This window comes from Moraxella nasicaprae, from assembly GCF_025643275.1.
Lineage (GTDB): Bacteria > Pseudomonadota > Gammaproteobacteria > Pseudomonadales > Moraxellaceae > Moraxella > Moraxella nasicaprae.
The window spans coordinates 1,382,110-1,438,162 of record NZ_CP089977.1; the positions used below are offsets into that span (position 1 = coordinate 1,382,110).

The window sequence follows — 56,053 nt, forward strand, 5'->3', positions numbered from 1 at the left end:
CTAAATCCACCCCAAATCAGCATCGTGATGAATGTGTAGATATAGCCTTGCTTGGTGTCTGAGAGTGCGTGAAATGATTTCATGGACGAACTGGATAGTAAAAATCTTATTTTAACAAAAATTTATCCTGATGATAAAACCAAATTTCCCAAATACACGCCAGCTTTGCCAAGACAAAAGTGACTGATGAGTCATATTGATACAATTTGCTCGAAAAATCATGATGAAAAGGTTTACAAAAGCAGGAAAAATGTTGTATTGTATCGTGGTCGTTTTATCCCAATTCATACAACAATTAGCAGAGGATTTTATGAAAATTTTAGTTGCACTAAAAAGAGTGGTGGATCACAATGTCAAAGTGCGTGTCAAGGCTGATGAGACAGGCGTAGAGCTTGCCAATGCCAAGATGTCCATCAACCCATTTTGTGAGATTGCCATCGAAGAAGCGGTGCGCCTAAAAGAAAAAGGCGTGGCAAGTGAAATCATCGCTGTCAGTATCGGTGCAGCACAGGCATCAGAGCAGATTCGCTCGGCATTGGCATTGGGTGCTGACCGTGGTATTTTGGTGCAAACAGACGATAAGACCTATCCGCTACAAGTCGCCAAAATCCTAAAAGGTGTGGCAGAGCAAGAAAATGCTCAAATCGTTTTGCTGGGCAAGCAGGCGATTGATGATGATAACAACCAAACTGGTCAGATGTTGGCAGCGTTGATGGGTGTGGGTCAAGGCACTTTTGCCTCAGAGGTTGTGGTTGATGGTAGTCAAGTTCAGGTGACTCGTGAGATTGATGGTGGTTTGCAGACAGTTGCCTTGCCATTGCCTGCGGTCATCACCACTGATTTGCGTCTGAACGAACCAAGATTTCCAAAATTGCCAAACATCATGGCTGCCAAGAAAAAACCATTGGAAGAAAAAACACCAGCAGACTATGGCGTACAAATGGCTTCAAAATTGCAAACTTTAAAAGTGACTGCACCAAAAGAACGCTCAGCAGGCGTGAAAGTGGCATCGGTTGATGAATTGATTGATAAGCTAAAAAATGAAGCTCGTGTGATTTAACCCAAATAATGACCAAAAAAGGATAAAAAATTATGGCAATTTTAGTCTATGCAGAACACGATAATAACGAACTAAAATCAGCAACCTTATCAGCGGTGACCGCTGCTACCAAAATGGGTGGCGATATTCATCTACTGGTGGCAGGCCAAGGCTGTCAAGCAGTGGCAGAGCAAGCAAGCAAAATCGCTGGCGTCAGTAAAGTATTGGTGGCAGATCAGGCTGTTTATGCTAATCAGTTGGCAGAAAATGTATCATTGTTGGTTCAGGAGCTATCGGCATCTTATAGTCATATCATCGCTCCTGCCACGACCACAGGTAAAAACTTTTTGCCACGAGTGGCGGCATTGCTTGATGTGAATATGGTGTCTGATATTACAGCCGTGATTGATGCTACCACTTTTGAGCGTCCAATCTATGCAGGCAATGCCACCGCCACCGTCAAGAATGGCGAAAGCGTGGTTGTGGTGAGTGTGCGTACCACCGCTTTTGAGGCGGCTGCTACTGATGGTAGTGCGGCGATTGAGGCAGTGTCTGCTGTTTTTGATGCTGGTCGTTCAAGTTTTGTTAAAGAAGAGTTGGCAGTTTCTGATCGTCCAGAACTGACCTCAGCAAGCATTGTGGTGTCAGGCGGTCGTGCCTTGGCAAGTGGCGAAAACTTTGCTCAGTACATCGAGCCATTGGCGGATAAATTGGGGGCTGCGGTGGGTGCAAGTCGTGCAGCGGTTGATGCTGGATTTGTACCAAATGACATGCAAGTGGGTCAGACGGGCAAAATCGTTGCACCAAATCTGTACATTGCGGTGGGCATCTCAGGTGCTATCCAGCATCTGGCTGGTATGAAAGACTCTAAGACCATTGTTGCCATCAATAACGACCCAGAAGCACCGATTGCACAAGTGGCGGATTATTTCTTGGAAGGCGACTTATTCACGGTATTGCCTGAATTGACCGCCAAACTATAAGTTTTTTGATATGAACAAAACCCTGTGATGTGTGCAGGGTTTTTGTTTTGGGTGTTGAAAAATTTTGGCTGTTCTTATCATGCGAATGATATTCACGAGGTCATGACATCATTGACCGCTTGGAATGGTCAAAAAGACAAGCTCTGGACGATTAAAAATGCGTGGAATAAAGCGGGTTGATTCTTTGGCAAGTCCACGACTGACGATGAATTGGGTGTGCTGGCTACGGCTGTTGGGGTTGTCAAAATGATATTGACCGCCAGCATATTTGGGCAAAAATCCTTGATTGGGGGCAAAAACCCCATTCACCAAATAAGGCAGTCGCCATTGCCCGCCGTGAGCATGACCGCTGACGATGACATCAAAAGGATAATGCAGATAGTCTGATATGTGTTCTGGTCTATGAGCAAGGAGGATATTGAGATGTTGGCGATTGGCAGCATTGCCGACTGTATCCAAATCTTGCCAAAATTGTGCATTATTGACAGGGTCTGACACGCCATAGACATTGACACCACTGTCTTTGCCATTGACTTGAATGGACATGCCCTTACCATGAATGATGTGAATGCCGTAATGTTTGATGCGTTGTTCTAGTTGCTGATAGGTTGATGCTGGTAAGTACAATTCGTGATTGCCATTGACATAGTACAGGTTTGGTGTAATGTCGCCCAATTTGGCAAGCAGCGTATCAGCGTGAGTAAATGGCAGCTTGTCATCATAAATATCCCCGCCTAATAAGATGGCATCAGGTTTGCGAGCGTGCAGAGCGTCCAAGAGTTCTCGCTGTCCCTCGCCATAGTAGCAACTGTGCAAATCGGTGATGATGGCAAGTGTCAAGGTTTGTTTGGCTTGGGCGTGCGTGGCGGTATGCTCTGGCGTGCTTAGACGGTCATCGATGGCAATCATCACAAAAGCCACCAACACCACCAAAATCAGCACCAGATGAATGGCGGATAGTTTCTTGATAAAGCCAATCATTGGTATCTTCTTTGTCTTAAAATCTCATACAAGCACACACTTCCTGCCACACCGACATTCAGGCTTTCTTCGCCATCTTGGGGCAGGGTGAGAGGTGTGCAGTTGTTAAGCAGTTCCTTATCCACGCCTTGTCCTTCATGCCCCATAATCAGAGCAAGGGGCTTGGTCAAATCCTTATGATAAATCAGCCCATCGGCGTGCGAAGTCGTGGCAAACATTGGCACTTTAACAAACTCAAAAATCTCATCAATGCCCACATTTTCATAAATGGTTAGGCTAAAATTTGCCCCCATACTGGCTCTAAGTGTCTTGGGGTTATAAGCGTGAGCCGTGCCTTTGGTACAAATGATGGTATCAAATCCTGTGGCACTGGCGGTGCGAAAAAGCGTCCCCAAGTTGCCTGTGTCTTGAATGCCATTGATGATGAGGCAATCTTTATTGATATTTTGATTGAGTACCAAACTTGGCATTTCAATAATAGCCATAATGGGCAGACTTGTCCCAAGTGTACGAATGCTTTTGTACAAACCATCGCTAATGATGATGGGGTGTTTATCAAGTCTTTGAATGAGTGTTTGGATTTCGTGATGGCTAAGTCCGCTTTCGCTGACAATCACGCTGATGGGCAGTTTACCTGCGTTTAAATAAGCGTCCAATAAATGCACGCCTTCTATGACGGTTTGCCCAAGTTTTTTGCGTGAGCGATGGTCGGTGAGTAGGGCGTGGGCGGTTTTAATTAGGGGATTGTCTTTGGAAGTGATAATCATAGGGGATTTTTGGGAAATTGGTTGATGATGGATATGATAAGCGATTTATTTAAATTTATCCAATATTCGCAAAGTTCAAAAAATTCATTGATAACAGAATGCAATGAGGACTTTTTGATATAGCCTACCTCATAACTGCGAATGCAACTTTCAATGTCATACAACATGGCTTGAAAACTATCTATATAAATGTAATTGCTATCATAAATGCCAGCATTGATTAAATCATTGTTGCTTTCATAAAAATTATCATTATTATTGGTAATGTTTTCATTATATAATAAACCAACATCATAAGGGCGAATGGAAAATGGATATAATCTCTCAAAAGTATTGATGAGTTTTGCACTATCGTCATTTAACATTGGAAAGTTTAAATTTTTCCAAATTTGCTCAAAAACTTTTGAATAATTGGTGGTTGGATAAATTGGGTCATCATTGATAATTTCTAGCATTAAATCATGATAATAACCCCTATTCATTAACCAATCTATCTCATTGCCAGTTAATAAGCCGAGCGGTAAACGACTGGCAATCAGTGCCATTTGATATTGCCAGTCGTTGATGGTGGGGGGATTATCAATAGCGTCAGGCTTTATCGCCATTTGCCAAAATCCCAGCCTTATCGTGTAGGGCTTTGATGTATTCTACTTCTTCTTTTGCTCCCAGCACCACAGGCACTCGTTGATGAATGTGTGTTGGTGTGATGTCCATGATACGTTGTACCGCATCAGTCGATGCACCGCCTGCCTGCTCAATGACAAAGCTCATGGGGTTGGCTTCGTACATCAGACGCAGTTTGCCTGCCTTGCCAGCGATTTTGGTGTCATAAGGATACATGAACACCCCGCCACGAATCAAGATACGATGCACATCAGCAATCATCGCCGCCACCCAGCGAGTATTAAAATCTTTGCCACGCACGCCTGTATCGCCAGCCACCAAGCCATCGATGTATTCTTGGACAGGCGGTAGCCAGTAGCGACGGTTGGAGGCATTGATGGCATATTCTTGGGTGCTGTGATTGATGGTAACCTTATCATTGATGAGTACATAGGCTTGACTGCTTGGGTCAAAGCTAAACATGGCAACGCCACGACCCAATGTCAATGCCAGCATGGTTGAAGTGCCATAGATAAAATAACCTGCCGCCACTTGATTCACGCCTGCTTGCAAAAAGTCATCTTCGCAAGCTTTTTGACCTTGGCGATGATAGGGCAAAATTGAAAAAATCGTGCCAACGGTCATGTTAATATCAATGTTGGACGAGCCGTCCAAAGGGTCAAAGGTAACTAGGAGCGTGCCGTCATTATTGGCAGGGCTAATCTCATCAAGCTCCTCAGAGGCAACCCCTGCACAGTGTGGGTTGTGCGTCAAGGCGCTTAATAGTAAATCATTTGAAATGACATCAAGTTTCTTTTGAGCCTCGCCTTGTACATTTTGGTTGCCTGCTTCGCCATGAATGCCAGCCAACGCTCCCTTATCCAGCAGATGACTGATAGAAATGCTGGCGGTTGCCAATGTGGTAATGGCACTTGCCAATGCGTCTGTGGCGTGTTGTTCTAGGTATTGGGCTAATGTGGTGCTGTAAGCGTTCATGTTATATCCTTAAACATTTTTTCAAAAACCAATCATTGCCATCATTCTAGCACAAAATACCCCAAATTTCATCGGAAAATTAACCCATCTGCTTTTGAGGTATTGATGAGAGATGCTAATAAAAATATGGGTAAAATTTAATCAAAATTATTCAGTACGCCATTGTGTTTTTGGGGATAAATTTGCTAAAATGACCTAATTTGTTTTTTTAGGCAGATGATTAAAGCATCATAAGGAATGATTCATGAACAGCATCAAACAGCGACTTGACGCCCAACTTGCCCAACCACAACTGACAAAGTCTGGTGCGATTTGTCATTTTATCGGTGTCGAAGGGTTAGACCGTTTGCAGTTAGAAAACATCATTGATAAGGCGATGGGTTATTTTGATGGCAAGGGTCGGCTGATTAATACTGATGAGCTGGCAGGTAAGACAGTGATGAACTTGTTTTTTGAAAATTCCACTCGTACTCGCACCACTTTTGAGGCCGCCCAAAAGCGACTGGGGGCAAATGTGCTTAATCTTGATATTGCACGCTCATCTACCAACAAAGGCGAGACCTTGCGAGATACTTTGTGGAATCTTGAAGCGATGAGTGCGGATATGTTTGTTGTTCGCCATAGTGCCAGTGGAGCGGCTCATTTTATGGCAAGTCAAGTCACGCCCAATGTTGCCATCATCAATGCAGGCGATGGCTGGCACGCCCACCCCACCCAAGCCATGCTTGATATGCTCACCATTCATCGTGAATATTGCCTCAAACACAGCACCACTTTTGATAAGCTATCTGTTGCCATCATCGGCGACATCAAGCACAGTCGTGTGGCTCGCTCAGACATTAGTGCATTGCAAACCTTAGGGGTCAAAGACATTCGTGTTATTGCTCCTAAAACTTTATTACCCAAAGGCATCGAACGCTATGGTGTTTCAGTGTTTAACAAGATGGAAGAGGGCTTGGCAGGCGTGGACATCATCATTGGTCTGCGTATCCAAAATGAACGCATCGGCTCGCCACTACTACCATCGACCAGTGAGTACTTTAAGCATTATGGCATCACAGATACTCGTGTCGCCCTTGCCAAGCCAGATGCCCTAGTCATGCACCCAGGTCCGATGAATCGTGGCGTAGAGATTGCATCAAATGTGGCAGATGGCGAGCAATCGGTGATTTTAAAGCAGGTCAATAATGGCATTGCGGTGCGTATGGCGGTCATGGCAATGGCAATGCGTGGGCAGGAAAGTTTGAGAAATTTGGCATAAATCATTGGCTTAATTTGGTTAAATTGTTGGGTATGTAATACACACCGCATTTTAACCATTTAATAAGAGAAACATTATGTTTAAAAAAATTTCAATATTAACCGCAGGGTTATTATTATCGGTGTCGGTATTTGCCAATGATGTACAGGATTTAATTCAAAAGGCGGAAAATGGGGATATAGAATCACAAATAGAACTGGTAGATTATTATAGGCATAATCAAGATAATGTGAATTATTTGCATTGGTTGGAAAAAGTTGCCTATCAAGGCAATAAAATTGCACAATACAATCTTGGTCAAGCATATAGAGTGGGTGATGTTGTTAAACAAGATTATGCACAGGCGATTGAATGGTATCTTAAATCCGCCAACCAAAATTATTCAGAATCTCAATTCGTACTTGGTAGTATGTATGAAAATGCTCTTGGTGTTGAGCGAGATTACCAAAAGGCAATGGAGTGGTATTTAAGAGCATCTGACAATTATCATAAAGAAGCGATGTATAATATTGGTGTTATGTATGATATGGGAATGGGTGTTGAAGAAGATAACAAAAAAGCAATAGAATGGTATCAGAAAGCGATTGAGTTAAACAATGAAAAAGCTCGCTATAATTTGGCGATAAAATATTTTAATGGCGAAGGCGTAGAGCAAGATTATGAGCAGGCAATGATACTTTATGCCATTTCCGCCACTCGGGATTATGCACCAGCTCAATATAATATGGCGGTTGCTCTTAATACAGGCATAGGTGCAGAGCAAGATATTTCATTGGCAAAAGTTTGGTTTAAAAGAGCTTGCGAAAATGAACTAGAATTAGGCTGTGAAGCTTACCAAGAATTAGTTAAAGAAGGCTACTAACAAAAGAGAAATTTTATGAAAAACTTACTTCCTTCCACTTGGCAATCGCCAAGCTTAGATGGTATCAACACCGATGGCAAATGGCTGATACCGCCCATCGTGGATTTGTGCGGGCGTTTGCGTGAACCAGGACATCAGTCGCACGGTACGCTTGCCAGCGAGGGTAAGGCTGCCCGCTCTAATGGTATTTTGCACATCGTACTGCCACCAGATACTGACCCAATTTTACAAAGTGGTTCTTTGCTCAAAGGGCTAAGAGAAAAAGCGTATCAAGATGGCGGTATCTATCTGCATATCTTGGGTGCTTTGACCCAAGATTTAAAAGGTGAGCAGCCTGCCAATTTGGCAGGTCTAAAACAAGGCGGGGCGATTGCGGTCAGTAACGCCAATCGTGGTTTTGCCAATGACATGGTGCTACTGCGTACACTAGAATATGCCGCTACTTTTGATTTAAAAGTGTTCTTTTATCCTGATGAGCCAAGTTTATCAAAAGGTGGTGTGGCTCACGAGGGTTATATTGCGTCTTTTCACGGACTGCAAGGCATTCCTTGGCTTGCTGAAACCATCGCATTATCCAAGCAACTGCTGATGGTGGAAGAAACAGGGCTGACCGCTCATTTTAGCCAAATTACCTGCCGCACTTCGGTGGAGCTTATCCGCTGGGCGAAACAAAAGGGCTTGCCAATCACTTGTGATGTGGCGATGCACCAACTTCATCTGACCGATGATGATATCGAGGGTTATAATGCCAACGCCTATGTACTGCCACCGCTTCGCTCTAATACCGACCAGCAGGCACTCATCAAGGGCTTGCAAGATGGTACGATTGATGCGATTTGTAGCCATCATGAACCATTGTCATCATCAGCAAAACAAGCACCATTTGCTGAGTGTACCGCTGGCATCAGCAATTTTGATACTTTTGTGTCATTGGGCTGCAAACTTGTGGCGGACGGTCTTTTGACTGCCGAGCAGTTGGTCGAAAAAATTTGTACAGCTCCTGCTAAGATTGCAGGTATTAGCGATTATGAAAAAATTGGCGGAGCGGTACTGATTGACCCAAATCAGAGCTGGACAGTGACCAAAGATGCCATGCTATCGGCAGGCAAAAATACACCATTTATGGGTCAAACTTTGTATGGCAAGGTGGTACAAAGTTATTTTGATGCCATCGAATGATTGTGTGATTAAAAAAACCGCTTGATGATTTGATGGAATCATACAAACGGTTTTTTATTGCTTGAATCATAAAAAACGACCGCAAAATACGGTCGTCTTTTATTTTAAGAACTTAATGAATCGATGCGTCAATTAGAAAGCAAAATGTGCACCCAAGCTTAGCATCTTAGCATCTGATGATAGGTAGTTATAACCTGCTTCGATGCCAAAGTTGTTGTTTGGTTTGTAACCAAGAGCCACACCGCCAGCAACGCCTGTGGTGTCAGTGGTGCTGGTGTAGTTGCCAGACTTACTGTTCACATCAGTTTCAGTTTTGGCAACACCCAATTTGCCTTTGGCGTAGATTGGAGTGTTGTTGAAGTTGTAACGATAAGTACCGTAAGCACCGTAGCTTTTGGTTTTGCCTTCTAGGTTGGTGTCGAAGTCTTTTTTGTCAGAACCGATAAATTCAGCTTCTACGCCCAAACGCTCATCGAAGTTGTAACCGCCATAAACGCCATAAGCGGTGGTTTTTTCATTCACTTGGTCTGCATCGATTTGACCAACTTTCACACCAACATAGGCTTGTGAACCAGCGGTTGAGCCATAGCTGATGGCGGCGTTTGCACCTGTTGCTAGTAGGGCAGATGCAGATAGAGCAAGTAGTGATTTTTGTAGAGTTTTCATCGTATTCTCCTGTTTTGTTAAAATCAGCAGTTAAAGTGCTGTTTGAAGTGATGGAGTTATAGTAACAAAATATTTCATACTGACTGTTCGTGTTTGATGAGTAATGTGTAAAGTTTTGTAAAATTTACCAAAACATCAGCCATATTTTTCAAAAAATTGCGAGAAAATGTTTCAATTCTATCTAAAAGCCCTTTATTTTTCGCTAATATTAGCCAGCTGACAGTCTGATTTTGATAAAAATTAGCCAAATGGTCAATATTTGTTCGTTGATTGGGGTTAAATTTGCCCAATGATTCAATAGTTGATAAAAAATGATGAAAAATTTGCCGAACCTGTGCCAAGATTGTGTACAATGAACAAAAACAGTCATTGATTTTTGATTAAATTTTGTACAAAATATGCTTTTGTTACAGAATTTGCCACATTTTGCACCGATTCATCAAGATGTTACTGAGCATTTTTATTTGATGAGAGTGAATGATGAGTTGTTTTTGGGTCATTTAGCCAGTCATAAGGAGTCAGCCATGCAGCCAACCCCAAAAAAAGTTTTGATTTTTGATTTGGACGGGACTTTGATTGATAGCGTGCCTGATTTGGCGGCAGCAATCAATCAGATGCTTGCCAAGTTTGAGTTGCCACTGGCATCTGTCGAGGCAGTGCGTGGCTGGGTGGGGAATGGCTCGCTGGTGTTGGTGGAGCGTGCTTTGTTGGCGATGGGTGGTCAGCTGGCGATGCTTGATGAAGCACACGAGATTTTTTTGGCACAATATGCTGATTGTGCCAGTCAAGAGACGGTGGCGTATGCTGGCGTGAATGAGGGGCTTAATCGGTTGTTGGCGGCAGGATTTCGGTTGAATATTGCCACGAACAAGCCTGAGCGATTTTTGCCAGCCTTATTGACGCATTTAGGCTGGCAGGATAAGTTTGATTTGGTGCTGGGTGGCGATAGTCTATCAGCAAAAAAACCAGACCCAATGCAGCTGACTTATATTTGTCAAAGACTGGGCTACACGATTGATGAGTGTGTGATGATTGGCGATTCAAAGAATGACATCATGGCAGGTCAAGCAGCTGGCATGAGTACGCTGGCATTGCGATATGGCTATAATTATGGCGAGCCAATCGATGCGTCCAATCCCACCCAAGCATTCGATGACTTTGATGGCTTGGTGGCGTTTATTTTGACATTGGCTTGATGGTTTGAGCGGTTGCCATCAAGATAAAATCCGTGCAGTCATCGCTTATCGGTAGCTGAGTGCTTCGGCAAGATGTGTGCTACTAATTTCATCAGCGTCCGCCAAGTCAGCAATCGTACGAGCCACTCGCAAAATGCGATGATAGCTACGAGCTGAGAGATTGAGCCGAGCTTGTGCCAGTTTGAGCATCTTTTGTTGGTCAGGTTGTAAGATGGCAATGCAATCAAGTTCAGCAGGGGAGAGCTGGGCGTTGGTTTTTTGTTGTCTGCTTAGCTGTTTTTGATGGGCTTGAATGACCCGTTGTCGGACGATTGACGAACTTTCGCCAACAGGAGCATTTTGCAGGTCATCGATGGGTACGGCTGGTACATGAATGTGCAAATCAATGCGGTCAAGTAATGGACCTGAGATTTTATCTTGGTAGCGTTTGATTTGTTCAGGACGGCAATGACAGCGGTCTGTGCCATCGCCATGATAACCACAAGGACAAGGATTCATTGCAGCGATGAGTTGAAAATCAGCAGGGAAAGCGACCTGACTGTTGGCACGACTGATGATGATTTCTTTGGATTCGATGGGTTGTCTGAGCGTTTCTAAGGTTTTTCGGTCAAACTCTGGTAATTCGTCCAAAAATAGAACGCCATGATGAGCAAGGCTAATCTCGCCAGGCTTAGGTCGTGAACCGCCGCCAACCAATGCCACTGCTGAGATGGTGTGATGACAGGGGCGAAATGGGCGTTCACCAAAAGTGTATGGCACGCCTGCAATCGAATAAATGCTGGCAACTTCTAGGGCTTCTTCATCATCTAGGGGTGGTAAAATGCTGGGCAGGCGAGATGCCATCAAGGTTTTACCAGAACCAGGCGAGCCTGTAAAAAGCAGCGAATGCCCACCAGCAGCGGCAATCTCTAAGGCTCTTCTGGCGTGATGTTGCCCCTTGACATCGGATAAATCAAGTGGATATTTTGGTGTGCTGTGTTCTATTGTCACAGTCGTGGCGGTTAAAAGATTTGCTTGATTGGCATTGATGCCGCTGATGACATCAAGATGCTGGCAGACAGCTGTTAGGTTGGTTGCTCCTAATACCGTGATTTGCCCAACTTTGGCAGCTTCGATGGCGTTATCTGTGGGCAAAATTAACGAACGGTTGTCTGATGAATTTTTGATGGCACGAGCGATGGATAATGCCCCTGTGATGTCTCGCAAATCGCCATTAAGTGCCAATTCTCCAACAAACTCAAAGTTATCTAAGACTGTTTCATCAATCTGACCGCTGGCGGCCAAAATACCAAGTGCAATCGGCAAATCCAGCCGTGACCCTTCTTTTGGGACATCAGCTGGGGCAAGATTGATGGTAAGGCGGCGGTTTGGAAAGTCAAATCCTGAATTTAAGATGGCAGAACGCACCCTGTCTTTGCTTTCTCGAACCGATGCTTCTGGTAAGCCAACGATGGTCAAGGCGGGTAATCCTTGTGATAGATGTACTTCGACCACCACTTGTGGGGCGTGCAAACCCACCACAGAACGAGTATGAATTTTGGCAAATGACATGGTAAATCCTTTTTTCTTGACAACAAGAGTGCTTATCATTGCCAACTTTGGGTAAATTGTCAAGAAAAAACGCAGTAAAACTTGATGGCTTTACTGCGTTTTTTGTACAATCAATCAGGCTGTACCGTCACCAATACTCGAATACTGTCAGGCACGAGTGATAGCTGACCCAAGGCGTGCAAACCTTGCTCTTTAAGCTTAACTAGGCTACTAATTTCATCATCTCGCACATTGGGATTGATGGCTTGCAATCGTTGCAAACGCCCAATTTCTTTATCAAAATAATCTGCAAATTGTCCGCTGGCTTGTTTGCTAATCATTTCAAGCTGCTCTTGGGCAAGTTGTTTGGCACGAGCTGTTTGAGTGTCAATGATATTGGCACGAGCTTTGGTGACTTGTCTGGCACGAGCTTTATCCAGTCGTTCGATGAGTGGCAGGATTTTTTCGCTGGTGGCGATTTTGCTCAAATCATCGCCTCGCTCACTCAAAAAGACTCGCAGACTTTGCTGAGGCAGATAGGCTGATAGGTTTAGTTGTTTGCTGGCAATGGCTTCGATGCGAAATTGGTTTTCGATGAGGAGCATGCCTTTGGGCAGGGCGGCAGATTTAAGCAGTGCCACTTGGGTATTGCCAAAAGTACCAGACAGCACCATTTCCAAAATCGCCTGCACAAATGGGTGTTCGTAAGTCATGTATTCAATGTCTTCACGAGCCAATGCCTGCTTGCGGTCAAAGGTCAAGGTCATGCCATCTTCATCAATCGGCAAACTTTCAATGCCAGCAATGTCCACCTCTGATGCATCAATGGGATGAACAATCCAAGTCCCATCTCGTTGGATGCTATAATCCATACCAACTGCGGTCAGATAGTTATCTAAGAAGACAGGCAGTAGTTTATTGGTATCAAGCTCATGCATCGCATCGGCAATGCGATTGGCGACATTGGGACGGCAAGAATTGTATTCTAGCAGTCGGTCTCGCCCAGCTTGTAACTCTGCTTCAAGCTCTTGGCGGTGCAAAGAACCATCGGCAATCAGCTGGGAGAGGGCTTCTTGGTTGTCAGGCGTGGTAGGGCTTTCTAGCAAAGGTTTTAGCTGTGCGATGAATGCCTCTTGGACGGCTTGGGCGGTCGGGCTGATTTGATGAAAGATATTCAATGCACCATCGTACCAGTTGTACAGTCGCTCTTGGGCAGTACCCATCACAAATGGCACATGCAGGTTGATTTGGGCAATTTGTCCAATACGGTCTAATCGTCCGATGCGTTGTTCTAGGGTGTCAGGATTGGCTGGTAAATCAAACAAAATCAAATCTTGGACAAACTGAAAATTACGCCCCTCAGAACCAATCTCTGAGCATAGCAAAATTTGAGCCCCAGCATCATCAGCAAAATATGCCGCTGCTTGGTCTCGTTCAAGTAGGCTCATCTGTTCAGTAAAGATGGCGGTTTTGATGCCAGCGTGCAGGCGTAACACCGCTTCTAGACTTTCGATGGTTGCACCACTTCGAGCGATGAGCAGGGCTTTTTTATGCTTTAAGGTGTCTTTGAGGAGATTGATGAGCCAGTTTACTCGTGGGTCGGTTTCTAACCAGCTGCCATCTGGATAATTTTCCTCGCCCCACAGCTGTTCTCTTAGTTTGCCATTGACATAGTGGCTATTTTTCCATGCGTCTGGTAGGGGTAGTGGGTAGGGAATGCTGGTACGACCGTGAAAGCCTTGTACGCTATCACGAGTATTGCGAAACAACACTCGCCCTGTGCCATGTCTGTCTAGCAGTTCGTTGATGATGTGTGTTCTTAGGCGGTCATTGGCGTTGATGTCGGCAATCTGAGCCTCTTCAAAGCCTAATAAACCTGCTACTGCACGAATTTGTTTATCGCTTAGTTCTTGACCATCGATGAGTAAAGTTGCCACCATTGCCACATCGGCAAACGCATCCTGTGCTGCAATAAAATCGTCCAAATCATCAAAGCGGTGCGAATCAAGCAATCTTAGGCGAGCAAAATGACTGTCAATACCAAGCTGCTCTGGTGTTGCAGTTAGAAGTAGCACGCCTGCGGTATTGGTAGCAAAGTCTGCCACCAGCTCGTATTTATCATTACCGCCTTGTGCTTCATCCCATTGCAGATGATGAGCCTCGTCCACCACCAACAGGTCAAATCCTGCGGCATAGGCTTGCTCGTATAGGTCATGATGGTCAAGCAACAGGTCAATGCCAGCAATGATGAATTGTTCGGTCAAAAAGACATTTTGGTCAGGATTGTGTTCTTTGATGGAGGCGGTACGCACCAAGTCAAATAAGGCAAAATCCAGATTAAAGCGGCGTTTTAGCTCAATCATCCATTGGTATTGTAAGCTATCAGGCACAAGCACCAAGACACGACTGACTTTGCCAGTCAGGATTTGTTGGTGCATAATCAGACCAGCCTCGATGGTTTTGCCAAGTCCGACCTCATCTGCCAATAGCACTCGTGGAGCCAGTCGTTTGCCAACTTCGTGAGCGATGTACAGCTGGTGCTTGATGATGTCCACTCTTGCCCCAATCAGACCACGCAATGGGTGCCTGCTTAGCATGGCTTGGATACGCAAGGCATCTTGGCGTAGATTATACCAATCTGATGATTCAATCTGACCTGCCATCAGGCGTTCTAGTGGCTTGGCAAGCGTGATGTTTGCCGCCAGACGAGTTTCCATCAGGCTTTTGCCACAAGTCAAATGATAACGCATCACCCCAGAGATGTTCTCACAGCTTGCCACGGTGTGTAGATTGCCATCTTGGTCGGTGATGTTGTCACCAACCGAAAAAACGACACGAGACAGTAGGGCGGACGCTTTGGCATAGACCCGAGTTTCTTCGCTTTGGGGGAATAAGATATGCACGCAGCGTTCATCAACATTGATGACCACGCCCAATCCCAAATTACTCTCGCTGTCAGAAAGATAACGCTGACCAATGGCAAAATTTTCGTTCATCATCTTAGGCTCTTATTTTATCGTTGTTGTCTTAACAAATCGTGCTTAACCAAACTATTTTACGCCAGTTTGTTGTTTTTCGCACTATTTTTCATGCAGTTATGGGGATTATTTTTATATTTTGTAGCTTTTTGGACGGTCATTTTGTTAAGATAAGGCGATTTTTACCCTTAATGCAAGACTGATTGTGATTTTTTGAACGGAGAAATTGATGAAAGCGGTATTTTTGGACGCTGGTACTTTTTCGCCATTGGTTGAACTGGTTCAGCCATCTGGTGTGTCTGATTATGTGGTGTATCCTGCCACCGCAGATGACCAAATCATCGAGCGTTGTTTTGATGCAGACATCATCATCACCAATAAAGTGGTATTGACGGCGGATATTATCCATGCCTTGCCAAATCTAAAACTGATTCAGCTGACCGCCACAGGCATGAATAATGTGGACGCACAGGCATGCCAAGAGCGAAATATCGCCTTGTATAATGTGGCTGGCTATTCGGTGGAGACCGTGCCTGAGCATACCTTTATGTTAATGCTGGCGGTGATGCGTGCCATCAAGCATTATCATACCAAGGCAAGCGATGGCAGTTGGCAGGCTGATGGTCGTTTTTGTTTGCTTGATGAGCCGATTTTTGATTTGGCAGGCAGTACGCTTGGCATCGTTGGTGCAGGCAGTATTGGCAAAAAGGTCGGGCAAATCGCCACCGCTTTTGGTATGAAAGTTTTGTATGCTGAGCGAGCAGGGCAAGCACCCAGAGCTGGCTATACCGCCTTTGATGAGGTGCTGGCAAATAGTGATGTTTTGGCATTGCACTGCCCATTGACTGATGAGACGCATCATCTGATTAATGATGACACCATCGCCAAAATGCACAAAAAACCACTCATCATCAATGTCGCTCGTGGCGGTGTGGTTGATGGGGCAAGTATTGTTCGAGCATTAAATCGTGAGCAGATTTTTGGTTATGCTTCTGATGTGTTTGAAAGCGAGCCGTTCGCTGATGACGACCCGTTGCTTAGCGTTGCCAATCATCCACGAGTGCTATTCACGCCGCATAATGCTTGGGGTAGTGTTAAGGCACAGACGAAACTTTGGCAGATTCTATGCACGCAGGTGGAGGCATTCATCGCCAAGCAGCACTGATGTGTGTTTTTTATCTTTGAAAAAACCGTCCTTGTGGCGGTTGTTTGATGAATAAAAAAAGACCCCTAAATCATCAGGGGTCTTTTTGATATGGTGGCGAGAGGCAGGATCGAACTGCCGACACACGGATTTTCAATCCGTTGCTCTACCGACTGAGCTATCACGCCAAAGTGGGCGTATTAAACCAAAAAAATGAATGTAGGTCAAGTGTTTTTGATAAAATTTTTGATATTTTGATGATTTTGGGTATTTTTATCTTTGATTTGATGTCCGTCATGGTGCGTGATGGGCAATGCGTGAGCGATGGTCAAAAGAACTTTTTATGTTGATGGATAATAAATGGTGTTATACTATGGCTATTATTGAATCAAGTTTTCATCGAAAAAAGAGCATCTATGTCGCAGTCAGCCTTATACCAAACTTTGCAAACTTCGCCCACATCGTTAAGCCAACTTCAAGATGGTTTGAATGATGAGTTGATGAACGATGTCAAATCAGCAATCTTGGCGGTCAATTTGCCAGAATCTTTATCGCAGGCGTGTTTGTATGCGATGGGCAATGGCGGCAAAAGAGTCAGACCGCTTTTGGTGTTGGCTGGATTGTCAGTGGTTGGGGTAAGCCAAAGGGGTTTTGAGCTGGCTAGGCGTGCCATGATGGCTGTGGAGATGATTCATGGCTATTCACTGGTGCATGATGATTTGCCATGTATGGACGATGATGACTTGCGTCGTGGTAAGCCAACCTGCCATATTGTCTATGGCGAGGCGGTGGCGATGCTGGTGGGCGATGTGTTGCAAACTTTGGCTTTTGAGGTGCTATGCCAGTCTGATGATGACAATGATACGGCAGTGCTGACCGCCAAACTTAGTGCCATACTAGCCCCACGAGCCAGACGCATGGTGTCAGGTCAGATGCTTGATTTATTGGGCGAACGCCAAATGCTAGATGCCAAACAGCTACAAGCCATTCATATTGACAAGACGGGAGCATTGATTGAGGCGTCAGTATTGATGGGAGCGGTGTGTACTGGGGCAAATGCTGATACGATGGACAGGCTAAGTAAGTATGCACAAGCGGTGGGGCTTGCCTATCAGGTGCAAGACGATGTGCTTGATGTGGTGGCGGACACCAGCACGCTGGGCAAACCTGCTGGCTCTGATGAAAAATTAGAAAAATCAACTTATGTCAAGCTGCTGGGCGTAGAACAAGCACGCCACTATGCTGATGAGTTATTTGCTCAGGCAAGAGAATGTGTGGCGGTCTTTGGTGATGACAATCTGCTGTTGCAAGTGGTTGATTGGCTACAAAAAAGAGATTATTAGTCGATTTGTTAAAAAGACTTGGTCATTAGTTTATGCATTGCTTTTGGTGCCGCCAAGCCTGTCAAGTCCTGTTGCCAAACAAAAGTGGCATTGACCGCAGTTAGGGCGTGATTGATGTTTTTGTATTGTATTTCATCAAGCTCGATGTTGATGAGCGACAAATGCCAATGAAAATGCGTGAGCGTATGTTTGATGGTTTTGTGGGCTTGTATGGGTATGGCTGGCAAAACATCAATAATCTGCCTTTCGGCAAGGCTTAACGGCTGGGCATTTGCCATCATCTCGTGTTGTTTTTTGGCTGATGATGTGTCATTGGGTATGTTCGCATCATCGCCAATCATGAGCATGGGCAGGCTATATAAACCGTCCCAGATACCGCCATCGTTGGTTCGTTTTATCCATAGTCTTTCATCGCCAAATGTGAGGGCGAACACCAAAGAATGACGATGGGGCTTGTCTGCTTTTTTGGCTTTGACAGGGTAGGCGGTGGGGTTGCCCTGACGATGAGCCGTGCAGTCAGATTGAATGGGGCAGTATTCGCACTTAGGCTTGGTGCGAGTGCAGATGGTTGCACCCAAATCCATCATCGCTTGGGCGTATTTGCCACTATCCTCATTGGGGGTTAGGGTATCAGCGAGTATCCATAGTGCTTTATCGGTGGCTTGTTTGGTGATGTCGCCATCAATACCTGCCCAGCGAGTCAGCACTCGTTTGACATTGCCATCGCAAATCACGCCACGACGACGCACGCCCATTGCCATGATTGCCCCAGCGGTGGAACGCCCCACACCTCTGATGGCTTGCCACTCATCAAGCGTCTGTGGAAAATTCCCCGTCCTTTCGATAAAATCAGACACCTGTTTTGCCCCTTGATGTAAGTTTTTGGCACGAGCATAGTAGCCAAGCCCTGCCCAAAGATACGCCACTTCATCAAAGTTGGCATTCGCTAAGTCTTGAACAGTGGGAAATCTTGACATGAATTTATCAAAATAATTTAATACAGTTGCCACTTGTGTCTGCTGTAACATCACTTCTGATAGCCAGACTGCGTAGATGTTTGCGTGTGATTGATGATGGTACTGCCAAGGCAAATCGTGGCGACCATCTGTATCAAACCAAGCTAATAGTCGTGGGGCAAAGGTGGTGTGGTTAAGGCTTGTCATCATGGCATAAAAGGGCTAGAATACGGTGCAGGTATTATAAAAACATGGACCATAAATGACAACAAAAATGACGAATCGATTTTGTCATGGCATTGCCGCTGGTATGCTGGCAATGGGCGTGTTGTTGTCTCAATATGCACAGGCATCGTTGCAAGACAGCAGTACGAGCAAATTTATGCCAACTGATTGGCAGATGGGCTTTGATGATGCATTCGCTGCTTGTGCGGATAATTTTTATCAAGCACCGCCTTTGCTGGTGGGAGAGCAGGGGCAAAGATTAAATCAGCAGTTGTACGCCTTGTGTTTTGATGGATTTGCCACTTTGTATTCTGGCGTATCTTTGACACCATTTTGGTCGGCATCGCATCTGACCAAGCAACGAGTACAGACCGCTCATCAGTTGGTGCGTTCGGATAATTTTCGCCCAGAGTATCGTTTACCTGTGCAGGCACAGGCACAGCTGGCAGATTATCGGCGTTCTGGTTTTGATCGTGGACATGTTGCTCCCAATGGCGATATGGCAACCACCACCCAGCAATATGATAGTTTTAGCCTTGCTAATATTGCTCCGCAGCACACCGACCACAATCGTCATTTGTGGCGACACATTGAGATTGCTACTCGCACTTTGGCAGTACGTTATGAAGAGGTTTATGTGGTGACGGGCGTGGCGTTTTTGGGCAAGACCAGCCAACGCATTGGTGGGCGAGTGATGGTGCCAAGTCATTTTTTTAAAGCGGTGTATGTACCGTCAATCCAGCAAGCAGGCGTGTATTGGTCGCCCAATGATGCCGCAGGCAACCATCAAGTCATCAGTTTGTCCAAATTGGAGCAGTACACAGGCATTCGTGTCATGCCCGCACTACCTCCCTCTATTCAAACGCACGCTTATGCATTGCCAGCACCGATGAACGACAAAGAGGCACAGGCGATTTTGTTGGGCAAGACAGGCTGGCTGGATTTGGCTTGGCAAATGGTGCAATATTTGACCAAGTGGCTACACCAAACCTAAAAAAGAGACAACGATGTTACACAAACCTTTCCATGATGATGGACAAGTGCTACAAATTGGCGGATTAACCATTGAAAATGGCGTTGATGGCGTGGTGATTTATGGGGAATTAACCATCTTGCCCAATCAAGCTGGGCGTACGCAGGCTCAGGCTTTGCATGAGATATCTGCCCAATTATTGCGTGCATTTGATGGGCAGATTGAGCCAAGCCAAGCACCTGTAAGCCAGATGATTGACAATCCTTTTGCCTAAAAACACATCAAAAAATAATTACAAAAAAACAACTGTACACTTATCAAAACAAATGATATGATGACAATGAAAACAGTGTTTAGTCATTGACATCAATGGTGTGCTTGGCTGTGATGGCGGGTGTGTCTTGATGGATTGTTAAATTATCATCTTTTTAAAAAAATAGGAGCTAACAATGAAGCTAACCACCAAATTCGCTATGATTGCCTCTGGTATCGCATTCTCAGCCGCTGCATTGGCAGCAGACCCAATCGCAGGCAACTGGCAAATGTCAGAAAATGGTAAGCCAAAAGCGGTTGTGACCATCAGTGAGCAAAGCGGTAAGTTTGTTGGCGTGGTAACTTCTGGTCAAACCGAAAAAGCCAAAGCCTATGTCAATAAACAAGTATTGTTTGATGTGGTTGCCAAAGGCAACGGCAAGTACGAAGGTCGTGCCAAAGACCCTCGCTGGGGCATCATTCCTGCGGTCAAAGCAGACATTACCCTAAACGGTAAGAGCCTAACCCTAAAAACCCTAAAAGGTTCACAAACTTGGGAAAAGAAATAATCTAAGATTTTTTCAAGTAAAAAACGCACCAATTTCGGTGCGTTTTTTGATGGCGATGAATTTGTGATGAATGAATATTTTGTGTCATCATAGTGCATCATCGTTAAGCTCGCCTGTGCGAATGCGAATGACTTGCTCCAATGGGGTAACAAAAATCTTGCCATCGCCAATCTTACCAGTATTAGCAGCCGATATGATGGCTTCGATGATGGTATCAACCATGGTATCTGGACAGGCGACTTCGATTTTGATTTTTGGTAAAAAATCCACGACATATTCTGCCCCACGATACATCTCGGTATGACCTTTTTGTCTGCCAAATCCTTTGACTTCGGTGATGGTAATGCCGTTGATACCAATATCGGACAATGCCTCACGCACATCGTCTAGCTTAAATGGCTTGATAATCGCAGAAATCAGTTTCATAAGAATCCTTGAAAATTCGTTTGTTGGTTACCCAATATGGGCAATTTTGCCAAAATCTACATCAAATGGCAAGGTTTGAATGAGGATAATTTGCCGTATTATCCCAAAAAAGTGCTACAATAACCCAAATCATTCATCAAAATAGGAAACAATCATGAATGCACAACGGTACACGGTCATTGGTCTGGGCGGTTCAGGCTTATCGGCGGTTAATTTTTTGGCGGCACAGGGGCATCAGGTTGCTGTCACTGACCAAAATCCTGCCCCAGCATTGGCGGATAAATTACCATCTGGTGTGATGCGTGCTTTTGGGGCGATTGATGGGCAAATGTTGTTGGATAGTGATTGTATCATCATCAGTCCAGGTGTTGACCCACGCATCAAGGCGGTTGTGGACGCTAAGCAGGCAGGCGTGCGTGTCATCAGCGATGTACAGCTTTTTATTGAGACTCTAAAAGAGATTGACCAAAAACAGGCAAAACACACTCCCATCATTGCCATCACAGGGTCGAATGCCAAAAGCACGGTAACGACTTTGGTTGGACAAATGGCAGCCAATGCAGGCGTTGTGGTTGGTGTGGGCGGCAATATCGGCACGCCAGCCTTAGAGCTGCTGACCATCGCAGGGCTGCAAATGGTGGTGCTAGAATTATCCAGTTTTCAGCTTGAACACATCTATGACTTATCTGCTGATGTGGCGACCGTGCTAAATATCTCAGCCGACCATCTTGACCGTCATGATGGCATGGCAGATTATCTTGCCCAAAAATTAAAAATCTTTGAAGGAGCAAAAGCGGCGGTGATTTGCCAAGATGACGCTACCCTTGCCAAAGAGTGCCAGCAATCTTTGACCAAAGTTGCCAAAATCATCACGACCGCCAGTCAGTCTGACCAGCCAGCGGATTTTTCTTTGGCACAGATGGCAGGCGAGCTGGTCTTGTGTCATGGACAAGAGGTTTTGCTAAATGCCAACCGCCTAAAAGTCAAAGGCAAGCACAACTTACTTAATGCCTTGTCTGCATTGGCATTGGGGCAAGCAGTCGGTCTGCCAATGACGGCAATGCTTGATACTTTGGTGAATTTTAAGGGCTTGCCACATCGCTGTGAATATGTCGATGAGGTGGCTGGCAAGGCTTATTTTAATGATTCAAAAGGCACTAACATTGGCTCAACGCTTGCCGCCATTGATGGCTTGGGCGTGGTCTATGGCGAGCAGTCGCTTGCGTTGATTTTGGGTGGTCAAGGCAAGGGGCAGGATTTTGGGCAGCTGGCTGATGAGGTGTATCGCTGGGCAAATGGCGTGTATCTGATTGGTGCAGATGCAGCACTGATTGAGCAGGATTTGCTTGGTAAATACCCCAATCTGGCGGACAGACTACATCAGGTGGCCATCTTGGATAAGGCGGTCGTGCTTGCCAGCCAAAGTGATGCTAAGGCGGTGCTATTATCTCCTGCTTGTGCTAGCCTTGACCAATTTAAAAATTATGGCGAACGAGGCGATAGATTTGTTGAACTGGTCAAATCGTTATAACGCTTAAATGATAAAAAGCAGGTCTTGTGCCTGCTTTTTTGTGCGTTCTTAGCATTTGTTGTTTTTTGTTAATCCAAAATCACACAAGGGGCAAAAACTGGTTTATAATATCAAGTTATCCATGATTTTTAGCAAAGTTGGCATTCATGTCCAGTTCATTATTTGATTTATTTAAAGACCGTATGGCAGGTTCGGTGAATCGTGTCGAGGGCTTGTCTTTTTTGCCTAAGGCGAGCACGGTGTTGGTGGTCAGTTTATTTTTGCTCATCAGCCTAAGCCTGTTGATGATTGCATCAGCGTCCATTCCGTTTGCAACCAAACATGAACTGCATCAGATGTATTTTTTTCGTAATCAGCTGATGTATGTGGTGCTGGGTTTGATGGCAGGTTGGACGGTGTATAAAGTACCGTTGAAACTGTACTGCTCGTTTGGCTTTGTGGTGGCGTCATTCATCACGATGCTGGCACTGCTATTTTCCACTTTGATTTTAGGCTCAAAGATTAACGGTGCAACTCGCTGGATTAGTCTTGGGGTGCTGAATTTTCAAGTGGCGGAGCTGTGTAAAGCGGTGATGGTCTTGGTGACGGCAGAATATGTCGTGCGTCGTTCGGCTGATGTGCGTGAAAGCCTGATGCAAAGTTGGCGGTTGGCGATTTGGTTTTTGCCTACGGTGGTGCTATTGATGGCACAGCCTGACTATGGTAGCTTTGTGATGGTGGTGGCGACAGCATTGGTCATCATCTTTGTGTCTGGGGTACCAGTGCGTCATATTGTGATTGCAGCTGGCTCGGCAGCGAGTGTGTTTGCGGTCTTTGCCTTATCAAGTAGCTATCGCCGTGAGCGTGTGATGGCGATGTCAGACCCATTTAGTGATGTACAGGATACAGGTTATCAGCTTGCCAATAGTTTGATTGCCTTTGGGCGTGGTGGCGTGACAGGGGTAGGTTATGGCGATAGTGTTCAGAAATTATCGCATTTGCCAGAAGCACACACTGACTTTTTGCTTGCCATTACAGCCGAAGAATTGGGCGTGCTGGGTGTATTGTTTGTGCTTTTATTGGAGTTTTTAATCATTGCCTCTATTATGGCAATCAGCTACACCGCTCTAAAACGCCGCCAGCTAAGATTAAGCTATACCACTTTTGGTTTTGCGGTCATCATCTTTGGGCAGACGGTCATTAACGCAGGCATGAACATGGGTCTATTGCCAACCAAAGGCTTGACCTTGCCATTTTATAGCTATGGCGGTTCGTCTATACTGATTATGTTGATGATGGTTGGCTATATTTTACAGGTGGACAAAAAAAGCGAATCCATCTTTTTGAATAAAGAAAACAGCAGATATTGATTATGATGACGCCCATGAATTGGGCGTTTTTTATTGACCGTATGCCAAGTGGGTACGCCCAAGCAAAGGGGTATTATCCCAATGTTTAACAGCAAAATCCAAAATCTCTTTGGGGCGGGCATTTGGCATATCAGAATCTGTGGGCTGACCCAATAGCGTCAATGCCTGATAAAGCAGTTGGGCAGGTTGTGTGGTATCAATGGGTGTGGCAAGATTTTGCTTGGAAAGTTTTTGTCCATCGGTATTATAAATCAAAGGCAGATGATAAATATAATTGGGCAAAGACAATCGACAAACTTTGATGATGTGTAGCTGAGCGACTGTCATGGGCATGATGTCAATGCCACGCATCAGATGTGTGATGCCTTGAAGTCCATCATCAATGGCACAGACCAGTACATAGTTAAATAGCCCATTTTGGCGTTTGACCACCACATCGCCCAGACTTTTGGCAGGATTATCCCAGATAATACCCTGAATACCATCAACAAATGCCGTCGCCACATCGGGCAGTTGCAAGCGAATCTTGCTGTCGGTGTGCTGCCAATCGTGCTGAGCGTGCAAACACAATCTTGGGTAGATGATGGGGCTATTAAGACTTTGGGGAACAGGATTGCTGGCACGATGAGCGTCCAGCTGTTTTCTGGAACAATGACAGGCATAACTGAGTGATTTTAGTTGTTCATCAAGATATGCTTGGTAGATGTCTAAGCGATTGGATTGGTAGATGACCTCACCGTCCCAATGCAGACCCAGTTTATCTAAGTCATTTAGAATGCTGTCAGCGTATTGTGGCTTACATCTTTGCAAGTCAATGTCTTCGATACGAAGTAGCCACTGACCGCCCAGCGACTTGATATGACAAAAGCTCGCCACCGCAGTGGTCAGCGAGCCTAAATGTAAATGGTGCGTGGGCGATGGAGCAAACCTACCGATGGGAGTGGTTATCGCCATGCCCAATCAACCCAAATTTTGTTTTTCTTTGATTTCAGATAGGGTTTTGCAATCGATGCACTGAGTGGCGGTTGGGCGAGCTTCTAGGCGACGCAAACCGATTTCTGTGCCACAAGTTTCACAAAATCCATAATCGCCTGACTCAATTTCTGCCAATGATTTTTCGATTTTGCGAATCAGCTTGCGTTCACGGTCTCTGGTACGCAATGCCAAAGCAAATTCTTCTTCTTGGGTGGCACGGTCGTTGATGTCTGGCATGGTATTGGTTTCTTCATGAATATAATTTTTGGTGCGTTCAGCTTCCGTGATTAGTTCATGTCGCCAGTTGGTCAAGATGCTGTGAAAATGTGCTAACTGACCATCAGACATGTATTCTTCGTCTTTTGCTGGCTCATAAGGGGTAAAATTGGTTATTGTATTCATGCCAAATTTCCTTGGTAAATGATGGTGCAAGTGCCAAAGGTTGGCAGAGCAGGCACTCAATAAGAGGACTGCCTAATTTAACAAAAAAAACAGGATTTTCCAATGTTATTTTGTAATTTTGGTAAAAAATCGTGAATTTATAGCCGTTTTATGTAACTTTTGAGTGTTTGTGTGGTGTCTAGACAAATCCATCGAAAGCCAGATGTTTGAGCATCAAGACAAAATGTGTCAGAAAATGGCAAAAATTGTCGAGCTGTCGCAGGGCAGGTCAGCACGGTACAGGGGTGGCGTGTGGGAGCGGTTAGGGTGTGGGCTTGATGAGCGTGCCCACAGATGATGTGCTGTGCATGAGGGTGTTGGTCGATGACTTGCCAAAACTCATGAGCATTATCTAACATCAAGGCATCAATCCAAGCCGACCCAACGGCAACGGGGTGATGGTGCAGTACAATGATTGCAGGTGCGTGCTGATTTGCCAAAGTTCTATCCAGCCAAGCAAGAGCTTGTGCGTCCAAATGCCCATGTTCTTGCCCCAATACCGATGAATCTAGTAATAAAATTTGCCAATAAGGTGTTGTATCGCCAATGAGTAGCTGCTGACAATGACGCAAGCGGTCATCAGCCGTGATTGGCAAGTGCCATCGCTGTTCAAACGGTAAATGCACGCCAATCTCATGTGTCACATCATGATTGCCTGCAATGGCAAAAAAGGGTATGTTTGTTTGGTGTAATTGCCCAAATAGCCAGTCGTAGATGGTGCTATTGCCATCATTCACCAAATCGCCTGTCAGGAGTATTAAATCTGGCTGACTGGCAAGAGCAAGTGCCAACACCGCTTGAAAATTTTGGACGGTTGGGTTATCAAAGGCGGTGTCGGTTAAGTGCAAATCGCTGATTTGAGCGATGTGGAAGGTAGAGGAGCGATGGGGAATGATAATGGGTTTCATCGCATACCCAGCTTATTGATGATGAATAAGCCAAAAAACCCCAATGCCAGCACCAGTACGATGGCAAGCCCTGACTGAATGTCCAGCCAGACACTACCCCAAATGCCAAGTGTGACGGCGATTTGGGCAAAGATGACGGATAAAACCACCATCATCGTTGGCGAGCGAGCCAGCAATCTGGCGATTAAGGCGGGCAAAATCAGCAGTCCGCTGATGAGTAAACTACCAACCGCCTGCAAGGCAACAGCACAAAATCCAGCCAGCAGTCCCATAAAGAATACATACTGCTTGGTTGGGTTGATGCCTTGAATTTGTGCTAGGGCTTCTGAGGTGGCAAGTTTGACCTGTGCTGACCAAATCCATCTAAGAAATAAAAGCCCAAGCAGCACTAGGCTGGCAAGTCGTGGCAAATCCGCCCAGTCAATATCTAATAGATTGCCAAACAAAAACCCCAAGACATTGGCTTGTTGCTGAGTCAGTTGGGTTAGGGTTAATAAGCCTAAACACAGTAGTGTTGCCGCCAATACTGCCAAGGAGGCATCATTTGGCAGTCGGCTGTCTTTTAGGAAGGTTAATACAATCACGACCAGCAAACTGATGATGGCAATGCCTAAATCAGCAGGCAGGTTGAGCCAAACTGCCAACGCCACTCCCAGCAATGCACCATGAGCCAGCGTATCTGAAAAAAACGCCATACGACGCCACAGCACCAAACAGCCTAGCGGTGCAGATAGTAGAGCCAAGATTGAACCTGCAATCCAAGCAGGGGCGATGATGGGAAGCCATTCGTTCATAATGAGTGATTTGGATGATGTTCACAATGTGTGTGCTGATGAATGTAGGGTGCTTGATAGCCAAATAATTGGATAAATTCAGGTGCTTCGGTAATTTGGCTTGGCACACCTTGACAGCAGATGTGTTTATTAAGACAAATCACTCTGCGAGAACCTTTGAGTACCCAATGCAAATCGTGTGAAACCACCAACATGGCACATTGCAAAAAATCAGGCATTTGGTCAATGAATTGATACAGCCATGCCTCGCTTTCTGGGTCAAGTCCTTGCATTGGCTCATCCAAAATCAGCAAATCTGGCTTATCCAGCAAAGCTCTTGCCAGTAGAACCCGCTGTGTTTCGCCACCAGACAGATGGTGAATTTGACGGGTTAGCAGGGACGTGATGTTGAGTTGTTGATACACATGGTCTGTTTGCGGTGCATTTAGGCGTTTTTTGTCAGCCTGAGCAAGCAAATCTTGCACTCGTAACGGCAGTACATTTGGTACGCTAAATCGCTGCGGGACATAGCTGATGGCTTGACTTTGTTTGTGAATTTGCCCTGCGGTTGGCTGGATTAAACCCAAGATGATTTTTACCAAAGTGGATTTACCAGCTCCATTAGGGCCAATCAAGCTAATCATCTCGTTTGGCAGGATTTGTAAATTGATGTGGTGCAACAAATCCCGACCATCAATACGATAGCCGATGTCATGTAGTTCAATCAACGCTTGATTAGTGTGCTTGGCAGTCACGGCAAATGCCTTTTAGCTCAATGACGGTGCGTTCAACGGCAAAGCTGGCATCATTGGTGGCAAAGTCTAGGATAGATTGCACGGGTGGATTGCTGCATTCTTCGACCTTTTGGCAACGATTGCAAATCAAAAATGCCGCAGCGTGCTGTGAGCGTGGGTGACAGCATGGCACATAGGCATTGATGGAGCTTAGCTGATGAATCAAGCCCTCGTCCAATAAAAATTCTAGCGAGCGATAAACAGTTGGTGGTGCGATATTTTTGCCAGATTTGATGGGGTCATCTTGGCGTTTGACTTGCAAGGCACTGATTAAATCGTACGCACCCATTGGTCTGTCGGCCTCCAAAATCAGCTCAAAAACCTGTTCACGAAGTGGTGTGAAACGCACGCCTCGTTCTAGACAGTGTGCTTTGGCTTCTGCCATACGAGTGGCTGGATTGTGGTCGTGTTCGTGATACACATTGTGATGATGGCAATGATGGGTATGTTGATTCATAAGTATGCCCAATTTTGATAAAAAAGATAAAATATATAACAGTAAGTTATATTATAGCCAAGATGCTCATATTTTTCTATCAATGAAAATTCTCTTTTGCCCATCAATTCGTAGCAAAATTGTAATAAAAAATAGTCATTCTCAAAAACTATCGTTAAATAATACATTGTATCATATTTTATAAATTATGCTATAATGATTTTTCTTATTTGATTTTTAATATAGTTTGAGGGTGATGACCGTGATTAAAAAATTAGCCATACTTGCATTGGCGGTGGGTGTTTCTTTGATGCAGGTGGCGACAGCGGGCGTGGTTAGCGTCAGTAATTATCCGTTGGCACTATTAAGTAATGCAGTCACCAAAGGTAATCACGATGCCAAAATATTGCTGGAAGCTGGTGATGTTGGGCATCATGGCTCCTTGTCGCCCAGTAAAGTCAAGCTGATTGAAGAGAGTGATTTTGTGGTGTGGTTTGGTCAGGATTTGGAACAAAATTTGGTCAAAACTTTGGCTGACGCACCCAATGATATTGCCTTACTTGACTTTGACGCTTTTCGCCGTTTGCCTCTAAGAAATTTAGATGGAACGGCAAAAGCAGACAGCCAAGATGTGCATTTGTGGCTAGATCCACAAAACGCCAAAGCCATCGTGCGAGCGTTGGCGGTCATTCATGGACATGCCAATCCAGAATATCGTGAGCAATATGCCAATAATGCCCAAGAGTTTGCCAAACGACTGGACGAAGTTGTGGCGACTTTTGACCAGCAGCAGTCCTTGCCGTATTGGGCGTATCATGACTCTTTTCAATATATCGAGCAGGCAATCGGGCTAAAATTTGCAGGAGCATTAACGCCTGACCATCATCTTGCACCAAAAGCAAGCCAATTTCGCCTTCTTAATGAACATCGTCCAGCCAAACAGATGTGCTTAGCCTCACAAAATGATGTCTCAGACGGCATAAAAAACAAGCTTGGCAATGTCAAAACCAGCATTCATCAAGAAGACATGAGCGATGGCGAAGAAGATTTTGTGGCAGCATGGCAGGCGTTGGCAAACAGCCTTGTTGCTTGTGCTAAGCCGTGATTCTCATCGCAAATGATTGCTCAGGCTGGCATAAAATGCTAGAATCTGCCCAATTTTTTTATCATCAAAAATACAACAATGAGACCTGCTAAGCCCAATCAAAAGCACTTAGTCCAACAAGCCCAAAAGCAGCAACGATGGCTGGCCTTGGGCGTGCTGGCGGTCGTGTTTGTGCTGGACATCATCTGGTGGCATGAAGAGCGTGGTTTGGTCACCAAAGGCATGGCGTTGGGCATGGGATTGGCTTATTTGGCTCATCATATTTTTACTTGGTTCGCTTATAAAGATACCAGTATCAGACATCGTGAGCAGATTGTTCATAATTTATATTTAGGACAGATGCTAAAATGGGCGGTGTCTTTGCTGGGTTTTGCGGTTATTTTTTGGCAGTTTCGCACTGATGCTGTTTGGGCGGTCATCGTTGGCTATTTTGTCATGCAATTACTACAAGCAATGGCATTTTTATTGGTCAAAAATAAAATTTAATCAATACCAATGATTGAAAAAGTTCATCAATGATTTATGGCAATTTGCATGATAAATCGCCAATTTATGAAAAAATATCATCAATTTAAGAAATCTTAGTTATAAATTTTGCTTTTTTCTCTTTACATATAGCCAACATTACAGTAAGATATTGCTAGTTACAAATGCAATTTATTGTTACGAATTTCACCGAACAAAAATCGTGAAAGCGATTGATTGTATCAATTTTTTAAGTATCGAATTTGTCATGATGAGTGTTAGGACAAGGGAAGTACGATTGAGAAACTCAATCAGTGTAATAATGGATTGAAGTGCTAGATAGTAACTCTTTTGAATTGGTTGCGACCAATTTTTCTTTTGTTTGAGTTAATATAAGAAGCTTATTATGGCAGGCGAACAGACATCTACTGAATATATTGCTCACCATTTGACCAATTGGACTTATGGATACCACCCAGAGCTTGGCTGGAAAGTGGCACACGATGCCACCGAAAAAGCACAGATGGGCTTTATGGCAATCCATGTGGATTCGATGCTATGGTCGATTGGTTTGGGTATTTTCTTTTTGCTGCTTTTTTGGGCGGTAGGTCGCAAGGCGACTTCTGGCGTTCCAACTAAGTTTCAAGCCTTTATTGAGATGATTGTTGATTTCGTCGATAATAGCGTGCGTGAATCATACAATGGACCATCAAAACTCATCGCACCATTGTCTTTGACAATTTTTGTGTGGATTTTCTTGATGAACTTGATGGACCTTGTGCCTATCGACTGGATTCCAACTTTGGCTATGAAAGTTGGTGAGGCGATGGGGCATGATCCGCATCATGTATTCTTTAAGATTGTACCAACTACTGACCCTAACATCACTTTGGGTATGGCGATTGGTGTATTCTTCTTGATTATCGGCTTTGGTCTGAAATATAAAGGCGTGAGTGGTTTTGTGGCGGAATTTACTTTGCACCCGTTTAGTGCTAAGAATCCAATCTTGCAAGCCATTTTAATCCCAATCAACCTAGTACTAGAAATTGTTACTCTATTGGCGAAGCCTATCTCATTGGGTCTGCGTCTATTTGGTAACATGTACGCAGGTGAGCTTATCTTTATCTTGATTGCACTGATGCCGTTTTGGATTCAGTGGGCATTGTCAGTGCCTTGGGCAATCTTCCATATTTTGGTTATTACACTTCAGGCGTTCGTATTTATGATGTTGACGATTGTTTATCTGTCGTTGATTTCAGCAGAATCCGAACATTAATTGAACACTTTTTAACAACTCTTGATTTATAGGTCATAAGGAGACATCATGGATCCAGTAATCGCTCAGTACACTCTACTTGCAGTAGCTCTACTAATCGGTGCAGGTGCACTAGCAACAGGTATCGGCTTTGCTATCCTAGGCGGTAAATTCCTTGAAAGCACTGCTCGTCAGCCAGAACTAGGCTCACAACTACAAACTAAAATGTTTATTGTAGCAGGTCTGCTTGACGCCGTACCAATGATTGGTGTTGGTATCGCAATGCTACTATTGTTCGCCAACCCATTCGCATAAGCTGAAACTGTCAGTTTACACGAACCATCTTTGTGGTTTAATCAAGTCACAAAGATGGATTATCACCTGACTTTCACTAACAACGAGGTGATTGGATGATCAATCTAACCATTATCGGTCAGTTGATTGCGTTTGCGATTTTTGTGCTATTTTGCATGAAATTCGTATGGCCGCCACTGATCGGCGCGATTAATGAGCGTCAACGCAAAATTGAAGAAGGCTTAAATGCCGCCGAAAAAGCCAAAGCAGATTTGGCTTCTGCTGAAAAGCAAGTTGAACAAGAATTTGCTGCAGCAAAAACAGAAGCAGCTTCCATCATTGAGCGTGCAAACAAAACCGCCAATCAGATGATTGAAGATGCAAAAGCTCAAGCACGCCTTGAAGGCGAGCGTATCATTGCCCAAGCCAAATCGACTGTTGAGCAAGAAGTTGCCCAATCTCGTGAAGAGCTTAGAAAGCAAGTCGCTCAATTGGCTGTTTTGGGTGCAGAAAAGATTTTGCAAGACAAAGTCAATGAACAAGAACACGCCAGCATGCTTGACCAGTTGGCGGCTAAGCTGTAATTAGAGGATATCATGGCTGAACTATCTACCTTAGCAAGACCATATGCCAAAGCAGCATTTGACTATGCTAAAGAGCAAAATGCAATCAACGAATGGGAGTCTTTCTTGTCGATTGCAAGTAGCATTGTACGCGATGAATCTTTTGCTTCATTGTTAAGCAATCCAGCCATTTCTGCAGGTCAAAAGGCAGATGTGTTATTAGATGCCTTTGGGAAATTATCAGCAGAGCAAGCTACTCAGGCGTTAGGTAATTTTACCAAACAGCTATCTGAACATGACCGTTTGGCATTGATGCCAGAAATTCATGCTCATTATAGTAAGCTAAAATCACAAGAGCTAAAACAGGTTGACGCTTATGTTACTTCGGCCTATCCGCTAACAGAAGCCCAGCGAAAAACCCTGCAAGAGAAACTTGCAATTTCAACAGGCTCTATCGTCATTTTACACGAAGCTGTTGATGCAAGTCTTGTCGGTGGGGCAACCATTAAGGTTGGCGATAAGTTTACCGATGGCTCGGTGCGTGGCAAGTTAAAACAATTAAAAACTCAGCTTACCGCTTAAAGTGGTAAGTTGTTGAAATTAAAGGAAACAAGGCAATGCAACAATTGAATCCAGCCGAAATCAGCAATCTGATTAAGCAGCGTATTCAAGACCTTGACGTAGGCGCAACTGCAAAAACTGAAGGCGTTATCGTCAGTGTGTCTGATGGTATTGTACAAATTCATGGCTTAGAAGAAGCTATGTACGGCGAAATGATTGAGTTTGAAGGCAATGTTTATGGCATGGCTCTAAACCTTGAACAAGACTCTGTTGGTGCTGTTGTACTAGGCGACTATTTGAGCCTTCAAGAAGGTCAAAAAGCATATTGCACAGGTCGTATCTTGGAAGTTCCAGTAGGTCCTGAGCTATTAGGTCGTGTTGTTGATGCGTTGGGTAACCCAATTGACGGCAAAGGCCCAATCAATGCAAAACTTACCGATAAAGTTGAAAAAATCGCTCCGGGCGTTATTGCTCGTCAATCAGTTGATGAGCCTGTCATGACTGGTTATAAAGCGGTTGACACCATGATTCCTATCGGTCGTGGTCAGCGTGAGCTTATCATTGGTGACCGCCAAACTGGTAAAACAGCATTGGCAATCGACGCCATCATCGCTCAAAAAGATTCTGGCATCAAATGTATCTATGTTGCTGTCGGTCAAAAGCGTTCTACCATTGCTAATGTCGTACGCAAACTAGAAGAAACTGGTGCGTTGGCATACACCACTGTTGTTGTTGCATCTGCTTCTGAACCAGCAGCATTGCAATACATCGCGCCGTATTCTGGCTGTACAATGGGCGAATACTTCCGTGATCGTGGCGAAGATGCTTTGATTGTTTATGATGATTTGTCTAAGCAAGCTGTTGCTTATCGTCAAATCTCTTTGCTACTACGCCGTCCACCAGGGCGTGAAGCGTATCCAGGCGATGTATTCTATCTACATTCACGCCTATTGGAGCGTGCTAGCCGTGTCAATGCCGACTATGTGGAAGCTTTCACCAATGGTGAAGTTAAAGGTAAAACAGGTTCATTGACTGCATTGCCTATCATTGAAACACAAGCAGGTGACGTTTCTGCATTCGTACCAACTAACGTGATTTCTATTACTGATGGTCAGATTTTCTTAGAATCAAATCTATTTAACTCAGGTATCCGTCCTGCGGTAAACGCTGGTATCTCGGTATCTCGTGTTGGTGGTGCAGCCCAAACTAAGATTATCAAAAAACTATCAGGCGGTATCCGTACTGCATTGGCACAGTATCGTGAGCTTGCAGCATTCGCTCAGTTTGCTTCTGACCTAGATGACGCTACCAAGCAACAACTAGAACACGGTGTTCGTGTTACTGAATTGATGAAGCAAAAACAATACGCACCAATGTCTATTGCTGATCAAGCTGCGGTAATTTATGCTTCTAACGAAGGTTACTTGGCAGATGTACCAGTTGAGAAGATTGGTGCATTTGAAGAGAGCTTCTTGCGTTATCTGCGTAGCGAGCACGCTGCCTTGATGACAGAAATTGATGAGACTGCCAACTATAATGACGATATCGAAGGTCGTCTAAAAGCAGCAGTTGAATCATTTAAGGCTACTCACAGCTTCTAAGCTGTTTATGAGCAAGGTTTATGGTGTGTTAAACATCAGTTGTTAACGCACCATAAACCCATTTAAAGAATAAGTCCAGTATTGGAATAATTATGGCAAGCTTAAAAGAAATACGTGCAAAAGTAACCAGCATCAAAAGTACGCAAAAAATCACGCGTGCAATGCAAATGGTGGCTGCCAGTAAAATGCGTCGTGCACAGGAGCGAATGGAATCTGGTCGTCCCTATGCTGATGGAATGCGTCGAGTTATCTCGCATTTGGTGCAGGCACAATCAGACTATAAGCACCCATATATGGTAAGCCGCCCTGTAAATCGTGTTGGTTTTGTGGTGGTAACATCTGATCGTGGTTTGGCAGGCGGTTTGAACATCAACCTGTTCAAAAACTTACTGAAAAAAGTAAAAAGCTACCAAGAGCAATCGGTAGAAGTTGAATTTGCTGTCATCGGTGCAAAAGGTGTTAGTTTTTTCAGAAACTTTGGTGGCAAAGTAACTTGTGTTGTGACAGATTATGGCGATAATCCATCGCTTGAACAAATTAGTACACCTGTGCAAACCATGCTAAATGATTACACAAATGGTCATTTGGATCGCATTTACTTGGTGTATAACCAATTCATCAATGCAATGGCACAAAAACCAGTGGTTGAACAAATTGTACCATTGGCAGAGGGTGAGTTTGATGAAGAAATGCAAGTGTCGCATAGCTGGGATTATATCTACGAGCCTGACACCAAGACTTTGATTGACAGTCTGCTGTTGCGTTATATTGAATCCATCGTCTATCAGTCGGTTAGAGAAAATATTGCCTCTGAGCAATCTGCTCGTATGGTGGCAATGAAAGCCGCCACAGATAATGCTGGTAATTTAATTAAAGATTTACAGTTGGTTTATAACAAGTTGCGTCAAGCAGCGATTACCCGAGAGATTTCGGAAATTGTTGGCGGTGCTGCAGCTGTTTCATGATCAAATCAGACATTGTGTCTCATGTGAATTTTTAAACATGGTAAGGAATAAATAATGAAAACAATGACTCGCTCTTTGGCGATGGCTGGCTTAGTTGCTGTATTGGCGACTGGCTGTGCTACTTCTGGCAATGTTGCTATCAAAGATCAGACGCAGCAGAGCATTGATTCTGTGATTGTAAAATCAAAAACCACCAAACAAGAAGTTTTAAACAGATTTGGTGCTGCCGACTCTGTTTCATTTACTGATAGTGGTAATGAAATTTGGACATATCGTCATTCTAGATCAAAGCCAATGGCGAGAAATTTTATCCCTTATAATGTTTTTTCTTTGGGAGATAATGTCAAAACCAAAGAGCTGGTTATTTTGTTTAACGCCAACGGGGTGGTTTCTAATTACACATTTAGAGAGACCGACAATCAAGCTAAGTTTGGCATTGCCCAATAAGATAAGACATTGGAGAATATTATGAGTGGTCGTATTGTACAAATTATCGGTGCGGTTATTGATGTGGAGTTTGACCGCGGTCAAGTGCCACAGATTTTTGACGCACTTCATGTCGATGGTACAGAAACAACCCTAGAAGTTCAGCAACAGTTGGGCGATGGCGTTGTTCGTACCATTGCGATGGGTTCAACTGAAGGTTTAAAGCGTGGCTTGACCGTATCAAATTCTGGTGCACCGATTTCTGTTCCAGTTGGTCAAGCAACCCTTGGTCGTATTATGGATGTGCTTGGTCGCCCAATTGACGAAGCAGGTCCTGTCAATGCCCAAGAAAAATGGTCTATCCATCGTGAAGCACCAAGCTATGATGAGCAATCAAACTCAACCGAATTGCTAGAAACTGGTATCAAAGTAATTGACTTGCTATGCCCATTCGCTAAGGGTGGTAAAGTAGGCTTGTTTGGTGGTGCAGGTGTTGGTAAAACCGTTAATATGATGGAATTGATTAACAACATCGCATTGAAACACTCAGGTTTGTCTGTATTTGCTGGTGTGGGTGAGCGTACTCGTGAGGGTAACGACTTCTATCACGAAATGCAAGAGGCTGGTGTTGTTAATACCGAAGACTTTACCAAGTCGAAAGTAGCAATGGTTTATGGTCAGATGAATGAGCCACCAGGAAACCGTCTGCGTGTTGCATTGACTGGCTTGACCATGGCGGAATATTTCCGTGATGAAAAAGATGAAACCACTGGCAAGGGTCGCGATGTTCTATTGTTCGTAGATAACATCTATCGTTATACTTTGGCGGGTACAGAAGTATCAGCATTGCTAGGTCGTATGCCTTCTGCGGTAGGTTATCAGCCGACATTGGCAGAAGAAATGGGCTTGCTACAAGAGCGTATTACTTCTACCCAATCTGGTTCGATTACTTCTGTACAAGCGGTATATGTACCTGCTGATGACTTGACCGACCCATCACCAGCAACAACTTTTGCTCACTTGGACGCAACAGTAGTACTAAGCCGTGACATCGCTTCACAAGGTATCTATCCTGCGGTCGATCCGCTAGATTCTACTTCTCGTCAGCTTGACCCACAAGTGATTGGCGAAGAGCATTATAATGTTGCTCGTGGTGTGCAAGAAGTATTGCAACGCTATAAAGAGCTAAAAGACATCATTGCCATCTTGGGTATGGACGAATTGTCAGAAGAAGACAAGTTGGTGGTGTATCGTGCTCGTAAAATCCAGCGTTTCCTATCACAACCATTCCATGTGGCGGAAGTGTTTACTGGTGCACCAGGTAAATATGTTGCCTTGCGTGATACCATTGCTGGCTTTAAGTCAATCATCGAAGGCGAATACGACCATCTACCAGAGCAAGCCTTCTACATGGTAGGCGGTATTGATGAAGCGATTGCTAAGGCTGAAAAACTAAAAGCTGCCTAAGCATTCATTAACCTGTTCTGATGGCATAGGGTCATCAGAATGGGTTTGATATTGATTATTTCCTATCATTTTGGGAGTAAAAATATGGCTACTTTTAAATGCCGAGTAGTAAGTGCTCGTGAAGAGCTATACGCTGGCGATATTAGTATGCTAATCGCCACAGGTCATAATGGCGAGATTGGTGTGTTGGCTGGTCATACACCGCTAATTACCTTGCTAAAACCAGGTGCGATGCGTCTAAAATCTGCTGATGGTACCAGCGAGGAAGTGATTTATGTGTCTGGCGGTGTGCTTGAAGTACAGCCACATGTAGTCACTGTCTTGGCGGATAGTGCCGAACGAGCTGGCGATTTGGACGAAGTAAAAATTGCAGAAGCTCGTCGTGCAGCAGAACAAATGTTAAGCAACCAAAGCAATACTTTGCAAACAAATGCAGCATTGGCAGCATTGGCGGAATCTGTGGCACAGCTACAAACAATCCAAAAATACAAAAACCGTGCTTAAAAGATTGTCTGTCGTCATATGAATGATGATGTTTTTGAGGATAAAAGATGACTGCAACGCCTGAAAAAGAAGGTATGCCAAGAATCCTGATCGTGGAAGACGATGAAAGATTGGCAACATTGACACAGGATTACCTAAGACGCAATGACTTAGATGTGGCATTGGAAACTGATGGAACTCGTGCGATTCGCCGCATCATCAGTGAACAACCAGATTTGGTCATCTTGGATGTCATGTTGCCAGGCAGTGATGGCTTGACAGTATGTCGTGAAGTCCGTCCACATTATCAACAGCCGATTTTGATGCTGACTGCTCGCACAGACGATATGGACCAAGTTTTAGGTCTAGAAATGGGTGCTGATGACTATGTGGCAAAACCAGTTCAGCCACGAGTTTTATTGGCTCGTATTCGTGCGTTGTTGCGTCGCTCAGATTCTGCACCTACTGACGAATCACCACAGCGTTTGGAATTTGGCGATTTAGTCATTGATAATGGCGGTCGTTCTGTCACCTTAAATGACGAGTTGGTTGATTTTACCAGTGCAGAATATGACTTGCTGTGGTTACTTGCATCAAATTCTGGTCGCATTTTGTCTCGTGAAGATATTTTTGAGCGTCTGCGTGGCATTGAGTACGATGGTCAGGATCGTTCGATTGATGTGCGAATTTCTCGTATTCGCCCAAAAATTGGCGATGACCCAGAGAATCCTAAGCGTATCAAAACGGTTCGTAGCAAGGGCTATTTATTTGTCAAAGAAGGCAACTAATGATGTCCAAAAACATAAAAGCTGGCTTGATGGCTGGCTTTTATCATTTGTAATAGATGTAAGATTATGGCTTTGATTTCTTTGACCGAGCGAAGTATTTTTTTTCGTATTTATACAGGTCTATTATTGGTCTGTGTTTGCGTGGGTTTTTTTGCGTATTTTTTGGTGGACACGCTTAATCAGGAGCGAGTGCAGTCTTATCGTGAAAAAATCGCCACAGGGGTATTTTATGTGGTCGGTCAGGAAATTGCCAAACAAAAAACCCCAGAAGCACGACAGCTTAGGCTTTCTGATGCCAGCAATTTGTTCGGACACTCATTTTCTGTTGTACCCATTGCTTCGGTTGATTTAAAAGCAAGAGAATGGCGACTGCTTGAAGAAGAAAAGACGGTGGTTCGTTATCTTGCCACCAGCAATGAATATGTGATTTTTCATCGCATCAGTGGCGAAGATAATCTATTGACGGTCAAAATGAGCCAGATTGGAGAACGACATCTTAGGGCTTTGACGATTTTTGTGCTAGATGATTTGGCGTATTATCCAAGCATTCGAGAGCAACAAGCTCGATTAGAATTTTTGAGTCAAAAATTTTCTTATAAAATTGCTTTGACCAATTTTGACAATATTAAGCTTGACCAAGACCAAATTGCAAGGCTAAGACGAGGCGAGCCTGTGCTGATGTTTGATAATGATAATGGGCTACATAATTCCAAAATTTCTATCGTGGCAGCTTCTAATGTCGAAGATGTAGCGATGGTCATTGGTCCGATTGAGCTGTTTAATTGGGCACCTTTTAACCTTATGGTCAGCGTGGCATTAACTTGTATGCTGCTGATTGGCTTGGGGGTTTATGGCTTGATTTTTCCTTTGGAACGCAGATTGCGTCTGTTGCAAATTGGGGTTGATCGGGTGTCATCTGGCAAGCTGGACACCAAAGTGCAGGTCATCGGACAAGATGATATTGCCAGATTATCCATGACTTTTAATGCAATGACGGCTCATATTAAGCGATTGATTGAGGCACAAAGAGAGCTGACCCGTGCTGTGTCGCACGAACTTCGCACACCTGTTGCCCGTATTCGTTTCGCGGTTGATATGTTGGCGGACACAGACGATGGTGAGTCTCGACAACTGCAAAAAAACTATATTGATGAAGACATCGAATCCTTAAATGAGCTGATTGATGAGATTTTGACTTACGCCAAACTAGAAGAGGGTTCGCCAAAACTTGATTGGGAAATGGTTGGCTTGCGTGAGTTGATTGAGCAAATCGAACGAGAAACGAATGCATTAGGCAAGCCCATTAAGATTTTGACCGATTTACCATCACCCAAAGTCGCTGCAATGGCGGATAGGCGTTATCTGCATCGTGTGGTACAAAACTTGGTGGGTAATGCGATTCGTTATGCCAACGCATCGGTTAAGGTGAGTGCGGGCATTCATAAAGACACTGCCTATGTCTGCGTGGAAGATGATGGACAAGGCATTGCTGAGGCTGACCGAGAAAAGGTATTTGTGCCATTTGCACGCTTGGACGACAGTCGCACCCGTGCGTCAGGTGGTTATGGTTTGGGCTTATCCATTGTTAGTCGAATTGCATTTTGGTTCAATGCTGAATTAAGTGTTGATGAAAGCCCAACGCTTGGTGGTGCAAGATTTATGATGCGATGGCCGATTAAGCAGGTGGGCGTGGTGATTGTGGCTGATGAACTAACCCAGCAAAAGGCTGAAAAAACCTTAATGTAATCATACCAAAAAATCCCCAGCGTCAGGCATGGGGATTTTTTATTGGTTTAGCCTAAGGTTTCTTCTAGTGAGTCATCTTGAAAGGCAATCGATTTTAGAGGAATTTTGACACAGACTTGCAGACCACCATTTGGGTGATTTACCGCCTCAACCGTTCCTTGATGAAGTCTGGCAATACGACTAACAATCGCCAGACCCAAGCCACTGCCTTGCACGGTACGAGCAGACTCTCCTCGTTCAAAAGGGTGCATGATGCGTTCTAATTGGTCTTCGGCAACGCCTTCGCCTTCATCTTTGACGCACAAAATCAACATCGGATATTGGCTATCGTCATTGGGCGGTGCGATGCTTGCCAGTAGATGAATGGGTTGTTCGCCGTAGCGAATGGCATTATTCACCAGATTGATGATGAGTCTTTTAATGGAAAGAGGGCGAACTGGCACAGACTGATTGACGGTGGATTCATAAATAAAGCGAGTACCACTAAACTGTATCATAATTTCTTTGAAGATGGTTTCAAGGTCGGTTGGTCGCACCGCCTCATCAGAACCATCTTTCATAAAGGAAATGAACTGCTCCAAAATGGCGTCCATGTCATCAATATCATATACTAAGCCCTCTCGGAAAAATTCGTCAGGCAGCATTTCAGCGGTCAGACGCATTCTGGTTAATGGTGTACGCAAATCGTGACTGATGCCCGCCAGCATAATCATTCGTTCTTTTTGAGATTGATTGAGTGTGGTAAACAGTTGATTAAAGGCGGTGTTTACTTGACGAATCTCGTTTGGACCTGTCTGAGTGGGCAGGGTGGTGGCATAGCCTTGCTCGATATAATCACTGGCGGCTTTTTCTAGTTTTTTGAGTGGACGATTAAGCCCACGCACCAAAATAAGAATGGTTAAAATGGTCAATAAAGGCAAGCCAATGACAAAACCAAATAACACGCCCGTGCTGTACTGCGAATAAAACATCATGGGCTCACGAATCCAAATCTTTGGATTGGCACTATCGTGAATCCACAGCTTGGGCGTGGGTTTAAACTTAAAATAAACCTCTACTTCTCGACCCAAGTCTGCTGAGATTTGGTCAGCTAATATTTGGGTAACATGACTGATGATGAGTTTGTCATTGACATCGGGAAACTCATTGGGGTCATCGATGATTTCAATGTGTGTGTTGCGTTTTAGCCATTCAACAACCAAAGGTTTGTCGTACCATCGGTCATCAGCGGTGGTGAGCAAGCGAATTTCACTGGCAAGATAACTGGCATGATTTTTTAGCTCTGGTAAATACAGACTTCTCCAAAATAACCATAAAGAAAGCCAGACACTAACAAAGACGATAAAAAATACCACCACGACCGTTCGTAGTGTGTTGGAGTGTAGGCGATGGCGAAATTTTCCCAAAGTGGCGTTTGTTTTTTTATTCATAAGAAAAACACATCATCTAATCGCAATTAGCCCATTGTATCACAGCTTTTGTTGGGCTTTTGTAGATAATTTACACAAAAATAGATTTTTTGCTTTTAAGATGACAAAATACTTGCTATAATGACGGCTTTAATGGTTCAGGTTCGTGTCGGCTCATCCTCAACTTTATCGAATCTGTATCATGCTCTAATTCTTGCAAACATTTTTCGTTATTTTCATACAATTTTATTTGTACAAGAGAGTTATCATGGTAGTTATTCGTCTAGCCCGTGGCGGTTCAAAAAAGCGTCCTTTTTACCAAGTCGTTGTTGCTGACAAGCGTGCAGCTCGTGATGGTCGTTTTATCGAAAAAATCGGTTTCTTCAACCCACTAGCTCGTGGTCAAGAAGTTGAAACTCGTATCGACCTAGAAGCCTACAATGCGTGGATTGCAAAAGGTGCACAACCTTCTGACCGTGTTGCTTCTTTGGTAAAAGCGCTAAATAAAGCTGCTTAATCCTAAGTCTTAGACAGGCGGTTTGCGTTCGATTGAGCGTAAACCGTTTTGTGCTATATTTTAATCGATTTCAATTTTATTTATCATTTGATGAATACGGTTTAGATGATAAATAAAATGAACAACGAAGAGCTGTCATTGTGAATACTGCTACACCTAATCCATCTCGTCAAACACCGCCTGATGCGTCTGAGTTGATTAAGATTGCCACCCTAAAAAAACCTTATGGCATTAGAGGTTGGCTATGGGTATTTAGCGAAACCGATGAGAGAGAGGGTGTTTTTGCAATGTCGCCTTGGTGGATGAAAACCGCCACAGGATTTAAACCCTTAACCGTCAAAGAATGGCGAACACAAGGGGCTGGTTTGGTGGCAAGTTTTGTTGAAATTGCCGACCGCAATGTCGCTGAGACCATGAATGGCACGACCATTTGGGTGCATAAAGACAGTTTTCCAGCCCTTGATGACGATGAATATTATTGGTCGGATTTGGTGGGTTTGACAGTCATCAATGAACAAGAAGAAAACTTGGGCGTGATTAAATCATTGTTTGAGACTGGTGCTCATGAAATCATCACGGTCAAGCCAACCGCCGATAGTATTGATGATGAAGAAAGACTTATCCCTTGGCACAAAGACATCGTTTTGTCGGTGAATTTGGCTGAGAAAACCATGCGTGTGGCATGGGGGTCTGACTACTAAATGATGGCGTTGGACGAATAGCGTGTTTTTTGCAGTCATCAGCATCTTGCCAGAAATGTTTGATGCCATCACTCAGTTTGGTGTGGTGGGGCGAGCCTTAAAGCGTCAGCAGGCGACGGTACATTTAATCAATCCACGAGATTTTACGACGGATAATTATCGACGCATTGATGAGCGACCTTTTGGTGGTGGACCGGGTATGGTCATGATGGCAGAGCCACTTGAAAAAGCCATTTTGCACGCCAAAGCATTGGCAAGCCAGCATGGTTGTCAAATGAGCCGATGCCCTGTGGTCTATCTATCCCCACAAGGCAAAACGCTGTGCGAACAGACGACAGTACAGATGCTGGATATGGACGGCATGATTTTATTATGCGGTCGTTATGAAGGCATTGATGAGCGATTGCTTAACTGTTATGTGAACCAAGAAATTTCTATTGGCGACTATGTATTGACAGGTGGTGAGCTGCCTGCCATGGTATTGATGGACAGTGTGATTCGCCGATTGCCTGCGGTGATGGGCGATGATTTATCAGCGGTGCAAGACTCCTTTGTTGATGGGTTGCTTGACTGTCCTCATTATACCAAACCGCTGGTTTTTCATAATCAAAGCGTGCCAGAAGTGCTGCTTTCTGGACATCATGCCAATATTGCCAAATGGCGGTTTTTGCAGCAGGTCAAACGTACCAAAGACAGACGACCTGACTTATGGCAGGCATTTGAACCAACCAAAGAACAAGCCAAATGGCTAAAAGATTTCAAAGATTAACTTTCGCCTGAGTGGTTCAGGTACACGATTGATTAGTCAATCGTCTTTAAAAACGATGGTAAGCGACTTTTTAACCACAGTGCATTGCACAAAAAAGTACTCAGCCTATGCCATGATTATTTAGGAGAATTCTTGTGAGCAACAAGCATCCTTTGGTACAATCTATCGAAAACGCTCAACTAAAAGACCACCCAGCATTCGCACCAGGCGATACCGTTGTGGTTCAAGTTAAGGTTCGTGAAGGCGACCGTGAGCGTCTGCAAGCATTTGAAGGCGTGGTTATCGCTAAGCGTAACCGTGGTCTAAACTCATCATTCACCGTGCGTAAGATTTCTAGCGGTGTTGGTGTTGAGCGTGCTTTCCAATTGCACTCTCCACTAATCGCCAGCATTGAAGTGAAACGCCGTGGTGATGTACGCCGTGCGAAGTTGTACTACCTGCGTGAGCGTTCTGGTAAGTCTGCTCGTATTAAAGAAAAATTGGGTGCAAAAAAAGACGCTTAATCGTCCAATTTTCCCCATCAAACCCCTAAGTGTTTACTTGGGGGTTTGTTTTTTGATGAGAAATGTTTTATTGATGATGGCGATGGGTTTTTGGTGTGTGTCGCTGATGATGACCTGATAACTGCGTTCCATGCTTGGATTGTCTTGACAGTGTGCCGTGATGATTTTTAGTTCTTCGTTGTCAATCTTGATGCGTGCGATGGCTTTGTCTTGACTGGCTTTGATGAATTGGATTTGGCTGGATAGTTCGCTGATGTGGTAATCTTTGCCCAATTTGTGCGATAATAGCATCATCAAAAAAGGGTCTGCCATCATATACAGATTGCCACCAAAATGATTGCCATCAAATCCTTTGTTGAGCTTGGTTAAGGGTAAATGAACCACGCACAGCCCATTATCCAAATCCAGCAGCTCCAACCGAATTCCTGCCCCTAAAAGTGGTGCAAAGGTGTTGGCACGGCTTTTTAATAAATGAGGCAGCAACTGCGGATAAGTGGCTTTTTTGCCTTGTTTGACCAATTTGCCAAGTTTATGTTTGGTGGATTGCCAGACCATCATCAGTCCCTTTCATAACAAAAATACTGTGAATAATTTTGCCATATTTTGCCCATAAAATAAAGTTGTATAAAAATAATACACTTGTTTGGCGAACCATGAGCACCATAATGCGATAGACGATGAGCGATTTTTCTAATAATGACACCATGTCATCAAAACAACGGTTAAAAGAAACCGTAAAATCTTTGCCAAATTTGCCAGGCGTGTATAAGATGCTGGGCAAATCGGGGGAGATTTTGTATGTTGGCAAAGCAAAATCACTCAAAAATCGAGTGAGTAGCTATTTTGCCAAAACCATCGAACACCCCAAAACACAGGCATTGGTACAAAGAATCTGTGATGTAGAAATCATCATCACACGCAGTGAAACTGAGGCCTTGTTGTTAGAACAAAATCTCATCAAAAATCATCGCCCGCCTTATAATGTGATTCTCAGGGACGATAAATCCTATCTATATGTATTTGTTTCAACAGATAAATTTCCACGCCTAAGTTTTGGACGAGGCAAAGGCAATCACACCCAAGGTCGATTTTTTGGCCCTTACCCATCAGCACATGGTGCTAAGCAGTCGTTGCAGCTCATGCAAAAATTATTCATGATTCGAAATTGTACCAATAGTTTTTTTGCTGCCAGAAAAAGACCTTGTCTAGAATACCAAATCAAACGATGTAAAGCCCCATGTGTTGGGCTGGTGTCGCATGAGGAATACAGTCAAGATGTGCAGGCAGCGTTGGGTTTTTTGCAGGGAAATTCTGACCAAGTACAACAAATGCTGGTGCAAAAAATGGAGCAAGCCGCCCACAATCTTAACTTTGAGCAAGCGGTGTTTTATCGAGACCGCTTGACGATGATTAGTGAGTTGCAGGCACAGCAAGCGGTGTTTCGCTTGGAGGGCGAGGCAGATGTGTTTGCCATCAGCGAGATGGCTGGTACCAGTGTCATTCATGTATTGACGGTGCGTGGCGGGCAAGTTTTGGGTGGCAAAAATTATTTTCCTGATGGCATTGCACCTGATGCCAAAAGCCGTGCAGAGCGATTGTCGGAATTTTTATTGTCGTTTTATTTTCAGGTCAGTGATGATTTACCCAGCGAAATCATCGTCAGTGACGAGCTTGATGAAGTGATGGCGATAGAATCGGTGTTGATGCAGGAATTTGCAAAAAAACCACAGATTAAACACCGAGTACAAAAACATCGCAAGGAGTGGCTGGACATCGCCAAGCTCAATGCTGACAATGCACTCAAAACGCAGCTTAAAGACCAAAGAGAGCTGCACGCCAGATTCACCGCTTTGCAGTCTGTTTTGTCATCGGTCACCTCAAACACCATTAATCGCATTGAATGCTTTGACATCAGTCATACGATGGGCGAGGCAGCGATTGGTTCGTGCGTGGTGTTCGACCAAGGCGGTATGCGAAAACGAGATTATCGCCAATATGCCATTCACGACATCACAGGTGGCGATGATTATGCAGCGATGCGTCAGGTTTTGGGCAGACGATATGCCAAAAATCCTTTGCCTGATTTGCTATTGATTGATGGCGGCAAGGGGCAGCTAAACATCGCCAAAGAGGTCTTGATGGAGCTTGGTAAACTTGACGAAACCCTGCTGGTCAGCGTGGCAAAAGGCGAGGGTCGAAAGGCAGGATTGGAGGTGTTGCACTTTATTGAGCATGAACCGATGGATTTACCAGCCGACCATAAAGCATTGCATTTGATGATGCAAGTGCGAGATGAGGCTCATCGATTTGCCATCACCGCTCATCGTAAAAAGCGAGATAAAAAACGCAGCAGTTCGGTGCTTGAAGTCATTCCAGGATTGGGGCAAAAACGCCGCCGAGATTTGCTTAATCACTTTGGTGGCATTGGACAACTTTTGGGAGCCTCAGAAGAGCAAATCGCCCAAGTCAAAGGCATTGGCAAAGTATTGGCAGGCACGATTTATAAATCTTTACATGAATAAAGCTATATCGCCAGACATCAAAAAAACCGCCATTGATGATGGCGGTTTGTGATTAGCCTGTTAATTGTTTGGCAATCCAATGTTTGACGGGTGGTAGGTTGTTACTGACTCTCAGGGCGATTTTACGCAGGGTTTGTACAGGCTTGGTGTCGTTGGTAAATAACGATACCATGGCATTGGTGCCGTGATACAAGGGGCGAGTGTGTCGCTGATGCTGACTGTCGTATTGGCGAAGTAGGGCTTGTGAGCCAATGTCTGCACCAATGCTATGGGCTTTTAGGATTAAAGGGGCAAGTGTGTCAGCACTGAGCAAGCCAAGATTATAGCCATGAGCGGTCACAGGGTGCATACCAACGGCTGCATCGCCAATCAGTGCCATACGCTTGGCATAAAACTGATGAGCATGCACGCCCATCAATGGATAATGATGCACGCTACCTGCAATATTGAGCGTGCCTAATTTGTCATTCATCATTCGCTGAGCTTTGGCGACCAGCTCGTCAGTGGATTTTGCCAGTAGTTGTACAGCTTGTGTATTATCCAGCGTGATGACGCAATTGGTCAAGTGGTCATGCAAGGGCAATAATGCCAGCGTCTGAGAACCGATAAAGTGTTCTTCGGCAGTGGCTTGATTGGAGTTTGGGTGGCTGACACGAAAAACAATCACGGTACGCCCAAAATCGTGCAAATGTGAACCAATCCCAAAAGATTTTCGCATTGCAGATAGGCGACTGTCAGCAGCGACCAACAGATTGGCTGTCAGCATACGCCCATCATCAAGAGTGATGTATGCCATCTTATCATCGGTGTGGGCATCAACGACCACAGTATCAGTGATGATACGAACATTAGGCAGTGCGGCAACTTCATCATAGACAGCACGGCGAATGTTATGATTGGAAATCAGATTGCCCAAGCGGTCAATGGAACGCAGGGTTTTTTGGTGGGTTGGTACACGAAAATGCAAGGCGTAATCAGAATCGCCATTGAATACTTTGGCGTCTTTTAAGGGAAAGATTTCATCAGCATCAATGCGTTGCCACACCCCTAAGTTTTGTAAGATTTCTTTGGAGCGGTGTGTTAAGGCAATCTCTCGCCCGTCATAAGCAGGATTTTTTAGGCTGGACAACGGGGCTTTTTCGATGAGGGTAATGCGTAATTCACTACCTGCAAAATAACGAGCAAAAGCCAGACCAGCAGGCCCTGCTCCTACGATGATGATGTCGCTGTGTGCTTCGTTATTCATGATATTGCCCCAAATGCTGTTTTTGAGTTAGGCATTAGCGTTTATAATTTGCCAATTCGTTTTTGATGGTGGTTTGTAGCCAAAGACGCAAATCGCTGGATAGCTGTGCCATATGCTCGCCCAAAAATCCATCAATCTGTGAGCTAAGTTTTTGGTGCAGATGGTGTTCTAGGGTGCTAAGCTCAGCCGGAGCAATAGTTTGTGTTGGCTCGGTCAGAGCGGTTGTGTCAATGCTATGCACCAGTCTGTTTGGTGGTGTGTGTGATGCAAAAGCATCATCTGCATATAGTAGCGTATTGATGGTTTGGTCAAAATCAGCATTGGTAAATTCAAATTCTGCCACAGATTCATCGCCATCAAGCAGGCGAATGATGTCGTTAAGTTCGTGTTTGAAAGCGGTTTTGACAGAATCAGGGGTGTTTAGCCAATGTTTGGCAAAATAAATACTTGGGGAAAAATTAGCCATAAAACTTCTCAAAAGTAAAATTGGATAAACTTAACAAAAATCTCTTGTTATTCTATACAAGCTATTGTAAAGCAAAACTGATTCATTGGCAATTCTAAAAGCATGAATCAGCCATCAATGAATCATGAATCACTTAGTTGGTCAAAGCCTGAGTTTTGACGATGTCAAAGCCTGATTTGTCGGCATTTTCCACCACAAAAATTGCCTTGATTTGATTGGCGTTGGCAAGTGTGAGGGCTTCTTGATAAGGTATGGCGGTCAATGCTGTCGCCCAGCCATCTGCCAATGCCACGCTGTCGTGTAATACGGTAACGCTGGGGGCATTGCCAGCCACAGGTTTGCCTGAAACAGGATTGATGGTGTGGCTATAACGCACGCCATTATACACCAAAGAATTGCGATAACCGCCAGAAGTGGCAATGTGTAGCGTACCATCTTTGGGCTGGCTGATGGTGGTGATGGTTTGGCGATTTTCAATGGTGCTATCAATCGTTGGGGTGTCGATGCCTAGCGTCCATGCTTTGCCTTGTGCGTTTTGTCCACTGGTGGCGACCTCCCCGCCAATCTCAACCATATAATTAACCACGCCATAGTTATTTTTTAGGGTGTTTGCGATGACATCGACCGCATAACCTTTGGCGATTGCCGAAAAATCCAGACCCACGCCATCCACAGATTTTTGCAGTTGATAATTAGTGCCAATCTGGCTAAGTTGCACCTTATCCAAGCCTACCAGTTGTTTGGTACTGGCAATGCTATCCTCGCTGGGTGGTGCTTGCAAGCGTTCGACATTCATTTTGCTGCCAAATCCCCACAGCTCAACCAAAGGATACACTGTTGGGTCAAAAGCGTGCTGGGACGCTTGATAGATGTGCTGACTGTTTTGCAGCACTTGGGCAAAATCGCCATCAATGACGATGTTTTGACCGCTGGGTAGGCGATTAAACTTAGAAATCGTACTGTCTGGCATGTAGGTGGACATACTTTGATTGACTGCTTGCAGGCGAGCATCAATCGTTTGCTGAATGATGGCAGGGTCTTGGTCGCCACCTTGAAAAGTGATGTGATAGCTTGTCCCCATCGTTTGCCCTTCGATGCTTTGGTAGTCATTTTTTGGCGAGCAGGCGATTAGACAGATGGCAGATAGCGTAAGGGTAGGAATAATAAAATGACGCATAAAAATCTCGGCTTGGTTTGGATAAAGTGGTTTACATTTTTAGCTGTACGGTCAGCAGGTGTCTGTTTGCTAATTTCATCTCTTTTTTTGATACCGCACAAACCCAAAACCAACACCGCTTTTTTCGTCCGTTTGCTTATCCGACCGCCATACTTCTTTAAAGTCGTCTGTGATGGCAGGATAAAACGCATCGCCCCCAATGTCCAAATCTACTTCGGTGATTTCTAAAATATCCGCCATATCGATGCTTTGGCGGTAAATCTCACCCCCACCGATGATAAAGAGTTTGCCATCGGTGCAATCATCGCCCGCCAGTTCCAGTACCTGTTCTAGGCTATGGGCAACCTTAACACCGTCTGCCGTCCAAGTTGTATCTCGTGTGATGACCCAGTTTGTGCGATTGGGCAAGGGTTTGCCAATGCTTTCAAAAGTCTTTCGCCCCATAATCACCACACCATTTGTGGTAATGGCTTTAAAATGCTTTAAATCGGCAGGGATATGCCACGCAAGCTCGTTGTTTTTGCCGATACAGTTTTGGCGGTCGATGGCGACCACATGGACGATTTGAATATTTTTTTGAAGTAACTGATTTTTTAGATTGGATAGGTTCATCTTAGTCTCTCATCTTTTGAGTTATTCATAAACATCATTGCTATTTTTGATAAAACAAATGCTTAGTAACCAAAATAACACCTGTCCAAGCACAAAAATAAGTAAGTAATTATTTTGACAATGATAAATAGATGTATACAATAAATTGGTAAAACCGTTGCTTTCTGTCCACCAGCTTATGAGGGTGCTGACAAGCAGGTAAGTCATGGCAAAAATAACATAAATCATTTTATTTTTGCAAAAGCTGAATATCACAACAAATAACAGCCCAACAAGTGCTAATAAGGTGAATACTATGTCATCATCATTTCCAGAACTGTAAATTTCACTAATTTTCATTATATGTTCTGATGAAAAATAATCAAAACATAAATTCTCAGCAGTAACAAAAAACAAACTAACTGCTGAGATTAGTAAGGCAATGATGGCAACGGGGCGATATTTGATGCGTGGCATTTTTATCACACCGCCACATCTGCCTTAATTCTTTCGTGCGACTGATAATCCACAATCTTAATATCATCAAATGTAAAGTCAAACAAATCTTTAATATCAGGATTTAACTCTAACTGACAAAGTGGCAAAGGCTCACGAGTCAGTTGCAATTTAGCCTGTTCAAAATGGTTGTGATACAAATGCGTATCGCCCCCTGTCCAAATAAATTCGCCCACTTCTAAATCACAAACTTGGGCAATCATATGAGTCAAAAGAGCGTAACTGGCAATATTAAATGGCACACCCAAAAATACATCTGCCGAGCGTTGATACAGTTGGCAAGATAGCTTATTATTCACCACAAAAAATTGAAATAAAGTATGACAAGGCGGTAAGGCAACTTGCCCTGCCTCAATGGGATTCCAGCCAGAGACAATCAGACGGCGAGAATTGGGATTGGTTTTGATTTCATTAATCAGCCATTTTAATTGGTCAAAGCCATCTTGTTGATAAGTGCCATCAGCGTTTTTGGTCGCTCCAAAATTTCGCCACTGATGACCATACACCGCCCCCAAATCGCCCTCGGCTCGTCCAAAACGGGCGGTTTGCTCAGCCGTTGCCCACTCGTCCCAAATCGTTACGCCATTGTCTTGCAGATATTTGACATTGGTATCGCCTTTGATAAACCACAAAAGCTCATAAATAATGGACTTCATATGGACTTTTTTGGTGGTGAGTAGTGGAAAACCGTCCGCCAAATTAAACCGCATTTGATAACCAAATACGCTACGAGTGCCTGTGCCTGTGCGGTCGCCTTTGTCATCGCCATTGTTTAGGATATGGGATAAAAGTTCTAGATATTGTTTCATAGCTTGTCTTGTTTTTAATTGTTAAATTGTATCGTTTAGGCTTTTTGCCAGTCGTAAACTTTATTTTTATAAGCCATCACCATCAAAATCACCCCAAAGACAATCATTGGCAGGCTATACAGTTGCCCTTTACTCATCCAGCCAAAGATGAGTTCATAGCCCACATCAGGCTGGCGGAAAAACTCGGTGGTAAAACGACTGCACCCATAACCCAATAAGAATAGGGCAGAAACAGCATAACGAGGACGAGGCTTACTACTAAACCACCATAAGAAGATAAATAGCAATACACCTTCGGTAAAGGCTTGATACAGCTGGCTTGGGTGGCGTGGCAGGAGTAGATAACCACCGATGTTTTGGGCAAGAGCCTGCAAAGAGCTGTCTGAATTGATTAATGCCAAATCAGCGTGGGCAGCTTGGGGAAAATACATCAGGTGTGAAATGTTGCTGTCAGAGACTCGACCCCATAGTTCTCCGTTGATGAAGTTGCCAATGCGTCCAAACAATAGCCCTGTTGGCACGCAAGGAGCGATGAAATCCAGCACGGTAAAGGCGGATTTTTGGTATTTTTTGGCAAAAAACCACATCGCAACCAATACGCCTACAAATCCACCGTGAAAGCTCATGCCACCTTCCCAGACTCGAAACAGGTAGGTGGGATTGGCGATGAATTCGCTAAAATTATACAAAATCACATAGCCAATACGACCACCTAAAATCACCCCAACTGACCCAAAGAATACCAAGTCAGACACCATCTCAGCGGTAAAATCATCACGAGATTTGGTGCGTAAGAGTGCCAGTCCATAGGCTGCCGCAAAGGCAAGTAAATACATCAGTCCATACCAATGAAGCTGGATAAATCCTAAATCCAAAGCAACAGGGTCAATCTGTGGGTGAACGATAGCCATAAAAATTCCTAAATAAAGAGTGTCAGTAACGATGACTATATAAAAGCCAATCGCTTATAATGTCATCTGCAACATAACCAAAAAATTACAACAGACCGCTAACCACCAGCTGCACACCAACCACCATCAATAGCACACCAAATGCTCTTTTTAGGGTTTGGGCAGGGAGTGTGTGAGCCAATTTTGCACCAACTTTTGCCATCACAAAGCTGACAATGCTGATACTGACGAAAGCACCGATATGCACAAAGCCAAGCAGACCGTCTAGATTGAGCTGGCTGACATTGCTTTGCCCAAACCAGACAAAGCCTAACGCCCCAGCGATGGCAATGGGTAGTCCACATGCTGCCGAAGTACCCACCGCCTGACGCATTGGCACGCCGTTTTGGCTTAGGTATGGGACAGTCAGACTGCCACCACCAATGCCAAAGATGGCAGATAGTAAACCAATAATGATGCCTGCAAATCCTTGTTTATAAGGGGTTGGTAGTGGCACATCGGTGCGTTCTTTATTGGGGAAAAACAGCATTTTGATTGCCATCAAGACAGCACCACCACCCAAAATCGCTTGCAATGATGCACCGTCAATCAAAGTTGCCACCCAAGCCCCCACCAGACTACCAAGCACCAATCCCTTGCTCATGTGCTTAAAAATTTCCCAGCGGACACCGCCACGCTTATGATGAGCAGACATAGAGCTGATGGAAGTCAAAATAATGGTTGCCAATGCCGTGCCTACTGCCACATGAGGGACGATGTCTTGGGGTAAGCCATAAGCGGCCAAAATCCAAATCAGAGCAGGTACAATCACCATGCCACCACCCACACCAAATAATCCTGCACATAAGCCAGCAACCGTCCCTGCAATGACAAACCAAAGATACATCATCATTTTTGCTCCAAAACCCAAAGTCTTTATGATAAATTGTGCTATTATACCGCATTTATTGAGTGATGGGCGTGCGATTTGCCCATTCTTTTATCAAATCGTGCTTGGTTTGGGGTTGATTTGGCGATTGGTGCCATTAAATTTGGATTTTTTTGATGACAGATAAAGCGATGCATGCCCAAAAATACATCGGTCATGTACTGTGCGAGCATTGGCATTTTGATGAGATTGGCAGTACCAATACTGCCTTAATGCAAGCAATACAAGCAGGCGAGTATGATTATCGTCAGTATCATTTGATGACGGCAGATAGGCAGTTTGCAGGGCGTGGGCAACATGGACGCTCTTGGATTGGTGCTGTTGGCAATGTGTTTTTAAGTTTGTACCTACCAATGCAGGCGGTGCTTGACCAGCCATCAACAACCGCACTATGTCGTTTGTCAGGCATGTTGTCTTTGACAGTGGGGTATCATCTTGCCCAAATGCCATCGCTGTTATCATTAAACCAGTACAGACGGCAACAAAATCTACCCATCATTGGGGTAAAATGGGCAAATGATTTGGGTTATTATGATGATAATAAGCAGCTTTTCCAAAAGCTGGCAGGGATTTTGATTGAGCCTGTCTATGCCAAGCACCAAGATAAATCAACCTGCGTGGGCGTGATTGTGGGTGTGGGATTGAATGTTGCCAGTACGCCACAGGTTGCCGATGGGCTGTATCAGGCGACCAGCATGGCTGACTTATGTCAATCGGTTCAGATGCAGATGATGAGTCTGCCACAATGGTATGAGCAGATTGCTGATGCGATTTTGGCAGCGATTGTGACGCACAATCAACTGACTAAGCCGTCAGACAGACAGGCATTTGTCCATGCGTTTAATCAAGTGCATCTTTTGACGGATAAATGGGTGCAGATTTTCACCCAAGACCAGACCAGTCAGGCAGCTCATCAGGGCAAATGTGTTGGCATTGATGAACAAGGGGCACTGCTGCTTGATGAAGAAGGCTTGATTGTACCTATTTACGCAGGCATGGTACAAAGTTTGATGAATAAGGATAATCAATGATGAAAGCATTATGGATTGATTTGGGTAATACTCGCCTAAAATACTGGCTGATTGATGATGGGCAGATATTGGTGCATGATGCCCAAGAACACCTAAAAGCACCCAACGAGCTATTGCTGGGCTTATTGGGTACTTTTGAGCGATTTCAGCCAGCTTTTATAGGTATTTCTAGTGTTTTGGGTCAGAAAATTAACACCGCCATCGCCACAACCTTGACATTGCTAAACATTCCCTTTGAGTTTGCCAAAGTTGATGCCAATCACCCATACCTAAAAAGCTACTACGACCATGAGCAGTTGGGCGTGGATAGATGGCTACAAATGTTGGGTGTGGTGGATAAGTCTTGTCGTCAATGCGTGATTGGTTGTGGTACGGCATTGACCATCGATGTGATGGAGTATGGCGTACATCTTGGTGGATACATCTTGCCCAATGTCTATATGCAAAGGCACGCCTTATATGCAGGCACGCAACAGATAGGGGTCAAGCAAGGGCGATTTGATAGCGTGGCGTTGGGTCAGACGACCTTTGATGCGGTGAATCATGGCGTACTATTTGGCATTGTCGGTGCGGTTAAAAACATACAAGCTCAGTACCCAGAACATCGCTTGGTATTGACTGGCGGTGGGGCTTCGATGCTTAACGCCCATCTGACAGGAGCAAGCATTGATGATAATTTGCTGTTAAAAGGTTTGCAACGCTATTTTGTTAAATAGTCTTTGACAAAAAATAGCATCATTAAAATAAAAAACCGCTTGTGTGATTCAAGCGGTTTTTTTTGTTTAATTTGACACATAAAAGGCAAAAAAGAACATCATCAGACAGCTCATCAAGCCAATCACCCAGCTGACCGAGCGAAAAGTCGCCCAATTAAGAGCATAGCTGATGATAAATAGCAATCTACTGCCCAAATACACCAGTGCCAACTGGTTGATGACGCTGATGGGAACAAAAGCGTATAACGCCATCAGCACAGCACCGATAAAAATCGCCAGCCCTTCAAAACTGTTGGCTTGGGCGTGGTTAAGTCTGCTTGCTAAGCCGTGAGTGCTGGCGAGAAATTCTCTGGGCGTGGCATTATCCAAGCGGCGAAAACCGCCAAAAGCCTTCGCAAAAAAAGCACAAAGCAATGGTAAAAAAATCACCAAAACCATCAAAATCACGGTCAGGCGAAGCGATGAAAGTGCAAACACAGCCCAAACCCTCCGATTTAGCCAGCGATGATTTCAAAATCGTGCGTGATGTTCACACCGCCAGCTGATAGCATGCGAGAAGCTGAGCAATATTTTTCAGCAGACAGCTCAATGGCTTTGGCGACCTGACTTTCTTTGATGTTTTCGCCTGTCACCACAAAGTGCAAATGAATGTCGGTATAGACCGCAGGCACGGCATCTGCACGCTTGGCAGTCATTTCGCAGCGAACATCATGAACGACTTGGCGGGATTTTTTGAGAATAGTAACCACATCATAGCTGGCACAGCCACCAAGCCCAAGCAAAATCAGCTCCATTGGACTGGCACCGTGTTGTTTTTCGCCATCGATTTGTACATCGTGTCCAGAATGTGAAGTGCCAATAAAATGCACATTGTCTTGCCAAACAACTTTGGCGTTCATCGTTGCCATACCAAATTCCTTAAAAAATGAGTAAAAAGATGATTGGGGATATGTTGGGGTCAGATGGCGTGGTTTCAAGGCAAAAATGGTTTTTTGAGCAAGATTGTTGGATAAATTGAAAGTTTTTTGACGATTGATTAGTTTATTGATGAAATTATCATAAAAAAACTAATACAGTGAAAATAAACATTGATTTTTTGAAAAAAAGATTACACTTTTTGGTGTTTTTTTGGTTTAATAGACACCAAGAAATTGCTGATGATTTTTGATGAATGATTTGGCAGTATTTTAATAACTTATAAATTAAGAGTTTCTTTATGATTGATGCAGATGGCTTTCGAGCCAATGTTGGCATCATCTTGGTAAATACAAAGGGTCAGGTGCTGTGGGCAAAACGCATCGGACACGACAGTTGGCAATTTCCGCAGGGCGGTATCAATCGAGGCGAAACACCGTTACAAGCGATGTATCGTGAGCTGTATGAGGA

At 44.4% G+C, this 56,053-nt stretch carries 62 protein-coding genes and 1 tRNA gene (2 of these 63 running past the window's edge); 34 read left to right on the forward strand and 29 right to left on the reverse strand.

The features are described from left to right. A protein-coding gene (locus tag LU297_RS06445; RefSeq protein WP_263075730.1) for a DMT family transporter crosses the window boundary here: on the reverse strand, positions 1–83 show its 5' portion. 817 nt of this gene lie to the left of the window's left edge; the window shows 83 of its 900 coding nt (coding positions 1–83); it begins with the start codon at positions 81–83; its stop codon lies beyond the left edge, outside the window. Positions 84–310: 227 nt separating this feature from the next. On the opposite strand from LU297_RS06445, the gene LU297_RS06450 reads away from it, so the two are divergent. Both LU297_RS06450 and LU297_RS06455 read left to right on the forward strand, forming a co-directional pair. Continuing rightward, a complete protein-coding gene (locus LU297_RS06450) occupies positions 311–1,060 on the forward strand; it encodes an electron transfer flavoprotein subunit beta/FixA family protein (RefSeq protein WP_263075731.1) in 750 nt (249 codons plus the stop codon). Between the two features lie 32 nt (positions 1,061–1,092). Next, positions 1,093–2,022 (forward strand): electron transfer flavoprotein subunit alpha/FixB family protein, encoded by a 930-nt coding sequence (locus LU297_RS06455; protein ID WP_263075732.1) that lies wholly within the window; start codon positions 1,093–1,095, stop codon positions 2,020–2,022. Between the two features lie 108 nt (positions 2,023–2,130). Here the strand turns inward: LU297_RS06455 and LU297_RS06460 are convergent, their stop codons facing one another. Genes LU297_RS06460 through LU297_RS06470 form a run of 4 tightly spaced genes read right to left on the reverse strand, consistent with a single transcriptional unit; the run spans position 2,131 to position 5,369 of the window. After that, complete coding sequence (locus tag LU297_RS06460; protein WP_263075733.1) at positions 2,131–3,003, reverse strand: metallophosphoesterase; 873 nt, start codon at positions 3,001–3,003, stop codon at positions 2,131–2,133. Next, complete coding sequence (locus tag LU297_RS06465; RefSeq protein WP_432806244.1) at positions 3,000–3,770, reverse strand: TrmH family RNA methyltransferase; 771 nt, start codon at positions 3,768–3,770, stop codon at positions 3,000–3,002. Before LU297_RS06465 ends, LU297_RS06460 begins: the two co-directional genes overlap by 4 nt. Then, entirely contained in the window at positions 3,767–4,315 is a 549-nt protein-coding gene (locus LU297_RS10110) for a hypothetical protein (protein WP_432806245.1), read from the reverse strand. The genes LU297_RS06465 and LU297_RS10110 overlap by 4 nt, the downstream gene beginning before the upstream one ends. 43 nt (positions 4,316–4,358) lie before the next feature. After that, complete coding sequence (locus LU297_RS06470; RefSeq protein WP_263075734.1) at positions 4,359–5,369, reverse strand: class 1 fructose-bisphosphatase; 1,011 nt, start codon at positions 5,367–5,369, stop codon at positions 4,359–4,361. A gap of 244 nt (positions 5,370–5,613) precedes the next feature. Between LU297_RS06470 and LU297_RS06475 the strand changes: the two genes are divergently transcribed. The 3 genes from LU297_RS06475 to LU297_RS06485 all read left to right on the forward strand — a co-directional run bounded on the left by LU297_RS06475 (position 5,614) and on the right by LU297_RS06485 (position 8,671). Continuing rightward, positions 5,614–6,630 (forward strand): aspartate carbamoyltransferase catalytic subunit, encoded by a 1,017-nt coding sequence (locus LU297_RS06475; protein ID WP_263075736.1) that lies wholly within the window; start codon positions 5,614–5,616, stop codon positions 6,628–6,630. Positions 6,631–6,706: 76 nt separating this feature from the next. Continuing rightward, positions 6,707–7,492, forward strand: a complete 786-nt coding sequence (locus tag LU297_RS06480) for a tetratricopeptide repeat protein (protein ID WP_263075737.1) — start codon at positions 6,707–6,709, stop codon at positions 7,490–7,492. Between the two features lie 15 nt (positions 7,493–7,507). Beyond that, positions 7,508–8,671, forward strand: coding sequence for a dihydroorotase (locus tag LU297_RS06485; RefSeq protein ID WP_263075738.1), 1,164 nt, complete (start codon positions 7,508–7,510; stop codon positions 8,669–8,671). Between the two features lie 132 nt (positions 8,672–8,803). Here the strand turns inward: LU297_RS06485 and LU297_RS06490 are convergent, their stop codons facing one another. Then, the gene (locus LU297_RS06490) at positions 8,804–9,337 is read right to left on the reverse strand and encodes a porin family protein (RefSeq protein WP_263075739.1); all 534 of its coding nucleotides are present in this window, start codon (positions 9,335–9,337) and stop codon (positions 8,804–8,806) included. Positions 9,338–9,861: 524 nt separating this feature from the next. Between LU297_RS06490 and LU297_RS06495 the strand changes: the two genes are divergently transcribed. Then, on the forward strand, positions 9,862–10,533 hold the full coding sequence (locus LU297_RS06495) for a phosphoglycolate phosphatase (protein ID WP_263077347.1): 672 nt from the start codon (positions 9,862–9,864) through the stop codon (positions 10,531–10,533). A gap of 45 nt (positions 10,534–10,578) precedes the next feature. Here LU297_RS06495 and LU297_RS06500 read toward each other — a convergent pair whose 3' ends face one another. Then, positions 10,579–12,084, reverse strand: a complete 1,506-nt coding sequence (locus tag LU297_RS06500) for a YifB family Mg chelatase-like AAA ATPase (RefSeq protein WP_263075740.1) — start codon at positions 12,082–12,084, stop codon at positions 10,579–10,581. Between the two features lie 110 nt (positions 12,085–12,194). Next, positions 12,195–15,059, reverse strand: coding sequence for an RNA polymerase-associated protein RapA (rapA, locus tag LU297_RS06505; RefSeq protein WP_263077348.1), 2,865 nt, complete (start codon positions 15,057–15,059; stop codon positions 12,195–12,197). A 211-nt stretch (positions 15,060–15,270) separates the two neighbouring features. Between rapA and LU297_RS06510 the strand changes: the two genes are divergently transcribed. Beyond that, positions 15,271–16,206, forward strand: coding sequence for a D-2-hydroxyacid dehydrogenase (locus tag LU297_RS06510; protein ID WP_263075741.1), 936 nt, complete (start codon positions 15,271–15,273; stop codon positions 16,204–16,206). A 91-nt stretch (positions 16,207–16,297) separates the two neighbouring features. On the opposite strand, the gene LU297_RS06515 is transcribed toward LU297_RS06510, so the two are convergent. Then, positions 16,298–16,373: transfer RNA gene (locus LU297_RS06515), tRNA-Phe, on the reverse strand. Positions 16,374–16,601: 228 nt separating this feature from the next. On the opposite strand from LU297_RS06515, the gene LU297_RS06520 reads away from it, so the two are divergent. Beyond that, the gene (locus tag LU297_RS06520) at positions 16,602–17,528 is read left to right on the forward strand and encodes a polyprenyl synthetase family protein (RefSeq protein ID WP_432806246.1); all 927 of its coding nucleotides are present in this window, start codon (positions 16,602–16,604) and stop codon (positions 17,526–17,528) included. 8 nt (positions 17,529–17,536) lie between these two features. Here the strand turns inward: LU297_RS06520 and mutY are convergent, their stop codons facing one another. Next, the gene (gene mutY, locus LU297_RS06525) at positions 17,537–18,694 is read right to left on the reverse strand and encodes an A/G-specific adenine glycosylase (protein WP_263075742.1); all 1,158 of its coding nucleotides are present in this window, start codon (positions 18,692–18,694) and stop codon (positions 17,537–17,539) included. Between the two features lie 52 nt (positions 18,695–18,746). Between mutY and LU297_RS06530 the strand changes: the two genes are divergently transcribed. The 3 genes from LU297_RS06530 to LU297_RS06540 all read left to right on the forward strand — a co-directional run bounded on the left by LU297_RS06530 (position 18,747) and on the right by LU297_RS06540 (position 20,503). Beyond that, positions 18,747–19,703 carry a DNA/RNA non-specific endonuclease gene (locus LU297_RS06530; RefSeq protein ID WP_263075743.1) on the forward strand — a complete coding sequence of 319 codons (957 nt, stop codon included), beginning with the start codon at positions 18,747–18,749 and terminating at the stop codon, positions 19,701–19,703. Between the two features lie 13 nt (positions 19,704–19,716). Further along, on the forward strand, positions 19,717–19,956 hold the full coding sequence (locus tag LU297_RS06535; protein WP_263075744.1) for an FXYD domain-containing ion transport regulator: 240 nt from the start codon (positions 19,717–19,719) through the stop codon (positions 19,954–19,956). A 175-nt stretch (positions 19,957–20,131) separates the two neighbouring features. Next, complete coding sequence (locus LU297_RS06540; RefSeq protein ID WP_263075745.1) at positions 20,132–20,503, forward strand: DUF2147 domain-containing protein; 372 nt, start codon at positions 20,132–20,134, stop codon at positions 20,501–20,503. Between the two features lie 87 nt (positions 20,504–20,590). Here LU297_RS06540 and LU297_RS06545 read toward each other — a convergent pair whose 3' ends face one another. Next, positions 20,591–20,929: a P-II family nitrogen regulator gene (locus LU297_RS06545; RefSeq protein WP_263075746.1), complete on the reverse strand. Its 339-nt coding sequence runs from the start codon at positions 20,927–20,929 to the stop codon at positions 20,591–20,593. A gap of 154 nt (positions 20,930–21,083) precedes the next feature. Between LU297_RS06545 and murD the strand changes: the two genes are divergently transcribed. Both murD and LU297_RS06555 read left to right on the forward strand, forming a co-directional pair. Beyond that, entirely contained in the window at positions 21,084–22,460 is a 1,377-nt protein-coding gene (gene murD / locus LU297_RS06550) for a UDP-N-acetylmuramoyl-L-alanine--D-glutamate ligase (protein ID WP_263075747.1), read from the forward strand. Between the two features lie 146 nt (positions 22,461–22,606). Beyond that, positions 22,607–23,809 carry an FtsW/RodA/SpoVE family cell cycle protein gene (locus LU297_RS06555; RefSeq protein ID WP_263075748.1) on the forward strand — a complete coding sequence of 401 codons (1,203 nt, stop codon included), beginning with the start codon at positions 22,607–22,609 and terminating at the stop codon, positions 23,807–23,809. Between the two features lie 30 nt (positions 23,810–23,839). Here the strand turns inward: LU297_RS06555 and gluQRS are convergent, their stop codons facing one another. The 6 genes from gluQRS to LU297_RS06585 form a co-directional block, all read right to left on the reverse strand. Next, entirely contained in the window at positions 23,840–24,763 is a 924-nt protein-coding gene (gene gluQRS / locus LU297_RS06560; protein WP_263075749.1) for a tRNA glutamyl-Q(34) synthetase GluQRS, read from the reverse strand. 6 nt (positions 24,764–24,769) lie between these two features. Further along, positions 24,770–25,186 carry an RNA polymerase-binding protein DksA gene (gene dksA, locus LU297_RS06565; RefSeq protein WP_263075750.1) on the reverse strand — a complete coding sequence of 139 codons (417 nt, stop codon included), beginning with the start codon at positions 25,184–25,186 and terminating at the stop codon, positions 24,770–24,772. 137 nt (positions 25,187–25,323) lie between these two features. Beyond that, the gene (locus LU297_RS06570) at positions 25,324–26,133 is read right to left on the reverse strand and encodes a metallophosphoesterase (RefSeq protein WP_263075751.1); all 810 of its coding nucleotides are present in this window, start codon (positions 26,131–26,133) and stop codon (positions 25,324–25,326) included. Beyond that, positions 26,130–26,927, reverse strand: coding sequence for a metal ABC transporter permease (locus LU297_RS06575; RefSeq protein ID WP_263075752.1), 798 nt, complete (start codon positions 26,925–26,927; stop codon positions 26,130–26,132). Before LU297_RS06575 ends, LU297_RS06570 begins: the two co-directional genes overlap by 4 nt. Continuing rightward, positions 26,924–27,616 (reverse strand): metal ABC transporter ATP-binding protein, encoded by a 693-nt coding sequence (locus LU297_RS06580; protein WP_432806285.1) that lies wholly within the window; start codon positions 27,614–27,616, stop codon positions 26,924–26,926. Before LU297_RS06580 ends, LU297_RS06575 begins: the two co-directional genes overlap by 4 nt. 25 nt (positions 27,617–27,641) lie before the next feature. After that, positions 27,642–28,157, reverse strand: coding sequence for a Fur family transcriptional regulator (locus LU297_RS06585; protein WP_263075754.1), 516 nt, complete (start codon positions 28,155–28,157; stop codon positions 27,642–27,644). Positions 28,158–28,392: 235 nt separating this feature from the next. On the opposite strand from LU297_RS06585, the gene LU297_RS06590 reads away from it, so the two are divergent. From LU297_RS06590 to LU297_RS06650, 13 genes are all read left to right on the forward strand, one after another. After that, entirely contained in the window at positions 28,393–29,241 is an 849-nt protein-coding gene (locus LU297_RS06590; protein ID WP_432806247.1) for a metal ABC transporter solute-binding protein, Zn/Mn family, read from the forward strand. 78 nt (positions 29,242–29,319) lie between these two features. Next, complete coding sequence (locus LU297_RS06595; protein WP_263075757.1) at positions 29,320–29,727, forward strand: ATP synthase subunit I; 408 nt, start codon at positions 29,320–29,322, stop codon at positions 29,725–29,727. A 385-nt stretch (positions 29,728–30,112) separates the two neighbouring features. After that, complete coding sequence (gene atpB, locus LU297_RS06600; RefSeq protein ID WP_263075758.1) at positions 30,113–30,982, forward strand: F0F1 ATP synthase subunit A; 870 nt, start codon at positions 30,113–30,115, stop codon at positions 30,980–30,982. Between the two features lie 48 nt (positions 30,983–31,030). Continuing rightward, on the forward strand, positions 31,031–31,276 hold the full coding sequence (gene atpE, locus LU297_RS06605; protein WP_003658962.1) for a F0F1 ATP synthase subunit C: 246 nt from the start codon (positions 31,031–31,033) through the stop codon (positions 31,274–31,276). Between the two features lie 95 nt (positions 31,277–31,371). Beyond that, positions 31,372–31,839 (forward strand): F0F1 ATP synthase subunit B, encoded by a 468-nt coding sequence (locus LU297_RS06610; protein ID WP_263075759.1) that lies wholly within the window; start codon positions 31,372–31,374, stop codon positions 31,837–31,839. A 12-nt stretch (positions 31,840–31,851) separates the two neighbouring features. Continuing rightward, positions 31,852–32,400: a F0F1 ATP synthase subunit delta gene (locus LU297_RS06615; RefSeq protein ID WP_263075760.1), complete on the forward strand. Its 549-nt coding sequence runs from the start codon at positions 31,852–31,854 to the stop codon at positions 32,398–32,400. Between the two features lie 35 nt (positions 32,401–32,435). Continuing rightward, the gene (atpA, locus tag LU297_RS06620; RefSeq protein WP_263075761.1) at positions 32,436–33,980 is read left to right on the forward strand and encodes a F0F1 ATP synthase subunit alpha; all 1,545 of its coding nucleotides are present in this window, start codon (positions 32,436–32,438) and stop codon (positions 33,978–33,980) included. A 92-nt stretch (positions 33,981–34,072) separates the two neighbouring features. Continuing rightward, entirely contained in the window at positions 34,073–34,945 is an 873-nt protein-coding gene (atpG, locus tag LU297_RS06625; protein WP_263075762.1) for a F0F1 ATP synthase subunit gamma, read from the forward strand. A gap of 54 nt (positions 34,946–34,999) precedes the next feature. Next, on the forward strand, positions 35,000–35,392 hold the full coding sequence (locus LU297_RS06630) for a hypothetical protein (RefSeq protein WP_263075763.1): 393 nt from the start codon (positions 35,000–35,002) through the stop codon (positions 35,390–35,392). 18 nt (positions 35,393–35,410) lie between these two features. Beyond that, on the forward strand, positions 35,411–36,838 hold the full coding sequence (atpD, locus tag LU297_RS06635; protein WP_263077350.1) for a F0F1 ATP synthase subunit beta: 1,428 nt from the start codon (positions 35,411–35,413) through the stop codon (positions 36,836–36,838). Between the two features lie 84 nt (positions 36,839–36,922). Then, positions 36,923–37,342 (forward strand): F0F1 ATP synthase subunit epsilon, encoded by a 420-nt coding sequence (locus LU297_RS06640; RefSeq protein ID WP_263075764.1) that lies wholly within the window; start codon positions 36,923–36,925, stop codon positions 37,340–37,342. Between the two features lie 74 nt (positions 37,343–37,416). Then, the gene (locus tag LU297_RS06645; protein ID WP_432806286.1) at positions 37,417–38,109 is read left to right on the forward strand and encodes a response regulator; all 693 of its coding nucleotides are present in this window, start codon (positions 37,417–37,419) and stop codon (positions 38,107–38,109) included. A 66-nt stretch (positions 38,110–38,175) separates the two neighbouring features. Then, positions 38,176–39,855, forward strand: a complete 1,680-nt coding sequence (locus LU297_RS06650; protein WP_263075766.1) for an ATP-binding protein — start codon at positions 38,176–38,178, stop codon at positions 39,853–39,855. A 47-nt stretch (positions 39,856–39,902) separates the two neighbouring features. Here LU297_RS06650 and LU297_RS06655 read toward each other — a convergent pair whose 3' ends face one another. Beyond that, positions 39,903–41,285, reverse strand: coding sequence for an ATP-binding protein (locus LU297_RS06655; RefSeq protein ID WP_263075767.1), 1,383 nt, complete (start codon positions 41,283–41,285; stop codon positions 39,903–39,905). A 247-nt stretch (positions 41,286–41,532) separates the two neighbouring features. Between LU297_RS06655 and rpsP the strand changes: the two genes are divergently transcribed. The 4 genes from rpsP (at position 41,533) to rplS (ending at position 43,754) form a co-directional block, all read left to right on the forward strand. Further along, on the forward strand, positions 41,533–41,781 hold the full coding sequence (gene rpsP, locus LU297_RS06660; RefSeq protein ID WP_263075768.1) for a 30S ribosomal protein S16: 249 nt from the start codon (positions 41,533–41,535) through the stop codon (positions 41,779–41,781). A 140-nt stretch (positions 41,782–41,921) separates the two neighbouring features. Continuing rightward, positions 41,922–42,482, forward strand: a complete 561-nt coding sequence (gene rimM / locus LU297_RS06665; protein ID WP_263075769.1) for a ribosome maturation factor RimM — start codon at positions 41,922–41,924, stop codon at positions 42,480–42,482. Positions 42,483–42,504: 22 nt separating this feature from the next. Further along, positions 42,505–43,251: a tRNA (guanosine(37)-N1)-methyltransferase TrmD gene (trmD, locus tag LU297_RS06670; protein WP_263075770.1), complete on the forward strand. Its 747-nt coding sequence runs from the start codon at positions 42,505–42,507 to the stop codon at positions 43,249–43,251. A gap of 134 nt (positions 43,252–43,385) precedes the next feature. Next, positions 43,386–43,754 carry a 50S ribosomal protein L19 gene (gene rplS / locus LU297_RS06675; RefSeq protein WP_263075771.1) on the forward strand — a complete coding sequence of 123 codons (369 nt, stop codon included), beginning with the start codon at positions 43,386–43,388 and terminating at the stop codon, positions 43,752–43,754. Positions 43,755–43,787: 33 nt separating this feature from the next. Here rplS and LU297_RS06680 read toward each other — a convergent pair whose 3' ends face one another. Beyond that, positions 43,788–44,309 carry a PaaI family thioesterase gene (locus LU297_RS06680; protein WP_263075772.1) on the reverse strand — a complete coding sequence of 174 codons (522 nt, stop codon included), beginning with the start codon at positions 44,307–44,309 and terminating at the stop codon, positions 43,788–43,790. A 122-nt stretch (positions 44,310–44,431) separates the two neighbouring features. Here LU297_RS06680 and uvrC point away from each other — a divergent pair, with 122 nt between their 5' ends. Next, on the forward strand, positions 44,432–46,276 hold the full coding sequence (gene uvrC / locus LU297_RS06685) for an excinuclease ABC subunit UvrC (protein WP_263075773.1): 1,845 nt from the start codon (positions 44,432–44,434) through the stop codon (positions 46,274–46,276). A 52-nt stretch (positions 46,277–46,328) separates the two neighbouring features. Here uvrC and ubiM read toward each other — a convergent pair whose 3' ends face one another. The 8 genes from ubiM to LU297_RS06725 all read right to left on the reverse strand — a co-directional run bounded on the left by ubiM (position 46,329) and on the right by LU297_RS06725 (position 52,881). Further along, positions 46,329–47,522, reverse strand: a complete 1,194-nt coding sequence (gene ubiM / locus LU297_RS06690; protein WP_263075774.1) for a 5-demethoxyubiquinol-8 5-hydroxylase UbiM — start codon at positions 47,520–47,522, stop codon at positions 46,329–46,331. A 34-nt stretch (positions 47,523–47,556) separates the two neighbouring features. Beyond that, positions 47,557–47,988 (reverse strand): hypothetical protein, encoded by a 432-nt coding sequence (locus tag LU297_RS06695; RefSeq protein ID WP_263075775.1) that lies wholly within the window; start codon positions 47,986–47,988, stop codon positions 47,557–47,559. Positions 47,989–48,121: 133 nt separating this feature from the next. Then, a complete protein-coding gene (locus tag LU297_RS06700; RefSeq protein WP_263075776.1) occupies positions 48,122–49,165 on the reverse strand; it encodes an FAD:protein FMN transferase in 1,044 nt (347 codons plus the stop codon). 75 nt (positions 49,166–49,240) lie between these two features. Continuing rightward, positions 49,241–49,777 carry a dihydrofolate reductase gene (locus LU297_RS06705; protein WP_263075777.1) on the reverse strand — a complete coding sequence of 179 codons (537 nt, stop codon included), beginning with the start codon at positions 49,775–49,777 and terminating at the stop codon, positions 49,241–49,243. 21 nt (positions 49,778–49,798) lie between these two features. After that, on the reverse strand, positions 49,799–50,233 hold the full coding sequence (locus tag LU297_RS06710; RefSeq protein WP_263075778.1) for a hypothetical protein: 435 nt from the start codon (positions 50,231–50,233) through the stop codon (positions 49,799–49,801). Positions 50,234–50,238: 5 nt separating this feature from the next. Continuing rightward, complete coding sequence (locus tag LU297_RS06715) at positions 50,239–51,081, reverse strand: thymidylate synthase (protein ID WP_263075779.1); 843 nt, start codon at positions 51,079–51,081, stop codon at positions 50,239–50,241. Positions 51,082–51,116: 35 nt separating this feature from the next. Then, positions 51,117–51,992, reverse strand: coding sequence for a prolipoprotein diacylglyceryl transferase (gene lgt, locus LU297_RS06720; RefSeq protein ID WP_263075780.1), 876 nt, complete (start codon positions 51,990–51,992; stop codon positions 51,117–51,119). An 85-nt stretch (positions 51,993–52,077) separates the two neighbouring features. Continuing rightward, complete coding sequence (locus LU297_RS06725) at positions 52,078–52,881, reverse strand: sulfite exporter TauE/SafE family protein (protein ID WP_263077352.1); 804 nt, start codon at positions 52,879–52,881, stop codon at positions 52,078–52,080. Between the two features lie 155 nt (positions 52,882–53,036). On the opposite strand from LU297_RS06725, the gene LU297_RS06730 reads away from it, so the two are divergent. Both LU297_RS06730 and LU297_RS06735 read left to right on the forward strand, forming a co-directional pair. Next, a complete protein-coding gene (locus LU297_RS06730; protein ID WP_263075782.1) occupies positions 53,037–53,951 on the forward strand; it encodes a biotin--[acetyl-CoA-carboxylase] ligase in 915 nt (304 codons plus the stop codon). Further along, positions 53,951–54,667, forward strand: a complete 717-nt coding sequence (locus LU297_RS06735) for a pantothenate kinase (protein WP_263077353.1) — start codon at positions 53,951–53,953, stop codon at positions 54,665–54,667. The genes LU297_RS06730 and LU297_RS06735 overlap by 1 nt, the downstream gene beginning before the upstream one ends. Before the next feature lie 66 nt (positions 54,668–54,733). On the opposite strand, the gene LU297_RS06740 is transcribed toward LU297_RS06735, so the two are convergent. Next, entirely contained in the window at positions 54,734–55,144 is a 411-nt protein-coding gene (locus LU297_RS06740) for an MAPEG family protein (RefSeq protein ID WP_263075783.1), read from the reverse strand. Between the two features lie 17 nt (positions 55,145–55,161). Then, the gene (locus LU297_RS06745) at positions 55,162–55,566 is read right to left on the reverse strand and encodes an OsmC family protein (RefSeq protein ID WP_432806287.1); all 405 of its coding nucleotides are present in this window, start codon (positions 55,564–55,566) and stop codon (positions 55,162–55,164) included. A gap of 317 nt (positions 55,567–55,883) precedes the next feature. Here LU297_RS06745 and LU297_RS06750 point away from each other — a divergent pair, with 317 nt between their 5' ends. Continuing rightward, positions 55,884–56,053, forward strand: the 5' portion of a protein-coding gene (locus LU297_RS06750; protein WP_263075785.1) for an RNA pyrophosphohydrolase. The gene runs 322 nt beyond the window's last position; only the first 170 of its 492 coding nucleotides appear in the window; its start codon is at positions 55,884–55,886; its stop codon lies off the right edge, out of view.

Excerpts from the sequence above, each read along its gene's own strand:
- LU297_RS06450 (WP_263075731.1), top strand. The coding sequence starts at position 311 with ATGAAAATTTTAGTTGCACTAAAAAGAGTGGTGGATCACAATGTCAAA.
- LU297_RS06455 (WP_263075732.1), top strand. The coding sequence starts at position 1,093 with ATGGCAATTTTAGTCTATGCAGAACACGATAATAACGAACTAAAATCA.
- LU297_RS06460 (WP_263075733.1), bottom strand. The coding sequence starts at position 3,003 with ATGATTGGCTTTATCAAGAAACTATCCGCCATTCATCTGGTGCTGATT.
- LU297_RS06465 (WP_432806244.1), bottom strand. The coding sequence starts at position 3,770 with ATGATTATCACTTCCAAAGACAATCCCCTAATTAAAACCGCCCACGCC.
- LU297_RS10110 (WP_432806245.1), bottom strand. The coding sequence starts at position 4,315 with ATGGCACTGATTGCCAGTCGTTTACCGCTCGGCTTATTAACTGGCAAT.
- LU297_RS06470 (WP_263075734.1), bottom strand. The coding sequence starts at position 5,369 with ATGAACGCTTACAGCACCACATTAGCCCAATACCTAGAACAACACGCC.
- LU297_RS06475 (WP_263075736.1), top strand. The coding sequence starts at position 5,614 with ATGAACAGCATCAAACAGCGACTTGACGCCCAACTTGCCCAACCACAA.
- LU297_RS06480 (WP_263075737.1), top strand. The coding sequence starts at position 6,707 with ATGTTTAAAAAAATTTCAATATTAACCGCAGGGTTATTATTATCGGTG.
- LU297_RS06485 (WP_263075738.1), top strand. The coding sequence starts at position 7,508 with ATGAAAAACTTACTTCCTTCCACTTGGCAATCGCCAAGCTTAGATGGT.
- LU297_RS06490 (WP_263075739.1), bottom strand. The coding sequence starts at position 9,337 with ATGAAAACTCTACAAAAATCACTACTTGCTCTATCTGCATCTGCCCTA.
- LU297_RS06495 (WP_263077347.1), top strand. The coding sequence starts at position 9,862 with ATGCAGCCAACCCCAAAAAAAGTTTTGATTTTTGATTTGGACGGGACT.
- LU297_RS06500 (WP_263075740.1), bottom strand. The coding sequence starts at position 12,084 with ATGTCATTTGCCAAAATTCATACTCGTTCTGTGGTGGGTTTGCACGCC.
- rapA (WP_263077348.1), bottom strand. The coding sequence starts at position 15,059 with ATGAACGAAAATTTTGCCATTGGTCAGCGTTATCTTTCTGACAGCGAG.
- LU297_RS06510 (WP_263075741.1), top strand. The coding sequence starts at position 15,271 with ATGAAAGCGGTATTTTTGGACGCTGGTACTTTTTCGCCATTGGTTGAA.
- LU297_RS06520 (WP_432806246.1), top strand. The coding sequence starts at position 16,602 with ATGTCGCAGTCAGCCTTATACCAAACTTTGCAAACTTCGCCCACATCG.
- mutY (WP_263075742.1), bottom strand. The coding sequence starts at position 18,694 with ATGATGACAAGCCTTAACCACACCACCTTTGCCCCACGACTATTAGCT.
- LU297_RS06530 (WP_263075743.1), top strand. The coding sequence starts at position 18,747 with ATGACAACAAAAATGACGAATCGATTTTGTCATGGCATTGCCGCTGGT.
- LU297_RS06535 (WP_263075744.1), top strand. The coding sequence starts at position 19,717 with ATGTTACACAAACCTTTCCATGATGATGGACAAGTGCTACAAATTGGC.
- LU297_RS06540 (WP_263075745.1), top strand. The coding sequence starts at position 20,132 with ATGAAGCTAACCACCAAATTCGCTATGATTGCCTCTGGTATCGCATTC.
- LU297_RS06545 (WP_263075746.1), bottom strand. The coding sequence starts at position 20,929 with ATGAAACTGATTTCTGCGATTATCAAGCCATTTAAGCTAGACGATGTG.
- murD (WP_263075747.1), top strand. The coding sequence starts at position 21,084 with ATGAATGCACAACGGTACACGGTCATTGGTCTGGGCGGTTCAGGCTTA.
- LU297_RS06555 (WP_263075748.1), top strand. The coding sequence starts at position 22,607 with ATGTCCAGTTCATTATTTGATTTATTTAAAGACCGTATGGCAGGTTCG.
- gluQRS (WP_263075749.1), bottom strand. The coding sequence starts at position 24,763 with ATGGCGATAACCACTCCCATCGGTAGGTTTGCTCCATCGCCCACGCAC.
- dksA (WP_263075750.1), bottom strand. The coding sequence starts at position 25,186 with ATGAATACAATAACCAATTTTACCCCTTATGAGCCAGCAAAAGACGAA.
- LU297_RS06570 (WP_263075751.1), bottom strand. The coding sequence starts at position 26,133 with ATGAAACCCATTATCATTCCCCATCGCTCCTCTACCTTCCACATCGCT.
- LU297_RS06575 (WP_263075752.1), bottom strand. The coding sequence starts at position 26,927 with ATGAACGAATGGCTTCCCATCATCGCCCCTGCTTGGATTGCAGGTTCA.
- LU297_RS06585 (WP_263075754.1), bottom strand. The coding sequence starts at position 28,157 with ATGAATCAACATACCCATCATTGCCATCATCACAATGTGTATCACGAA.
- LU297_RS06590 (WP_432806247.1), top strand. The coding sequence starts at position 28,393 with ATGACCGTGATTAAAAAATTAGCCATACTTGCATTGGCGGTGGGTGTT.
- LU297_RS06595 (WP_263075757.1), top strand. The coding sequence starts at position 29,320 with ATGAGACCTGCTAAGCCCAATCAAAAGCACTTAGTCCAACAAGCCCAA.
- atpB (WP_263075758.1), top strand. The coding sequence starts at position 30,113 with ATGGCAGGCGAACAGACATCTACTGAATATATTGCTCACCATTTGACC.
- atpE (WP_003658962.1), top strand. The coding sequence starts at position 31,031 with ATGGATCCAGTAATCGCTCAGTACACTCTACTTGCAGTAGCTCTACTA.
- LU297_RS06610 (WP_263075759.1), top strand. The coding sequence starts at position 31,372 with ATGATCAATCTAACCATTATCGGTCAGTTGATTGCGTTTGCGATTTTT.
- LU297_RS06615 (WP_263075760.1), top strand. The coding sequence starts at position 31,852 with ATGGCTGAACTATCTACCTTAGCAAGACCATATGCCAAAGCAGCATTT.
- atpA (WP_263075761.1), top strand. The coding sequence starts at position 32,436 with ATGCAACAATTGAATCCAGCCGAAATCAGCAATCTGATTAAGCAGCGT.
- atpG (WP_263075762.1), top strand. The coding sequence starts at position 34,073 with ATGGCAAGCTTAAAAGAAATACGTGCAAAAGTAACCAGCATCAAAAGT.
- LU297_RS06630 (WP_263075763.1), top strand. The coding sequence starts at position 35,000 with ATGAAAACAATGACTCGCTCTTTGGCGATGGCTGGCTTAGTTGCTGTA.
- LU297_RS06640 (WP_263075764.1), top strand. The coding sequence starts at position 36,923 with ATGGCTACTTTTAAATGCCGAGTAGTAAGTGCTCGTGAAGAGCTATAC.
- LU297_RS06645 (WP_432806286.1), top strand. The coding sequence starts at position 37,417 with ATGCCAAGAATCCTGATCGTGGAAGACGATGAAAGATTGGCAACATTG.
- LU297_RS06650 (WP_263075766.1), top strand. The coding sequence starts at position 38,176 with ATGGCTTTGATTTCTTTGACCGAGCGAAGTATTTTTTTTCGTATTTAT.
- LU297_RS06655 (WP_263075767.1), bottom strand. The coding sequence starts at position 41,285 with ATGAATAAAAAAACAAACGCCACTTTGGGAAAATTTCGCCATCGCCTA.
- rpsP (WP_263075768.1), top strand. The coding sequence starts at position 41,533 with ATGGTAGTTATTCGTCTAGCCCGTGGCGGTTCAAAAAAGCGTCCTTTT.
- LU297_RS06680 (WP_263075772.1), bottom strand. The coding sequence starts at position 44,309 with ATGGTCTGGCAATCCACCAAACATAAACTTGGCAAATTGGTCAAACAA.
- uvrC (WP_263075773.1), top strand. The coding sequence starts at position 44,432 with ATGAGCGATTTTTCTAATAATGACACCATGTCATCAAAACAACGGTTA.
- ubiM (WP_263075774.1), bottom strand. The coding sequence starts at position 47,522 with ATGAATAACGAAGCACACAGCGACATCATCATCGTAGGAGCAGGGCCT.
- LU297_RS06695 (WP_263075775.1), bottom strand. The coding sequence starts at position 47,988 with ATGGCTAATTTTTCCCCAAGTATTTATTTTGCCAAACATTGGCTAAAC.
- LU297_RS06700 (WP_263075776.1), bottom strand. The coding sequence starts at position 49,165 with ATGCGTCATTTTATTATTCCTACCCTTACGCTATCTGCCATCTGTCTA.
- LU297_RS06705 (WP_263075777.1), bottom strand. The coding sequence starts at position 49,777 with ATGAACCTATCCAATCTAAAAAATCAGTTACTTCAAAAAAATATTCAA.
- LU297_RS06710 (WP_263075778.1), bottom strand. The coding sequence starts at position 50,233 with ATGCCACGCATCAAATATCGCCCCGTTGCCATCATTGCCTTACTAATC.
- LU297_RS06715 (WP_263075779.1), bottom strand. The coding sequence starts at position 51,081 with ATGAAACAATATCTAGAACTTTTATCCCATATCCTAAACAATGGCGAT.
- lgt (WP_263075780.1), bottom strand. The coding sequence starts at position 51,992 with ATGGCTATCGTTCACCCACAGATTGACCCTGTTGCTTTGGATTTAGGA.
- LU297_RS06725 (WP_263077352.1), bottom strand. The coding sequence starts at position 52,881 with ATGATGTATCTTTGGTTTGTCATTGCAGGGACGGTTGCTGGCTTATGT.
- LU297_RS06730 (WP_263075782.1), top strand. The coding sequence starts at position 53,037 with ATGACAGATAAAGCGATGCATGCCCAAAAATACATCGGTCATGTACTG.
- LU297_RS06735 (WP_263077353.1), top strand. The coding sequence starts at position 53,951 with ATGAAAGCATTATGGATTGATTTGGGTAATACTCGCCTAAAATACTGG.
- LU297_RS06745 (WP_432806287.1), bottom strand. The coding sequence starts at position 55,566 with ATGAACGCCAAAGTTGTTTGGCAAGACAATGTGCATTTTATTGGCACT.